The organism is Bacillus sp. FSL R5-0422, assembly GCF_038610765.1.
In the GTDB taxonomy this organism is placed as follows: Bacteria; Bacillota; Bacilli; order Bacillales; family Bacillaceae; genus Bacillus; species Bacillus pumilus_O.
The window spans coordinates 1-57,671 of record NZ_CP152014.1 but is presented as its reverse complement, the minus strand read 5'-3'; the positions used below and the strand labels follow the sequence as shown (position 1 = coordinate 57,671).

50 protein-coding genes, 5 tRNA genes, 6 rRNA genes, 1 other RNA gene and 1 other annotated feature (1 of these 63 running past the window's edge) are annotated in these 57,671 nt (G+C 42.4%); of the genes, 7 read left to right on the top strand and 55 right to left on the bottom strand.

Annotated elements, in window-relative coordinates:
* The 11 genes from ridA to metG form a co-directional block, all read right to left on the bottom strand.
* Positions 1–59 carry the beginning of a 2-iminobutanoate/2-iminopropanoate deaminase gene (gene ridA / locus MKX52_RS00310; protein WP_012008655.1) on the bottom strand. Its footprint begins 319 nt before the window's first position, so 59 of the gene's 378 nt are visible here — the first part of the coding sequence; the start codon lies at positions 57–59; the stop codon falls past the left edge of the window.
* A 36-nt stretch (positions 60–95) separates the two neighbouring features.
* Complete coding sequence (purR, locus tag MKX52_RS00305) at positions 96–929, bottom strand: pur operon repressor (protein ID WP_003217919.1); 834 nt, start codon at positions 927–929, stop codon at positions 96–98.
* 55 nt (positions 930–984) lie between these two features.
* Positions 985–1,854: a 4-(cytidine 5'-diphospho)-2-C-methyl-D-erythritol kinase gene (gene ispE / locus MKX52_RS00300; protein WP_012008654.1), complete on the bottom strand. Its 870-nt coding sequence runs from the start codon at positions 1,852–1,854 to the stop codon at positions 985–987.
* A gap of 146 nt (positions 1,855–2,000) precedes the next feature.
* The gene (locus tag MKX52_RS00295) at positions 2,001–2,186 is read right to left on the bottom strand and encodes a small, acid-soluble spore protein, alpha/beta type (RefSeq protein ID WP_012008653.1); all 186 of its coding nucleotides are present in this window, start codon (positions 2,184–2,186) and stop codon (positions 2,001–2,003) included.
* Positions 2,187–2,349: 163 nt separating this feature from the next.
* Positions 2,350–2,607, bottom strand: a complete 258-nt coding sequence (locus MKX52_RS00290) for a Veg family protein (protein ID WP_003217979.1) — start codon at positions 2,605–2,607, stop codon at positions 2,350–2,352.
* 213 nt (positions 2,608–2,820) lie between these two features.
* On the bottom strand, positions 2,821–3,705 hold the full coding sequence (gene yabG / locus MKX52_RS00285; RefSeq protein WP_342491251.1) for a sporulation peptidase YabG: 885 nt from the start codon (positions 3,703–3,705) through the stop codon (positions 2,821–2,823).
* Positions 3,706–3,835: 130 nt separating this feature from the next.
* Entirely contained in the window at positions 3,836–4,714 is an 879-nt protein-coding gene (gene rsmA, locus MKX52_RS00280) for a 16S rRNA (adenine(1518)-N(6)/adenine(1519)-N(6))-dimethyltransferase RsmA (protein ID WP_012008651.1), read from the bottom strand.
* Positions 4,707–5,267 carry a ribonuclease M5 gene (rnmV, locus tag MKX52_RS00275; RefSeq protein ID WP_012008650.1) on the bottom strand — a complete coding sequence of 187 codons (561 nt, stop codon included), beginning with the start codon at positions 5,265–5,267 and terminating at the stop codon, positions 4,707–4,709. Before rnmV ends, rsmA begins: the two co-directional genes overlap by 8 nt.
* A gap of 160 nt (positions 5,268–5,427) precedes the next feature.
* Positions 5,428–6,630, bottom strand: a complete 1,203-nt coding sequence (locus MKX52_RS00270; protein ID WP_012008649.1) for a G5 and 3D domain-containing protein — start codon at positions 6,628–6,630, stop codon at positions 5,428–5,430.
* A 244-nt stretch (positions 6,631–6,874) separates the two neighbouring features.
* Positions 6,875–7,642 carry a TatD family hydrolase gene (locus tag MKX52_RS00265; protein ID WP_144458085.1) on the bottom strand — a complete coding sequence of 256 codons (768 nt, stop codon included), beginning with the start codon at positions 7,640–7,642 and terminating at the stop codon, positions 6,875–6,877.
* Positions 7,643–7,723: 81 nt separating this feature from the next.
* Entirely contained in the window at positions 7,724–9,724 is a 2,001-nt protein-coding gene (gene metG / locus MKX52_RS00260) for a methionine--tRNA ligase (protein ID WP_342491250.1), read from the bottom strand.
* 520 nt (positions 9,725–10,244) lie between these two features.
* On the opposite strand from metG, the gene MKX52_RS00255 reads away from it, so the two are divergent.
* The gene (locus MKX52_RS00255; protein ID WP_087975202.1) at positions 10,245–10,535 is read left to right on the top strand and encodes an AbrB/MazE/SpoVT family DNA-binding domain-containing protein; all 291 of its coding nucleotides are present in this window, start codon (positions 10,245–10,247) and stop codon (positions 10,533–10,535) included.
* A 45-nt stretch (positions 10,536–10,580) separates the two neighbouring features.
* Here the strand turns inward: MKX52_RS00255 and rsmI are convergent, their stop codons facing one another.
* The 25 genes from rsmI to tadA all read right to left on the bottom strand — a co-directional run bounded on the left by rsmI (position 10,581) and on the right by tadA (position 29,614).
* On the bottom strand, positions 10,581–11,459 hold the full coding sequence (gene rsmI, locus MKX52_RS00250; protein WP_144458081.1) for a 16S rRNA (cytidine(1402)-2'-O)-methyltransferase: 879 nt from the start codon (positions 11,457–11,459) through the stop codon (positions 10,581–10,583).
* A complete protein-coding gene (locus tag MKX52_RS00245) occupies positions 11,437–11,733 on the bottom strand; it encodes a GIY-YIG nuclease family protein (RefSeq protein WP_144458079.1) in 297 nt (98 codons plus the stop codon). Before MKX52_RS00245 ends, rsmI begins: the two co-directional genes overlap by 23 nt.
* Entirely contained in the window at positions 11,720–12,463 is a 744-nt protein-coding gene (locus MKX52_RS00240; protein WP_342491249.1) for a tRNA1(Val) (adenine(37)-N6)-methyltransferase, read from the bottom strand. The genes MKX52_RS00245 and MKX52_RS00240 overlap by 14 nt, the downstream gene beginning before the upstream one ends.
* A 55-nt stretch (positions 12,464–12,518) precedes the next feature.
* Complete coding sequence (gene yabA, locus MKX52_RS00235) at positions 12,519–12,872, bottom strand: DNA replication initiation control protein YabA (protein ID WP_342491248.1); 354 nt, start codon at positions 12,870–12,872, stop codon at positions 12,519–12,521.
* A 14-nt stretch (positions 12,873–12,886) separates the two neighbouring features.
* Complete coding sequence (locus MKX52_RS00230; RefSeq protein ID WP_012008643.1) at positions 12,887–13,714, bottom strand: stage 0 sporulation family protein; 828 nt, start codon at positions 13,712–13,714, stop codon at positions 12,887–12,889.
* A gap of 2 nt (positions 13,715–13,716) precedes the next feature.
* Positions 13,717–14,706, bottom strand: a complete 990-nt coding sequence (holB, locus tag MKX52_RS00225; protein ID WP_342491247.1) for a DNA polymerase III subunit delta' — start codon at positions 14,704–14,706, stop codon at positions 13,717–13,719.
* Positions 14,707–14,717: 11 nt separating this feature from the next.
* Positions 14,718–15,158 carry a YaaR family protein gene (locus tag MKX52_RS00220; RefSeq protein ID WP_088000675.1) on the bottom strand — a complete coding sequence of 147 codons (441 nt, stop codon included), beginning with the start codon at positions 15,156–15,158 and terminating at the stop codon, positions 14,718–14,720.
* A 12-nt stretch (positions 15,159–15,170) separates the two neighbouring features.
* Complete coding sequence (locus MKX52_RS00215) at positions 15,171–15,500, bottom strand: cyclic-di-AMP receptor (protein WP_012008640.1); 330 nt, start codon at positions 15,498–15,500, stop codon at positions 15,171–15,173.
* Positions 15,501–15,579: 79 nt separating this feature from the next.
* Positions 15,580–16,218, bottom strand: coding sequence for a dTMP kinase (gene tmk / locus MKX52_RS00210; protein ID WP_088000673.1), 639 nt, complete (start codon positions 16,216–16,218; stop codon positions 15,580–15,582).
* A complete protein-coding gene (locus MKX52_RS00205) occupies positions 16,215–17,624 on the bottom strand; it encodes an aminotransferase class I/II-fold pyridoxal phosphate-dependent enzyme (protein ID WP_342491246.1) in 1,410 nt (469 codons plus the stop codon). Before MKX52_RS00205 ends, tmk begins: the two co-directional genes overlap by 4 nt.
* Before the next feature lie 77 nt (positions 17,625–17,701).
* Entirely contained in the window at positions 17,702–18,760 is a 1,059-nt protein-coding gene (locus tag MKX52_RS00200; RefSeq protein ID WP_088000669.1) for a toxic anion resistance protein, read from the bottom strand.
* Positions 18,761–18,779: 19 nt separating this feature from the next.
* Positions 18,780–19,394, bottom strand: a complete 615-nt coding sequence (locus MKX52_RS00195) for a 5-bromo-4-chloroindolyl phosphate hydrolysis family protein (RefSeq protein WP_144523265.1) — start codon at positions 19,392–19,394, stop codon at positions 18,780–18,782.
* 129 nt (positions 19,395–19,523) lie between these two features.
* Entirely contained in the window at positions 19,524–19,715 is a 192-nt protein-coding gene (locus MKX52_RS00190) for a sigma factor G inhibitor Gin (protein ID WP_012008635.1), read from the bottom strand.
* 171 nt (positions 19,716–19,886) lie between these two features.
* Positions 19,887–20,002 (bottom strand): 5S ribosomal RNA (rrf, locus tag MKX52_RS00185).
* Positions 20,003–20,063: 61 nt separating this feature from the next.
* Positions 20,064–22,994 (bottom strand): 23S ribosomal RNA (locus tag MKX52_RS00180).
* Between the two features lie 98 nt (positions 22,995–23,092).
* Positions 23,093–23,168: transfer RNA gene (locus MKX52_RS00175), tRNA-Ala, on the bottom strand.
* 14 nt (positions 23,169–23,182) lie between these two features.
* A tRNA-Ile gene (locus MKX52_RS00170) sits at positions 23,183–23,259 on the bottom strand.
* A 95-nt stretch (positions 23,260–23,354) separates the two neighbouring features.
* Positions 23,355–24,903, bottom strand: a 16S ribosomal RNA gene (locus MKX52_RS00165).
* Together the 16S, 23S and 5S rRNA genes with 2 tRNA genes alongside form the textbook arrangement of a ribosomal RNA operon.
* A 321-nt stretch (positions 24,904–25,224) precedes the next feature.
* A complete protein-coding gene (locus MKX52_RS00160) occupies positions 25,225–25,488 on the bottom strand; it encodes a pro-sigmaK processing inhibitor BofA family protein (RefSeq protein ID WP_012009068.1) in 264 nt (87 codons plus the stop codon).
* Positions 25,489–25,554: 66 nt separating this feature from the next.
* A complete protein-coding gene (locus MKX52_RS00155) occupies positions 25,555–25,779 on the bottom strand; it encodes a YaaL family protein (RefSeq protein ID WP_342491245.1) in 225 nt (74 codons plus the stop codon).
* An 18-nt stretch (positions 25,780–25,797) separates the two neighbouring features.
* On the bottom strand, positions 25,798–26,394 hold the full coding sequence (recR, locus tag MKX52_RS00150) for a recombination protein RecR (protein WP_003218094.1): 597 nt from the start codon (positions 26,392–26,394) through the stop codon (positions 25,798–25,800).
* A 15-nt stretch (positions 26,395–26,409) separates the two neighbouring features.
* Positions 26,410–26,733 carry a YbaB/EbfC family nucleoid-associated protein gene (locus MKX52_RS00145; protein ID WP_008342011.1) on the bottom strand — a complete coding sequence of 108 codons (324 nt, stop codon included), beginning with the start codon at positions 26,731–26,733 and terminating at the stop codon, positions 26,410–26,412.
* A 26-nt stretch (positions 26,734–26,759) separates the two neighbouring features.
* Positions 26,760–28,472 carry a DNA polymerase III subunit gamma/tau gene (gene dnaX, locus MKX52_RS00140; RefSeq protein ID WP_342491244.1) on the bottom strand — a complete coding sequence of 571 codons (1,713 nt, stop codon included), beginning with the start codon at positions 28,470–28,472 and terminating at the stop codon, positions 26,760–26,762.
* 324 nt (positions 28,473–28,796) lie between these two features.
* An RNA gene (gene ffs / locus MKX52_RS00135) (signal recognition particle sRNA large type) lies at positions 28,797–29,061 on the bottom strand.
* 76 nt (positions 29,062–29,137) lie between these two features.
* Complete coding sequence (gene tadA, locus MKX52_RS00130; protein WP_012009066.1) at positions 29,138–29,614, bottom strand: tRNA adenosine(34) deaminase TadA; 477 nt, start codon at positions 29,612–29,614, stop codon at positions 29,138–29,140.
* A 79-nt stretch (positions 29,615–29,693) separates the two neighbouring features.
* On the opposite strand from tadA, the gene MKX52_RS00125 reads away from it, so the two are divergent.
* From MKX52_RS00125 to MKX52_RS00110, 4 genes are all read left to right on the top strand, one after another.
* Positions 29,694–30,248 (top strand): isochorismatase family cysteine hydrolase, encoded by a 555-nt coding sequence (locus MKX52_RS00125; RefSeq protein WP_144499033.1) that lies wholly within the window; start codon positions 29,694–29,696, stop codon positions 30,246–30,248.
* 45 nt (positions 30,249–30,293) lie between these two features.
* On the top strand, positions 30,294–31,595 hold the full coding sequence (locus MKX52_RS00120) for a glycoside hydrolase family 18 protein (RefSeq protein ID WP_012009064.1): 1,302 nt from the start codon (positions 30,294–30,296) through the stop codon (positions 31,593–31,595).
* 79 nt (positions 31,596–31,674) lie between these two features.
* On the top strand, positions 31,675–32,298 hold the full coding sequence (locus MKX52_RS00115) for a deoxynucleoside kinase (RefSeq protein ID WP_012009063.1): 624 nt from the start codon (positions 31,675–31,677) through the stop codon (positions 32,296–32,298).
* Positions 32,295–32,954, top strand: coding sequence for a deoxynucleoside kinase (locus tag MKX52_RS00110; protein ID WP_342491243.1), 660 nt, complete (start codon positions 32,295–32,297; stop codon positions 32,952–32,954). The genes MKX52_RS00115 and MKX52_RS00110 overlap by 4 nt, the downstream gene beginning before the upstream one ends.
* Positions 32,955–33,042: 88 nt before the next feature.
* Here the strand turns inward: MKX52_RS00110 and MKX52_RS00105 are convergent.
* From MKX52_RS00105 to pdxS, 5 genes are all read right to left on the bottom strand, one after another.
* Positions 33,043–33,135 (bottom strand) — tRNA-Ser (locus MKX52_RS00105).
* A gap of 128 nt (positions 33,136–33,263) precedes the next feature.
* Positions 33,264–34,094 (bottom strand): methyl-accepting chemotaxis protein, encoded by an 831-nt coding sequence (locus MKX52_RS00100; protein WP_342491242.1) that lies wholly within the window; start codon positions 34,092–34,094, stop codon positions 33,264–33,266.
* Between the two features lie 102 nt (positions 34,095–34,196).
* Positions 34,197–35,471 carry a serine--tRNA ligase gene (serS, locus tag MKX52_RS00095; protein WP_342491241.1) on the bottom strand — a complete coding sequence of 425 codons (1,275 nt, stop codon included), beginning with the start codon at positions 35,469–35,471 and terminating at the stop codon, positions 34,197–34,199.
* 49 nt (positions 35,472–35,520) lie between these two features.
* Positions 35,521–35,737, bottom strand: a binding site (T-box leader).
* Between the two features lie 53 nt (positions 35,738–35,790).
* Positions 35,791–36,381, bottom strand: a complete 591-nt coding sequence (gene pdxT / locus MKX52_RS00090; protein ID WP_088004200.1) for a pyridoxal 5'-phosphate synthase glutaminase subunit PdxT — start codon at positions 36,379–36,381, stop codon at positions 35,791–35,793.
* A gap of 20 nt (positions 36,382–36,401) precedes the next feature.
* Positions 36,402–37,286 (bottom strand): pyridoxal 5'-phosphate synthase lyase subunit PdxS, encoded by an 885-nt coding sequence (gene pdxS / locus MKX52_RS00085; protein WP_088004198.1) that lies wholly within the window; start codon positions 37,284–37,286, stop codon positions 36,402–36,404.
* 245 nt (positions 37,287–37,531) lie between these two features.
* Between pdxS and MKX52_RS00080 the strand changes: the two genes are divergently transcribed.
* Positions 37,532–39,010, top strand: coding sequence for a PLP-dependent aminotransferase family protein (locus MKX52_RS00080; RefSeq protein WP_216889874.1), 1,479 nt, complete (start codon positions 37,532–37,534; stop codon positions 39,008–39,010).
* 40 nt (positions 39,011–39,050) lie between these two features.
* Here the strand turns inward: MKX52_RS00080 and MKX52_RS00075 are convergent, their stop codons facing one another.
* Complete coding sequence (locus MKX52_RS00075) at positions 39,051–40,376, bottom strand: D-alanyl-D-alanine carboxypeptidase family protein (RefSeq protein WP_144458530.1); 1,326 nt, start codon at positions 40,374–40,376, stop codon at positions 39,051–39,053.
* A 160-nt stretch (positions 40,377–40,536) separates the two neighbouring features.
* Positions 40,537–42,003: an IMP dehydrogenase gene (guaB, locus tag MKX52_RS00070; RefSeq protein WP_012009055.1), complete on the bottom strand. Its 1,467-nt coding sequence runs from the start codon at positions 42,001–42,003 to the stop codon at positions 40,537–40,539.
* A 121-nt stretch (positions 42,004–42,124) separates the two neighbouring features.
* Here guaB and MKX52_RS00065 point away from each other — a divergent pair, with 121 nt between their 5' ends.
* Entirely contained in the window at positions 42,125–43,093 is a 969-nt protein-coding gene (locus tag MKX52_RS00065) for a YaaC family protein (protein WP_217017019.1), read from the top strand.
* Positions 43,094–43,104: 11 nt separating this feature from the next.
* On the opposite strand, the gene rrf (MKX52_RS00060) is transcribed toward MKX52_RS00065, so the two are convergent.
* The 12 genes from rrf (MKX52_RS00060) to dnaA all read right to left on the bottom strand — a co-directional run bounded on the left by rrf (MKX52_RS00060) (position 43,105) and on the right by dnaA (position 57,671).
* A 5S ribosomal RNA gene (rrf, locus tag MKX52_RS00060) occupies positions 43,105–43,220 on the bottom strand.
* Positions 43,221–43,281: 61 nt separating this feature from the next.
* Positions 43,282–46,212 (bottom strand): 23S ribosomal RNA (locus MKX52_RS00055).
* Between the two features lie 98 nt (positions 46,213–46,310).
* Positions 46,311–46,386: transfer RNA gene (locus MKX52_RS00050), tRNA-Ala, on the bottom strand.
* A 14-nt stretch (positions 46,387–46,400) separates the two neighbouring features.
* A tRNA-Ile gene (locus tag MKX52_RS00045) sits at positions 46,401–46,477 on the bottom strand.
* A gap of 95 nt (positions 46,478–46,572) precedes the next feature.
* A 16S ribosomal RNA gene (locus tag MKX52_RS00040) occupies positions 46,573–48,121 on the bottom strand.
* 410 nt (positions 48,122–48,531) lie between these two features.
* Entirely contained in the window at positions 48,532–51,033 is a 2,502-nt protein-coding gene (gene gyrA, locus MKX52_RS00035; protein WP_088002897.1) for a DNA gyrase subunit A, read from the bottom strand.
* Between the two features lie 232 nt (positions 51,034–51,265).
* Positions 51,266–53,182 (bottom strand): DNA topoisomerase (ATP-hydrolyzing) subunit B, encoded by a 1,917-nt coding sequence (gyrB, locus tag MKX52_RS00030; RefSeq protein ID WP_041816108.1) that lies wholly within the window; start codon positions 53,180–53,182, stop codon positions 51,266–51,268.
* Between the two features lie 57 nt (positions 53,183–53,239).
* Positions 53,240–53,485 carry an extracellular matrix/biofilm biosynthesis regulator RemA family protein gene (locus MKX52_RS00025; protein WP_041815080.1) on the bottom strand — a complete coding sequence of 82 codons (246 nt, stop codon included), beginning with the start codon at positions 53,483–53,485 and terminating at the stop codon, positions 53,240–53,242.
* 17 nt (positions 53,486–53,502) lie between these two features.
* Entirely contained in the window at positions 53,503–54,615 is a 1,113-nt protein-coding gene (recF, locus tag MKX52_RS00020) for a DNA replication/repair protein RecF (protein WP_012008631.1), read from the bottom strand.
* 16 nt (positions 54,616–54,631) lie between these two features.
* On the bottom strand, positions 54,632–54,847 hold the full coding sequence (gene yaaA, locus MKX52_RS00015) for a S4 domain-containing protein YaaA (protein WP_041815077.1): 216 nt from the start codon (positions 54,845–54,847) through the stop codon (positions 54,632–54,634).
* A gap of 150 nt (positions 54,848–54,997) precedes the next feature.
* The gene (gene dnaN / locus MKX52_RS00010) at positions 54,998–56,134 is read right to left on the bottom strand and encodes a DNA polymerase III subunit beta (protein ID WP_041815072.1); all 1,137 of its coding nucleotides are present in this window, start codon (positions 56,132–56,134) and stop codon (positions 54,998–55,000) included.
* A gap of 196 nt (positions 56,135–56,330) precedes the next feature.
* Positions 56,331–57,671 (bottom strand): chromosomal replication initiator protein DnaA, encoded by a 1,341-nt coding sequence (dnaA, locus tag MKX52_RS00005; protein WP_012008628.1) that lies wholly within the window; start codon positions 57,669–57,671, stop codon positions 56,331–56,333.

The following is a 57,671-nucleotide window of genomic DNA, read 5'->3' as shown; positions in this document are numbered from 1 at the left end:
CCTTGAGAGTAAGGTCCAATGGCTGCTGGTGCATGTTTGGTTTGAACAACTTTTGTCATATCAATCTCTCCCATTCAACTACATGTTTTCAATTCTTAAGCTTTCGAATGAAAAAACTCGTGGAAATTGCCTTCATTAATCTCAATGATCTTCTGCTTCATATCAATGGTTGAAAGCTTTAAAAGCGATACATATTCATCAACGAGACGTTCATCTACGCCTTCGTCTTCTAAAAGAACACCGATCCCTGCAACATTTGCATTAAATTCCTCAAGCAAATTCACCATGCCGTTAATGGTTCCGCCAGCTTTCATAAAGTCATCAATGATCAGGACATTGGACCCTTTATCTAAGCTCCGCTTTGCCAGTGACATGGTTTGAATTCGATTTGACGAACCTGATGCGTAGTTAATACTTACAGTTGATCCTTCAGTTACTTTATTATCTTTTCTAACGATCACAACCGGCACATTTAAATAACCCGCAACAGAATAGGCAATTGGAATACCCTTTGTCGCAACGGTCATGACGACGTCAATCGCACGGTCTGCAAAGATGGTCGCAAATAGCTTACCGATTTTCGCAAGGATTGATGGATTACCTAAAACATCGGTTAAATATAAATAACCGCCAGGAAGTACACGTTCAGGAGTCGATAGAGCTTCTCCGATATCGTTTACTACGTCGTCTGCTTCTTTTAGGTGAATCTTCGGAATATATTTCACTCCGCCAGCAGCACCAGGTACAGTAAGCAATGTGCCTATTCCCTGCTGTTCGAAGGTCTGTTTGATAATCGTTAAGTCTTCACTAATGGAGGACTTCGCAGATTGATATCTTTCTGCAAAAAAGGTTAACGGTACTAGTACGTGCGGGTGGGCTAACAAGTAATTTGTTAAGTCCACCAATCTGCCGCTTCGACGAAACTTCATGAACTTACCCCCAGAACCCGAATAATTTATGATAAATATAACTTAATATACGGATTTAATCAAGGGCATTTTGTTCGCCGATCATGCGGACAGCGTATACTTGATCACAAAACCCTCTCAGTCCGTTATATATTCTTTGTACCTTCGATTCATATTGAATCAAACCAAATACTGTAGGGCCGCTTCCACTCATTAAAACAGCGTCAGCACCGAAACGCTTCATCTGTCTTTTGATCATATCTACTTCTGGATACATCTTTAATGTCACAGACTCAAGAACGTTTCCGAGCGAGCCGCACATTTCTTTATAATCTTTCGCTTCAATCGCTTCAATCATACGCTCTACATTCGGGTGTTCTACTTTGCTTGCGTCATATTGTCTATAGACTTCTGCTGTAGATACCCCAATCACCGGCTTCGCTAAAATCACCCAGCAATGCGGCGGTGTCGCAATATGCTTCAGCTTTTCTCCACGTCCTGTCGCTAGTGCTGTGCCTCCGTGTACACAAAAAGACACATCTGAGCCAATCTCCGCCCCAAGCTCAGCTAGTTCATCTAACGTGAGGTTCAACTTCCACAAACGATTTAAACCGCGAAGTGCTGCTGCTGCATCACTGCTGCCTCCAGCCAAACCTGCTGCTACTGGAATTGTTTTTGTGATGACAATGGATACACCTTTTTGAATACCGAACCTTGTTTTAAGTAATTTAGCCGCCTGATATGCCAAATTACGCTGATCATCTGGCACGAATCGATTATGAGATGATACACGGATTTCATCCTTGTCCAGCTCCGTCAACTCTAGTCGATCTGCAAGGTCTATTGTTGTCATCACCATCTCCACTTCGTGATATCCATCCGGTCTTTTTCCATGAACATCAAGTGAGAGATTAATTTTTGCCGGTGCTTTTTCTAAAATACGCAAACATTTCACCTACTTCTCCATCTAAACATAAGTATCAATATTGTATCACATTTGATGGATCTGATGAATATAGGCTTTTACGCCGAGCACACTGACTTTTTCATCAAAAAAAGCCAGAGACACCTGAGGTATCCCTGACCGTTTTTCTATCGTTGATTCTCATCCTGAGCCATGTGCTGTTGAGCTAATTCAATGGCACGTTTGACCATATTACCTGCGTCACGCGCACGAATTTCTCCCCAGCCTCCATTTTTGACGGTATCATAAAATCCAAGATCCTTCGCCAGCTCGTATTTGAACTCATCTGACATAATCCCTCGGCGTCTACCCAAACGAAACAGCCCCTTTAGTCGAGAATTCGAATCAGTGCCACCGCTTGGGTGGCTTTCTTATTTTGTATCGAATCCTTTCTTTTACCCCTTTCAAAAAATGGACAGGCTCCCATTCAGAAAAAAAGGCAAAACAAAAAGCAGTAAACAAAAAGTTCACTGCCCATTAATAGGCGACTGAGCTAGCGGTATCATCGAACGTTAATTCGACCGTCTCAGTCAGTATATCTGCATAACTATAAGAAACTCTTTCAAACGAATTCTCATCTTGATCTAATTGAATCACAAATACAGAAGGGTACGTTTCAGCTAAAATGCCCGAACGCTCAATTGTTTTACGGCGGCCCCCGTTAGCCTTTAACGTCAAACGTTTACCTAAGTTACCATCAAGCGATCTTTTGATGTCGGACAAAGTCTTCGCCATTGCATCCACCTCACTGAGATAATTATACAACAACGGCCCGTTTTTGTCAAATAAAAATTAAATTATATCAACCAACACGAGCCATTGTCAACAAAATAATTTTGACAAACTTCTACCTTTTCTTCTCCCTATTTTTCTCAAATTCCGGTGAATTATGTATCCTTTTGCAAATTCTTTTTGAACATAAAAAAAACCAGACTGAAATCAGTCGGGTTATGTCGATTCATGGTCTCTTTTATATGGCATACCTACCCTTAGAACACCCTTCGTCTCGATGCCTCCGAGCCCTTTTTCTCTTGTTAATGTATTACGGAGCACATCCCACACGTTGATTCGATCTACAAATGGAGTGAAGCTGATCTTCGCAACGATATAAACGGGGTCGAGCGCATGGATATTCACACGGGAAGGCGAACTCGCAAAATTGGCACCTGCTTGGATCAATGATTCGAAATGAGATTGACAGGCACCAGCAAAGATCACAAGCTGATCTAAATGAGGGATTTTTCGTCTGGCTTTTTGAACCGTTTCAACAAAATGACGAGAATGACGATATGCACCGATATCATGTACGCCGCCCTTTTGCTTTGAATATGCATCATGTCCTGTGATAACCAATATATCTGGTCGATACTGATCAATTAACGAGTCAATCATGCTTGGCATTTTCTTCTCATGGCAATGCACCCCATACACAGGTACACCAATTCGTTCATATACATCTAAGCATTTCTTTAAGTATGAAGCATCTCCATCTAAATGAAGGACCTTTCCAGGCATGTGAAAATACTGCTCCTGATGCTGATATTGCCCTGACGTATAATACTCTTGTTTTTCCCGCAGCAGCTGATAATCCTGTCTTAGTAAGTCGAGCGATTCATTGATTTTTCGTTCGTCATTTTTCTGTCTAGTCAGCTGTTCCTCTTTTTGAACCTTGACGAGATCTGACAACTTGGCATCAGCAATTAACCTCACTTCATTCCCATGCAATATGGCGGTGGCTTCGTGCTGATCGGTCTCATCAATTCGAATGATTCGAAACAAAATATCCATTTGATAGGATGCCCTTGTCACCATATCTCCTATTTGAAATTGCATGCTTTTCACTCCACAATCAGGCTCATATCCTGTTGGTATCGTCTTGCACTAAATATGTTCGTCTTTCATATGTGCTGTTCTTTCTAGCCTATGCCCGAACAAGCGAAGTGGTGAAAAACAAAAAAAGCCCTTAAAACAGGGCTTTTTGTAAAACATTCGACAAACGGGCAAATTCCTCAATGGATAATGACTCGCCGCGGCGCTTTCCATCAATGTCTGCTGTTTGAAGTGCTTCTTCAATGATCGCTTTATGTTGCTTTCCATCAGGTAAGTTGTTCATGAGGTTATTCATCAATGTTTTCCGGCGCTGACCAAAGCTCGCACGTATCAATTGAAAGAAAAATTCATCATTTTCTACTGATACGGCAGGCGTTTCACGAACGGTCAACTTGATCACAGCCGAATCGACATTTGGCTGTGGAACGAAAACCGTTTTAGGCACAACCATCACTGTTTTCGCTTCTGTATAGTATTGAACTGCGATAGAAAGCGAATTGTATTCCTTTGATGAAGGAATAGCGGCCATACGATCTGCTACTTCTTTTTGCAGCATGACCACAATCCCTTTCAATGGAAGGTTTTCTTCAAGCAGCTTCATAATAATCGGTGTCGTCACGTAATATGGAAGGTTGGCGACCACCATCACTTCTTTACAATCAGCAAAATTTTCCTCGATGACTTTTCCCACATCTGCCTTTAATACATCTTGATGAATGATCGTGACATTATCATATGGAGAAAGCGTATCGTTTAAAATAGGCAATAAGCGCTGATCGATTTCAAAAGCGGTGACCTTCTTTGCACGCTTAGCGAGCTGCTCGGTCAATGCACCGATACCAGGCCCAATCTCAATCACGCCAGTCTCATCTGTCACCTCTGCGTGATCGACAATACGATCGAGTATATTTGTATCAATTAAAAAGTTCTGCCCCAAGCTCTTTTTAAAAGAGAAACCGTATTTCTTCAGTATTTCCTTCGTTCTGATGGGTGTCGCTATATCTTTATTCATCGGCTTCCTCCTGCATGACGGTCTTTAAGGCCGCAATAAAATCATGTTTGGTTATTTGGAACATGTGAAGGCGCTTATGCAGCTGCTTCGCATTGGTATATCCTATATTTAAAAGCACACCTAGTCTTTCGCGGCGACGTTTCGATGATTCGCCTCCTATAAGGCCTGCGTCAAATAAGTCATCTAATGTAATGTCACTTTCCGTTACTTCCATTTCCTCATGGACATGGGCAAGGCATTCCCGAATACTGTCCAAAGAAGCGTGCTCGACACCAATTCCTTTGTCCCGCTTCGCCTTCGCAAGATGTTTTGGCAAAAATGCGTGCTTACAGCCAGGAACCGCTTCTGCGATGGTTTTCCGGATCTTCTCCCCAGGGAAATCAGGATCAGTTAAAATAATGACCCCTCTCGTCTCCTGAGCGAGACGCACTTGTTGAATAACTGTATCGCCAATGGCTGATCCGTTTGTTTCGATCGTATCTGCATCAACTGCCATCTTCACTCTCGCAGTGTCGTCACGACCTTCCACCACAATGATTTCTTTGATTTTCATGTATTCCTCCGCTTGCAAAAACAATAAACAATTTTTGGTTAAAAAACGAAACCTTTTATGCTGTTTTTGCGTCTAATTAATTAGAAAACAGTGCTTCTATTATAACCAAAAAAACAGAGGGTGCGCAAAGCCCTCTGTTCATATAAATGATTTGATGTGTTTATTTGAGCACTCTAATTTTCACTCGTTTATTTCCCCATTGATAAGCTGCCGACTTATTTGGGACGAACACATCAATTTTATTCCCTTTTATAGCAGATCCAGTGTCTGATGCAACGGCATATCCATAGCCTTCCACATACACTTTAGAGCCTAGCGGAATGACACTCGGATCAACTGCTATGACCTTTGCACCTGGATTTGATTTTAAATTATATCCTGTTGACGTTCTACCGGTACATCCAGCACAGCTCGCTGTATAAGCTGTCGACGTCACATAAAATTCTTTTCCTGACGATTCATTGCTTCTTGAAACGGCAGGTGTCGCTTTAGGCTCTTCTTGGGACTCTTGTGTACCAACGGCCACTAAACGATCCTTGCTATCTTTTTCAGTCACTTCTTTAATCAATTCTTTAGACACCACTTTGCCGTTTTCTTTCACAATGGCATAGTGCTTCTTCAATTTACCTTCTTCACCTTTTTTAAGCACCTTCTCTTTTCCCTTTTCAAGAGAACGATCCTTTTTATGTTTGGTATCAAAAGCAATTTTCTCTTCCACTACATCGGTGACTTTTTCCACCCGAGTGATCTGAATATCTGCGCTTTTTTTAGTTATATGACTATGTAACGCAGGTTTGATCTTATCGTGCTTCTTGAGCTTCAGCTCTTGTTGCTTTAAAAAGTCAGCGACCGTAGTCGAAGTGGTCCACACTTTTTTCTCTTTCCCTCCATCATTTACACTGACCTCGAAGGCCTGCTCAACCACAAGATCCATATCTTTTTTAATCTTGTCATTTTTTCCTGGAGTTACTTGATCGTGCTTCCCAATATCTATCTTCTCATTCTTCAATAATGCTCCAACCGTCTGATCTGTTGTCCATATCGTTTTCTCTTTCCCATCTAGGGTTAGATGAACCGGTATAGCCGCATCATACACAATGTTCATGTTGTCTTCAATCTTTGTATTTAGACTTGGAGAGATATGATCCTCCGCCTTGGTTTTTATTCCAAGGTCTGAAAGCAGCTGTGCTACTGTCTCTTCATGTGTACGAATTGTCTTCTCTTTACCATTGATTGAAATGGTAATAGACTGCTTAGTGAGCTCATGCGCACCGTAAGCCGTCCCAGTTCCAGCTAAAAGCAAGCAAACAACTAGTAATAAAACCTTGCCTTTTCCTAGCTTTACAGAAAACAGATTTTTCATTTTTTGTACGATGAAAAACGCCTCCTTCTCCTCGGAGAGATTATATAGAGTATCTCAAAACCTGTCAACCCTTCCACCCACTGTACAAAAATGCTCGATTGTACCCCTATTATGGGAGTTTAATGGAAGGAAGGGAAGAAAGACTTATCGACAACTTATCCTATGAAGAGGCGTAATCGTGTAGAACATTTTCGTTATGTTTCACAAATGGACAAGCTTAAACAAGGATTGACATCATATACTGTCAGTTTATACCGAAAACTTTTTTTGCATTTTTTGTGGTCAATTCAGCAAGCTCTTCAAAGCTTATTTCTCGTAACTCCGCGATCTGTTCTGCAATATATTTCACATAACTCGGCTCATTACGTTTTCCTCTAAATGGCGCTGGCGTTAAGTATGGGCAGTCTGTTTCAATCAAAAGCCGGTCACTTGGTATGTCCTTGACCACTTCTTTCGGTTTTTTGGCATTTTTAAATGTCACAGGTCCACCGAATGAAATATAAAAATTCATATCCATACACGCTTTTGCGATTTCTAGGCTACCAGTAAAGCAATGCATAATCCCTCCAACTTCAGCCGCTCCCTCTTCCCTTAAGATCGTCACGACATCTTCCGTTGCGTCACGATTATGAATAATAATTGGAAGATTCACTTCCTTCGCAAGAGCAATTTGGCGTCTAAAGACCTCTTTTTGCACATCTTTTGGCGACTTGTCCCAATAGTAATCGAGACCCATTTCTCCAATCGCAACGACTTTTTCATGTTGAGATAATTCTTTGATCCATAGCAAATCTTCATCTGTCATATCAACGGCATCGACTGGGTGCCAGCCAATGGCTGCATAGATGAAATCATACGCTTCAATTAATTCCATCGCTCTCGTAATTGTCGGGCGGTCAAACCCTACCACCACGATTTTTTCGACTTTTTCACTCTTCGCTCTTTCAATCACCTGCTCTAAGTCTTCATTATATTGTTCTGCATTTAAGTGGGCATGTGTATCAAATAACATCGTTGATTTCTCCTTTCGACAATTCTTCTAAAAAACAAAAGGTGTTCGACGAAATGTTACACGTGGAACACCTTTGTTGATTTATAAAATTTTTGTTCCATTTGCTAGAGATTGATCCACTTCAAGAACCTGCAATTTCCCACCAGTCTCTCCAGTTAAAATCATTCCCTGGGAAATTTCCCCTCTGAGTTTAACTGGTGTGAGATTCGCTACACAGACGAGCTTCTTCCCTACTAACTCCTCGGGTTGATAATGCTTGGCTATCCCTGAAACAATTTGTCTCTTTTCAAATCCAAAATCAAGCTGCAGCTTTAAGAGACGATCTGCTTTTTTCACTGGGGCTGCTTCCAGCACCTGTGCGACTCGAAGATCAACTTTTGAGAAATCATCAAAAGCAATTTCTTCTCCCAGCTCAGGTAATTCTGTTTCTTCTATTTCTATTTTCTCTTCTTCTACCTTTGGTGCACTTCCCTGCATTTTCTCTTTAATATATGCTACTTCTTCTTCAACCTCTAAACGCGGGAACAAAGGCTCTCCCTTTTGTACCGTCGCTTGTTGAATCGCACCGAAAGATAGAATGCTATCCCAGCTTTTAAGCTTTTCTTCTTCAATGCCAAGCTGGAAAAAGATTTTCTCAGGTGTTTTCGTTAGGAAAGGCGTTAAGAGCACTGCAGTGATACGCAATGATTCTGCTAAATGATACATGACAGAATGCAGCTCTTTTCGTTTTGTTTCGTCCTTTGCTAGCACCCACGGAGCTGTCTGGTCAATATATTTATTGGTTCTGCTGATTAATGTCCAAACATTTGAAAGAGCCACCGAGAATTCAAGGTTTTCCATCGCTTCTTCATAGGCTTTGACTGTTTGCTCTGCTACTGCTTTAAGTTCCTCATCAAACTCATTAACTGGACCCTTATAGCTGCTTAATGTACCGTCAAAATATTTTTGAACCATTGCCACTGTACGGTTAAGCAAGTTACCTAAATCATTGGCAAGGTCATAGTTTACACGTTCCACGAATCCTTCTGGTGTAAACACACCATCCGCACCAAAAGGTACTTCACGAAGGAGATAATAACGAAGGGCATCAAGACCGTAGCGATCTATTAATGTGACCGGATCGACTACGTTCCCTTTTGATTTAGACATCTTTCCATCTTTCATCAGTAGCCAACCGTGTGCGAAAATTTGTTTCGGCAGCGGCAGATCGAGTGCCATCAGCATAATTGGCCAATAAATCGTATGGAAACGAACAATTTCTTTCCCTACGAGATGCACGTTAGCAGGCCAATATTTTTTATATTTTTCATCGTGATCAGTTCCGTAACCAATCGCAGTTAAATAATTGAACAACGCATCAATCCATACGTAGATAACGTGCTTTGGATTATTTGGAACTTTAATCCCCCAATCAAAGGTTGTTCTTGATACAGCCAAATCCTCTAAACCTGGTTTGATGAAGTTATTGATCATTTCATTCTTTCTTGATTCAGGCTGAATGAACGTTGGATTCTTTTCATAATAGTCTAGTAAACGATCTGCATACTTACTCATACGGAAGAAATATGATTCCTCTTTAATTAATTCGACAGGATGTCCGCTGTCAGGGCTTTTCCCACCAGTGACTTCTCCTTTTTCATTGCGCTCAACATCCACAAGCTGTGTTTCCGTATAGAATGTCTCATCCGGAATACTGTACCAGCCTTCATATTGATCTAAATAGATATCACCTTGATCAAGTAGCTTTTGAAACACTTGCTCAATGATTTTCGTATGTCTTTTTTCTGTTGTACGGATGAAATCATCATTGGAAATGTCGAGTTTCTTCCATAGTGATTGAATGTCTGCTACGACCGGATCTAAATACTCGATCGGTGTGATGTTTTGTTCTTCAGCTTTTTGCTGAATTTTTTGTCCGTGCTCATCTGTACCCGTTAAATACATCACATCATAGCCTTGAAGACGTTTATAACGAGCCATAGCATCCCCTGCTACTGTCGTATAAGCATGTCCAATATGTAATTTTCCGCTCGGATAGTAAATAGGTGTTGTCAGATAGAACGTTTTTTTCTTTTCCGGCATGTTGGAACCTCCTGCGTGTGTGTAAATGTCAAAAACTCCCGCCCAATGGACGAGAGCGGTTATTATCATTACATGAAAATGTGTTAGATCCATTTATTAAATTTTGCACTTGTGCTTTCTCTATGATACCATCTTAGCCTTTAAGATCAAGCATATATACATAGAACAAGTTGAAATGATCGAAAAAGATGAGTTTTTCGAAAAAAACGACAAACCTGTCGACATTTTGTCGAATATTGTCGTATGAAATCTATTTCCAGATTTACAATTGTCTAATTTAGGGCAAAAGTCTTGTTAATCTGAGTTCGTCATTTCTTATATTTTCATAGAAAAAAGCCTCAAAATCCTTATAAATCAGTAGATTCAAGGTCTTTTGACTTTAAGAGTCATATTTTACAAACAATAGTAAACAAAATGATTGACGATTTATGGAAACCTTGTTATGCTATGAATGTAAGGAATTTGTCGAATAATGACGAAGATAATATTATATTAAGAATAAGAACTCTTTGGGAGGAGAATGAAGATGAAATCTACAGGTATTGTACGTAAAGTTGACGAATTAGGGCGCGTGGTGATTCCAATCGAACTTCGCCGTACTCTAGGAATCGCTGAAAAAGACGCTTTGGAAATTTATGTTGATGATGAAAAAATTATCCTAAAAAAATATAAACCAAACATGACTTGCCAAGTTACAGGTGAAGTATCAGACGATAACCTTAAACTTGCTAATGGTAAATTAGTTCTTAGCCGTGAAGGTGCAGAGCAAATCATTAACGAAATCCAAAACCAACTTCAATCACAAAAATAAGTTTGATATAAAAAAGGTTCTTGCACCGTTTGCAAGAACCTTTCTTTATTGTTCAATATGATAAGCATCGTATATGGTACGTTTTGGTACACCACGTTCGACGGCTGTACGCTTAATAGCTTCCTTCGACGTTAATCCTTCTTCTATGTAATGGATCACGTGTTCTTTTTCTGATAAGGACTTCCACCAAACTTCTTCATTTCGCTCTTCTTCATCTTGATCGTTCCCTTGTACGACAAGACAGAATTCACCTCGGATTTGATTTTCTGTCGCCCATGTCAGCACAGACTCCAAATCTCCACGAATAAACTCTTCAAATTTTTTCGTTAGTTCTCTCGTAATGGCGATATTCCGGTTGCCCCACACTTCCTTCATCAAAGTCAGCGTTTCTTTTAACCGATGAGGCGCTTCATAGAAAATGATGGTTTCTTGACGCTTCTTCAAAGCTTCGAGCTGTTTTTTCTTTTCCTTTTTTTGTCGGTCGAGAAATCCATAAAAGAAAAATGGCTGCGGCGTAATCCCTGATGCAATGAGTGCTGTAAGTGCAGCATTTGCTCCAGGTAATGGAACGACATAACCGCCGATATTAGTAAAGTCTCGGACCACTTCAGCACCTGGATCAGAAATCGTCGGTAAACCAGCATCGCTCACAAGTGCGATGTTTTTTCCTTCTTTTAACCATTCGATCAACTTGTGACCGCTACTGTCTTTGTTATGCTCATGATAACTCGTCAATGGCGTATCAATTTCATAGACATGGCAAAGCTTTTTCGTTTGTCTTGTATCCTCTGCGGCAATATAGTCTACATCTTTTAATGTTTGTATGGCTCGAAACGTCATATCTTCTAAATTGCCAATTGGGGTTGGGACGAGATATAGAATCCCCATATCTGATTGACCATCAAAGCTTTTTTGTGTGTTCATGTGTCGCCTCCTTTTCAATACGCATTTCTTCTATATAAAGATCTTTCTTTTTTCGTGTCCACGTTTTGAAACGATATTCTTGCTGCATCGCTTCTCTTTTGGTTGCAAAACATTCATAATAATACAGCTCAACTGGCCGTCTGGCTCTTGTATACTTTGCTCCCTTCCCACTATTGTGGGTCATCAGTCTTTTTTGTAAATCATTTGTATAACCTGCGTATAGGCTGCCGTCAGCACATTTCAATACATAGAAATAATGATTATGCTTCTCCATACAGTATCGTCCTGATTTCCTCTGTATACTCTTGATCATCTCCATAAACAAAAAGAGGCGGGAGAATTTTCAGATCAGGTTTTCCATCTTTTATCCCCTCTACTAAGATGGTATTGGCCTCTTTTCCCTGTTTGGGATAAATAAATTGAATTCGTTTTGGCTCAATTCGGTACTTCTTCATTAATTCCACAATCTCAAGCAGACGTCCTGGCCGATGAACCATCGCCAGTTTCCCTCCTTGCTTCAGAAGCGTAGAAGAAACGCGAATAACATCTTCCAATGTACAATGGATTTCATGCCGAGCAATGGCCAAGTATTCATTCTCATTAATCTCTTCCTTAGAAGGTGTCTTAAAATATGGCGGATTACATGTGATGACATCTACTTTGTGATTACCGTAGCGTGCTGGCATATCATTCAGATCACCATGAATCAGTTCTATCTGCTTTTCAAGTTGATTATACGCCACACTTCTTTTTGCCATATCAAAAAGCCGATCTTGAATTTCAACTCCCATAATGGATGCCTTAGATCGAGTCGAAAGCAGCAATGGCACAATGCCATTTCCTGTACAAAGATCAATGATTTCTCCTTTTTGGATGGGCACATACGCAAATTTTGCTAATAAGACTGCGTCCAATGAAAAGGCGAAAACCGTTTTACTTTGAATAATCTTCATATCTTCGGCGAGCAAATAATCTAATCGTTCATCTTCTCTTAACGAAACCATGATGTATCCTTTCTTTTCCTGTGAAAAAGGCTTCCGATTCAGCGGAAGCCTTTTCTCATTTTTTATTTAAAAATGACAGACAGAACAAACAGTCTCCCTCTTTACGTATGCTCCCATAATGTACATTGCAAATATGGAAGCCCTCCTGATATAACCGAGCCAGGTTATCATGACCTTCTCCTATATCAGAATGACCTGGCTTCTGAGCAGAATCATTCTCTGTCTCAGACGATTTGACCCGATCGGACTGATCCAGACGTTCACGCAAGTGCTGATTCTCCATCTGCAGCTGATGATTTTCTTCAATCACTTCACCGATATGATTTTTCAAATCACCTAACTGGCGATAAAGAGAACCGATTTGTTCTTCTAAATTGATTACCGTATCAAATAGTTCCTTTTTATCCAAGGTGGCACACCTCGTTACTCAGTTGTTTGTGCAGATACAACGCCTTCTTGTAATAATTCTTCCCAAGTATATTCTATCACTTTTTCTTGCCCGGTTAATTCAACTTGTAAAATTCGTTCTAAAATGTTGAGCCCTACTACCTTTGCAGAGCCACTAGATGTTTGAATCGTTTCACCGATATCCGGCAATTGTTCTTTCGCCGTTTCATACTCATCGTTCTCATATTTCAAGCAGCACATCAAACGACCGCAAAGCCCTGAAATTTTTGTGGGATTTAGCGACAGGTTTTGATCTTTTGCCATCTTAATGGATACTGGTTCAAAGTCTCCTAAGAATGTCGAACAGCAAAGCATTCGCCCGCAAGGTCCTATGCCACCCAGCATTTTTGCCTCGTCTCTTACACCAATCTGGCGAAGTTCAATTCTTGTTTTGAAGATCGATGCAAGATCCTTCACTAGTTCGCGGAAATCCACTCTGCCATCCGCTGTGAAGTAGAAGATGACCTTGTTTCGGTCAAATGTAAATTCAACATCAACTAGCTTCATTTCAAGACCATGTTCACTTACCTTCTGAAGACATGTATCAAAGGCTGTCATCGCTGCTTCTTTGTTTTCCTCAACGATGAGCCGATCTCTTTCATCTGCTACACGAATCACTTTACGCAGAGGAAGAACGACATCGTGTTCATCTACTTTTTTATTAGCGATGACCACTTGCCCGTATTCAACTCCTCTGACTGTCTCTACAATGACACAACTATCATTTTCTATATGAAATCCATTAGGATCGAAATAATAGATTTTGCCCGCTTTTTTAAAGCGAACACCAATTACGTTGTACAAGCTTATCCCTCCTGCAACATCAACACCAATTGCTCCATCAGCCCTTGGGCATTCACGTTGGATTGAAGTCTCTTTTTCGCTTCTAATACAGCAAGGATCTGGTTCGTCACCATCTGCTGTGTGGAATGCAGCGCATGCTGCTTCATTGTCTGGAATAAGTCTTGATAAATGACTTTATCTTCATTTCCTATTTGAATCGACAATACATCACGATATATAAATAAAAGCATATCCAGACCTGTTTCTTGAAGGTCTTTCTCTTTGAAAAAAGGCATCCATTGATCCTGTATATAAAAAAATGCATGTTCTTTTCGCTGGTGTAAGACTTCATACAATTTTATCACTTTCGCTCTAGACTCTGCAAACTGATCATTTCGACTTAATTCGAGTGCTTCTGCTAAATTGTTGGTTAAATTCGACAAAAGCCTTGCAAGATGCTGAGATACGCCTTCTTGTAATAGCTGCTGCTCCAAGGATTGAGGCTGCAGTGGCTGAAAGCTAAGCATCTGACATCTTGAAATAATCGTATCCAGCATTTTATGCGATTGCTCAGTAATTAAAATTGCCATCGTTTCCCGGTTAGGCTCCTCTAGGAACTTCAATAAACTGTTCGCAGCGTTGACCGTCATTTTGTCCGCATGAAGAATGATATACATTTTTCGGTGAGATTCCACACCTGCTTTTGTAAACTCCTCTTGCAATGCCTGTACTTGCGCTTTCTTAATTGACTGACCATCAGGCTGCATGAGATGTAAATCGGGATGGTTTCCTGACTCAATCCTCTTACAATTTTGGCAGGATTCACACGGTTTCACTCCTGATTCCAAGCAAAAAAAGCTCTTTGCTAGTAGCATCGCAGCATCCTGCTTACCGGTCCCTTTTTTTCCTTCAAATAAGTAGGCATGCGCAAGTCGGTCTTTACCAATACTATTAAAAATCAGCCGCATGACGCGCGGCTGCAAATCATTCATGTCATCCCAGCTAATTGCCATGTTATCACTCTCTATGTGTAAAGGTTAATTAATAAACCTTTTATTTCTCCAATACGTTCAAGCAAATCGATAGATGGTTTCTCTTGATCCATCATATCCTCTGTTAATTCGATCAGCTTTTCATCCAATGCTTTGACTAAAGCGAGTGTACGTGTGTTGCCATAAATATCAAAGCTTCTTGATGTTTCTATATTTAATCCATTATCGACTGTCTCTTTCACAAAGCGCTTCACAAGTCCTTTAAACCTAGCCAAGTCCTTTAAATTTCGTGACTTTGCCAGCTTTTTACCGAACACTTCGATATCACTCAGCATAACCGTCAGCTGCTCTAAGCGCATTTTACCACTTTGCGTCTCCATCGAAGCTTTAAAGGAGGCAGATGTTTGGCTTCCCTTAATGCCTTGGAGTTCACGCTTTTCTAAAAGCAGCCGCATATCTTGATTAATTTTCACAGCAACCCATCCTTAGAATTGATGAAATTGTTCAACTGGCAGAATAAAGACAGTAGCTCCACCAACTTCAACCTCAACAGGGTATGGTACATATGAATCTGCGTTACCACCCATTGGAGATACAGGTGCAATCATTTGATCACGTTTGCGGCAATTTTCTTTTATAAGCTGCAACGCTTTATCCACTCGGACATCATCACAACCAATGATAAAAGTCGTATTCCCAGACTTTAAAAACCCACCAGTTGAAGCTAATTTTGTCACGCCGAATTGATGTTCAGTCAATATTTTCAACAACTTGCTACTATCTTGGTCCTGTACAACGGCAACAATTAATTTCATTTGATTGGCCTCCTTTTTTTTAGGCACAGGTGACATGCCGATGTCTTCCTCTATATTATAACAACGATTGGGAATGAGGTCATATTTGATTTTTCTTTAATGTGTCCTGAATCACTCGAAGTACTTCTTCATAGACATCCTGCATCGGCTTAGAAGCATCCACAACGCGGAATCGTTCTGGTGATTGCGCAATAAGAAGTTCATAGCCTTCTCTAACCAACTGGTGAAAATTCAGTGTCTCCATATCTAATCGGTTCTTTTCTCTTCCTTGATTGGCGTGAATTCGCTTTAGCCCTTCCTCAGGTGTAATAGAAAAGTAAATCGTCATTTGCGGCATCGTGCCATCAATAGCAAAGTCGTTTATTGATCTGACTTGGTCAATTCCAAGCCCTCTCGCATAGCCTTGATAAGCAAGAGAGCTATCAACAAAACGATCACATAAGACAGTCTCTCCGCGCTGCAATGCCGGTTCTACTTTTTCAGCCAAATGCTGCCTTCTTGCTGCTGCATACAACAATGCCTCTGTTTTCGCATCCATTTTTGTATTTTTTTCATTTAAAATGACTTCACGGATCTGCTCAGCAATGTCAATACCGCCCGGCTCGCGTGTTGCCATCACTGCATATCCTTGACGTTCCATTTCTTCGTACACTTTTCGTATCACTGTCGTTTTTCCGGCACCCTCTGGCCCTTCAAACGTAATAAACATACCGCTCATAGTGTCTCCTCTTCTATATAAACATATAATTTTCTCTGATGAATGACCTGACTTGCTTGAATATGAACCTCGTGACCAAGCAAACGGCTTAACGCCTCAATTTGTTCTTTTTCAATACGCTCTCCCTTAATCATCAAAGGAATTCCAGGTGGATAGGGAATAATGGATTCTGCACTCACCCTGCCTGTTGCTTGTTCAAATGGAACAGCCTCTATGTCTTGATTTAATATATCAGTCTCAAGAGATACCGTTTCATTTTGGATATATTTTTTCCCTTTGAGCAATGAATCAATTTGCTTAAGAGCCTGATCGATCTGCTTGAAAGGGACGTCCTTCCTCTGTTCTAGGCTAAGTACAAGTAAAACCTGATGTTCGTCCGCAAGCTCTGGATGAACATCCACTGATTCAAGTACCTGCTTTAGTTCGTAACCTGTCAGTCCTTTTGTTGATCGAATGACGCATTTTAATGGATCAGAATGCAATGATTCTGGCTCAACCACCTCAAGGTGATTCAGACGGTTGAACTGATCTTTCAGCTCTGTCAGTTCTTTCATGATGACATCCAATGTCCCTTTTTCTTTGATCTCCTCGACATAAGCTCTTGCTACATCTAATGAGGCCATAATGGGATAAGAGGGCGAGCTACTTTGAAGCATGGTGAGCAAGGTTTTCAATCTCTTCGCATCGATTCGGTCCTCTTGAAGATGAAGATAGGAACCCATCGTCATTGCCGGAAGGGTTTTATGTGCTGATTGTACCACCACGTCCGCTCCATAGGAAAGAGCCGATGGAGGGAAGCCCCCGCCTAATACAAAATGCGCACCATGTGCCTCATCAACCAACACAATCATACCTGCTTCATGACACATGTGAATCAGCTTTGATAAATCAGCTGCATGTCCGTAGTAGTTCGGATAAGTCAAAATGATTGCCCTGCAATGAGGATGTTTTGCTATGGCCTTTCTCACTGTATTTTCCATCACATGTGTTGGAACGTGCAAGTGTGGGTCTATCTCAGCGTCTATCAAAATAGGCGTTGCCCCTGCAAGTTCGATCGCATGAAAGACAGACTTATGGCAATTTCGCTGGACGAAAATTTCGTCTCCCGTGCGGCATGCTGTCATCACCATCGCCAAGTTTCCGACTGTTGTACCATTCACAAGGAAGAAGCTTTGATCTGAACCATATAGCTTAGTTAATAAATGTTCTGCCTCTTGGATGACCCCAGTCGGGTGATGAAGATCATCAAGACCTTCAAGCTCTGTCACATCCAGCTGAAGAATTGAAGCATAGTGAGACCGTGCCTCATCAAAAAAGACATCTCCATTGTGATGTCCTGGAACGTGAAAAGAATAAGGCTTCTTTTCCGCATGCTGTGCTAATGCTGTATATAAAGGTGTTTTCAAACAAATCGACCCTTTTCACTTTAACGATATCTTAAGTCTATTATAACGTTCAAACAAGTGAACCGAAAGATGGTTTCTCATTCCTTTATTGGATTCGCCAACTGCTGCTCTGCCTCATACATACTGTTTTTCAATTGAGCCCGCTCTTGGCTTCCATGCTCTTTCACCTGTAACGTTTCCTGTAATGTTTCAGCTAATTGACGTTGAACCTGTTTCAACGTATCTATAGGGGCTAAAGATGCCTCTTCAAGAATCTGCCCCTGCTGCTTTGATACATTTTCATATGTTTTTTGAATTCGGTTCTCTAGAGCTGAATTGGCCCGCTGCTGTATATGCGTTAATGCAATCGACATTTGGTTGATCCATAGAGGAATAGAGGCTGAAACTGTTGATTGAATGTGATTAGCCAATGTATGATTCGTATGCTGGATCATCCGAATTTGAGCATTACATTGCAATGCAATCTGCCGGCTTAACAGCAAATCATACTTTCGTTCCTTTAGTCTCTCCATATACTCTTCTACATTGACTTCTTGACTCATCAATTGCTCCTCTAACGTCCGTTCAACAGAAAGTTGCGTTTCTGAAAGAGGCTGCTGCTCTAACATGGTTATTTTCTCTTCAACTGCTGCAACCTGCAGCGTCATCTCTTGGAAATACGTTTGATTTTCTTCAAATAAACGCTCTAATAACATATGGTCCGAGATTAATACGCCTCTTGCATATTGAAGCCTTGCTGACAATCTCTCGATCTGTGATTTTGCATGTCGAAAACGTGATATGGTCTCCTGAGTAGATCGCTTATCGCGTTGAAACCATTTCAAAAAAAAGCCCTGTTTCTTCGGCACCAAATCCTCTGGCTCCACTACATGTAACTGCTGCAAAAAGGCCTCAAGCACGTCTCCTATTTGATCGATATCTTTTTTCTCAACATATTTCATCATCTGTTGTGATTGTTCCAATAATCGTTCCTGCACACGTGTACCATAGAAAAGGAGCTTTTGCGGATTGTCAGGGATCTGCTTAGCACGCTGAACGGCTTCCCTTTTCTCTTCATCAGATAAGGTATCAAACAACCGAAACTGGAGATCAGTAGTGGAGGCAGGTGATGTTGTGGCGCGATCTTCCGATTTCATCGTGTTTGACTCCTTTCATCTATTTCTTCATCATTTTATCTGCTACTTCAAGCTCAATATGAAGAGCTTCTATATCTCTTCCTAACACTTGTTGCAAATCATTCGTCAATTGCTTTTGCAGCTCTGTCAATGTCACTCGGGTTTGGCTTAATGTCATTTCCAGCTCATGGCTACGATTAGGCTGATTATACAATAGTGCATATTTCTCAGTTAGTTCAACGACGGAATCTAAACTTTCGAAATAAAAGCGCTGTGCATCATAAAATCGATTTGGCTCTTTTTTTGTTATTGTATAGATTCGTCGTGCAAGCCGAAAAACTTCATAATTATGTTTGATCGTTTGTACGTTTTTCACAGCAAATAAGGCTTTTTTTAAACGCACAAGCTTTTGCCCTGCTTCTTTTAAATGCTGTTTGATATATACATAATCACTACGAGACAGTCCGTGTTTCTTTAAAAACAATTGGAAAGCAGTCCATCTGCTCCCCGCAAACATCACACCCCACCCAATCATCGCATACAGTATCGATAATCCAGCATGATGATGGAAAACCCCTATACTGACGGTTAAAATCATAAGCGAAAAAAAAGTAGAGAGGATGGCCCATATAAAAGTATAAAAGATTGATTTCATGTTTATCGACTCCTATGAATAATCAGGCTCTCTGTTTATCTTATTATGAATTACGGATGATGTCCAAACTAAGTTCCCAAAAAACAGGCCCAATCCTTCATAGCTCATAAAAAAAGACCAGCTAGTGGTCTATGAATACAAAGGCGGCGTATGAAGATTTTTAAGCTTTCTCACATAATCGGAATAGCTAGGATCTGAGGTCGATGTAGAAATTAATTTTCGCTCACAGTCTCGGCACAAAAACTGATGATATAAATAAATTCCCTTTGTCTTTTTCTCTTCACAAATCAAACAAATTGCTTCTCGCTCTTTTTTGTCCATTGTGACACCTCCACTTATAGCTTCAGTATGCCCTAGCGCTTTCAATTGTATACAAAATTAAGAATGTTTTAGATGGTAGTTTAGTATATGTATCCATGTCAGATCGGGTGTTTGTTCCTTTTCTTAAAAAACAAAAAAGACCAGTTCCGAATGGAACTGATCCTTATACAAGCTTGGCGGCGTCCTACTCTCACAGGGGGAGACCCCCAACTACCATCGGCGCTGAAGAGCTTAACTTCCGTGTTCGGTATGGGAACGGGTGTGACCTCTTCGCTATCGCCACCAAACCTGATGGAGAGAATGTTCTCTCAAAACTAGATAACAATGTTCAAACTTCACAATAGAATATAGGTTAAGTCCTCGATCTATTAGTATCTGTCAGCTCCACGTGTCACCACGCTTCCACCTCAGACCTATCAACCTGATCATCTTTCAGGGATCTTACTTCCTTGCGGAATGGGAAATCTCATCTTGAGGGGGGCTTCATGCTTAGATGCTTTCAGCACTTATCCCGTCCGCACATAGCTACCCAGCGATGCCCTTGGCAGAACAACTGGTACACCAGCGGTGCGTCCATCCCGGTCCTCTCGTACTAAGGACAGCTCCTCTCAAATTTCCTGCGCCCGCGACGGATAGGGACCGAACTGTCTCACGACGTTCTGAACCCAGCTCGCGTACCGCTTTAATGGGCGAACAGCCCAACCCTTGGGACCGACTACAGCCCCAGGATGCGATGAGCCGACATCGAGGTGCCAAACCTCCCCGTCGATGTGGACTCTTGGGGGAGATAAGCCTGTTATCCCCGGGGTAGCTTTTATCCGTTGAGCGATGGCCCTTCCATGCGGAACCACCGGATCACTAAGCCCGACTTTCGTCCCTGCTCGACTTGTAGGTCTCGCAGTCAAGCTCCCTTGTGCCTTTACACTCTGCGAATGATTTCCAACCATTCTGAGGGAACCTTTGGGCGCCTCCGTTACATTTTAGGAGGCGACCGCCCCAGTCAAACTGCCCACCTGACACTGTCTCCCTGCCCGATAAGGGCAGCGGGTTAGAAGGTCAATACAGCCAGGGTAGTATCCCACCGATGCCTCCACCGAAGCTAGCGCTCCGGTTTCCAAGGCTCCTACCTATCCTGTACAAGCTGTACCAACATTCAATATCAGGCTGCAGTAAAGCTCCACGGGGTCTTTCCGTCCTGTCGCGGGTAACCTGCATCTTCACAGGTACTATAATTTCACCGAGTCTCTCGTTGAGACAGTGCCCAGATCGTTGCGCCTTTCGTGCGGGTCGGAACTTACCCGACAAGGAATTTCGCTACCTTAGGACCGTTATAGTTACGGCCGCCGTTTACTGGGGCTTCAATTCGCACCTTCGCTTACGCTAAGCGCTCCTCTTAACCTTCCAGCACCGGGCAGGCGTCAGCCCCTATACTTCGCCTTACGGCTTCGCAGAGACCTGTGTTTTTGCTAAACAGTCGCCTGGGCCTATTCACTGCGGCTTCTCGGGGCTTTAACACCCTAAGAAGCACCCCTTCTCCCGAAGTTACGGGGTCATTTTGCCGAGTTCCTTAACGAGAGTTCTCTCGATCACCTTAGGATTCTCTCCTCGCCTACCTGTGTCGGTTTGCGGTACGGGCACCTCTCACCTCGCTAGAGGCTTTTCTTGGCAGTGTGGAATCAGGAACTTCGCTACTAAATTTCGCTCGCCATCACAGCTCAGCCTTCACGGGAAACGGATTTGCCTATTTCCCAGCCTAACTGCTTGGACGCGGATATCCAATACCGCGCTTACCCTATCCTCCTGCGTCCCCCCATTGCTCAAATGGTGAGGAGGTGGTACAGGAATATCAACCTGTTGTCCATCGCCTACGCCTTTCGGCCTCGGCTTAGGTCCCGACTAACCCTGAGCGGACGAGCCTTCCTCAGGAAACCTTAGGCATTCGGTGGACGGGATTCTCACCCGTCTTTCGCTACTCATACCGGCATTCTCACTTCTAAGCGCTCCACCAGTCCTTCCGGTCTGACTTCACAGCACTTAGAACGCTCTCCTACCACTGTTCGTTAGAACAGTCCGCAGCTTCGGTGATACGTTTAGCCCCGGTACATTTTCGGCGCAGAGTCACTCGACCAGTGAGCTATTACGCACTCTTTAAATGGTGGCTGCTTCTAAGCCAACATCCTGGTTGTCTAAGCAACTCCACATCCTTTTCCACTTAACGTATACTTTGGGACCTTAGCTGGCGGTCTGGGCTGTTTCCCTTTCGACTACGGATCTTATCACTCGCAGTCTGACTCCCAAGGATAAGTCATCGGCATTCGGAGTTTGACTGAATTCGGTAACCCGGTAGGGGCCCCTAGTCCAATCAGTGCTCTACCTCCGAGACTCTTACCTTGAGGCTAGCCCTAAAGCTATTTCGGAGAGAACCAGCTATCTCCAGGTTCGATTGGCATTTCACCCCTACCCACACCTCATCCCCGCACTTTTCAACGTGCGTGGGTTCGGGCCTCCATTCAGTGTTACCTGAACTTCACCCTGGACATGGGTAGATCACCTGGTTTCGGGTCTACGACCACGTACTCATGCGCCCTATTCAGACTCGCTTTCGCTGCGGCTCCGCATCTTCTGCTTAACCTTGCACGGGATCGTAACTCGCCGGTTCATTCTACAAAAGGCACGCCATCACCCTTTAACGGGCTCTGACTACTTGTAGGCACACGGTTTCAGGATCTATTTCACTCCCCTTCCGGGGTGCTTTTCACCTTTCCCTCACGGTACTGGTTCACTATCGGTCACTAGGGAGTATTTAGCCTTGGGAGATGGTCCTCCCGGATTCCGACGGAATTTCACGTGTTCCGCCGTACTCAGGATCCACTCTGGAGAGAACAACATTTCAGTTACAGGGCTGTTACCTTCTTTGGCGGGCCTTTCCAGACCTCTTCGCTTATATCGTTCCTTTGTAACTCCGTATAGAGTGTCCTACAACCCCAAGAGGCAAGCCTCTTGGTTTGGGCTGTTCCCGTTTCGCTCGCCGCTACTCAGGGAATCGCATTTGCTTTCTCTTCCTCCGGGTACTTAGATGTTTCAGTTCCCCGGGTATGCCTTCTCATACTCTATGTATTCAAGTATGGATACTACTCCATTACGAGCAGTGGGTTTCCCCATTCGGAAATCTCCGGATCAAAGCTTGCTTACAGCTCCCCGAAGCATATCGGTGTTCGTCCCGTCCTTCATCGGCTCCTAGTGCCAAGGCATCCACCGTGCGCCCTTTCTAACTTAACCATTTCTTACTTTAGAAAGAATCACTATGTGTGATGAACTTTGCATTGCATTCAATGTGAATGTATTACTTATTGTTATCTAGTTTTCAAAGAACACGTTGGTGGAGCCTAGCGGGATCGAACCGCTGACCTCCTGCGTGCAAGGCAGGCGCTCTCCCAGCTGAGCTAAGGCCCCGATTTAATAGAAGATGGTGGGCCTGAGTGGACTCGAACCACCGACCTCACGCTTATCAGGCGTGCGCTCTAACCAGCTGAGCTACAGGCCCATCTTTCATATCGAAGATATGATGTTGTAGGATCTTTTGCAAGTTCCTTCAAAACTAAACAAGACGAAAACGCACACTGCTCCATATATCCTTAGAAAGGAGGTGATCCAGCCGCACCTTCCGATACGGCTACCTTGTTACGACTTCACCCCAATCATCTGTCCCACCTTCGGCGGCTGGCTCCATAAAGGTTACCTCACCGACTTCGGGTGTTACAAACTCTCGTGGTGTGACGGGCGGTGTGTACAAGGCCCGGGAACGTATTCACCGCGGCATGCTGATCCGCGATTACTAGCGATTCCAGCTTCACGCAGTCGAGTTGCAGACTGCGATCCGAACTGAGAACAGATTTATGGGATTGGCTAAACCTTGCGGTCTCGCAGCCCTTTGTTCTGTCCATTGTAGCACGTGTGTAGCCCAGGTCATAAGGGGCATGATGATTTGACGTCATCCCCACCTTCCTCCGGTTTGTCACCGGCAGTCACCTTAGAGTGCCCAACTAAATGCTGGCAACTAAGATCAAGGGTTGCGCTCGTTGCGGGACTTAACCCAACATCTCACGACACGAGCTGACGACAACCATGCACCACCTGTCACTCTGTCCCCGAAGGGAAAGCCCTATCTCTAGGGTTGTCAGAGGATGTCAAGACCTGGTAAGGTTCTTCGCGTTGCTTCGAATTAAACCACATGCTCCACCGCTTGTGCGGGCCCCCGTCAATTCCTTTGAGTTTCAGTCTTGCGACCGTACTCCCCAGGCGGAGTGCTTAATGCGTTAGCTGCAGCACTAAGGGGCGGAAACCCCCTAACACTTAGCACTCATCGTTTACGGCGTGGACTACCAGGGTATCTAATCCTGTTCGCTCCCCACGCTTTCGCTCCTCAGCGTCAGTTACAGACCAGAGAGTCGCCTTCGCCACTGGTGTTCCTCCACATCTCTACGCATTTCACCGCTACACGTGGAATTCCACTCTCCTCTTCTGCACTCAAGTTTCCCAGTTTCCAATGACCCTCCCCGGTTGAGCCGGGGGCTTTCACATCAGACTTAAGAAACCGCCTGCGAGCCCTTTACGCCCAATAATTCCGGACAACGCTTGCCACCTACGTATTACCGCGGCTGCTGGCACGTAGTTAGCCGTGGCTTTCTGGTTAGGTACCGTCAAGGTGCGAGCAGTTACTCTCGCACTTGTTCTTCCCTAACAACAGAGCTTTACGATCCGAAAACCTTCATCACTCACGCGGCGTTGCTCCGTCAGACTTTCGTCCATTGCGGAAGATTCCCTACTGCTGCCTCCCGTAGGAGTCTGGGCCGTGTCTCAGTCCCAGTGTGGCCGATCACCCTCTCAGGTCGGCTACGCATCGTCGCCTTGGTGAGCCATTACCCCACCAACTAGCTAATGCGCCGCGGGTCCATCTGTAAGTGACAGCCGAAACCGTCTTTCATCATTGAACCATGCGGTTCAAGGAACTATCCGGTATTAGCTCCGGTTTCCCGGAGTTATCCCAGTCTTACAGGCAGGTTACCCACGTGTTACTCACCCGTCCGCCGCTAACATCCGGGAGCAAGCTCCCTTCTGTTCGCTCGACTTGCATGTATTAGGCACGCCGCCAGCGTTCGTCCTGAGCCAGGATCAAACTCTCCGAGGTATGCAGGATGCATATCACACATGCGTTGCTACACGATGTAGCGAACTTAGCATGTGATCATTTCCTGCCTCGTCAGCGTTTGACTGACTACCTATGAAACATCATAGGATTTTTTATAAAAACTCGAATTAACAGGTACGTTTTGTCTTGTTTAGTTTTCAAAGAACTTGTTTACCGCTTCAGAAGCGACTAGAACATCATACCATATTTAAATTGTTAATGTCAACAACTTTTTTTGTTATCATGTTTTTTCGTTTCTTCGTCATCAGCGACGTATATTAATTTACCACCATACAGAATCAAAGTCAACAATATTCCTCATTAAATAATAAATTTTTCAATTACAACTAAAGCTGCTACGCCTGGAATGCCCAATAAACCACTGATGCCACTTGTTACAGGGTTAATAGATACATGTAATCCCAGACTCTCTCCAAATAGATTAAGGCAAAATAAAAAAAGAGCACCTGCCACAAACTTTATTCCAATTAGCCCTAACCATTTGAAGGGGTTCGCTTGAACACCTGACATAAACAACAATAGTACAGCTAGCAAAATTGACCCGATCACAATAACAGGTTCCATAATCCTCTCATCTCCTCTTCATATGAATAGTACAAGCATATGAGAGGACTATGTAAAATAGACCTGCTATCTCCAGTTGTTTAAACGTAAATTCCTCTTTTTCGCTTCTCTTAGATAGAAAAAGTACTTCGCTTGAGCAAGCTTTAATTCGAATAGAATGTCCGGTGAAGGCTCAACGCTATTTGCGACAAGCTTTTTTTGTCTGTTCCATTCTTCCTTTTGCTTTAAAAGCTGTTGAATTAATTTCTCATCGAATTCTTTTCGAATTGATTTTCTGCGAAGAAAACCCATGTACCGTACTTCTCCTTCCTACATCTCACGTCTGCCCTCTAGAGCTTTAGACAGTGTGACTTCATCCGCATACTCTAAGTCTCCACCTACTGGTAGTCCGTGAGCAATACGAGAGAGTTTAATTCCTGATGGTTTCAACAATCTAGAGATATACATGGCTGTAGCCTCTCCTTCAATGTTTGGATTGGTTGCAAGGATTACCTCTGTCACTTGATCGTCTTGCAATCTTTTTAACAGATCAGGAATTTTAATATCCTCTGGACCAATACCATCCATTGGCGAAATAGCACCATGAAGGACATGATATAAGCCGTTGTATTCTTTCATCTTTTCCATTGCGATCACATCTTTTGGATCTTGTACTACACAGATAACAGATTGATCTCTTCTTGTATCTTCACAAATATAGCAAGGATCTTGATCTGTGATATGGCCGCATACTGAGCAATAAGTTAAATTACGCTTTGCATTAACAAGCGCCTTTGCGAAATCTAGCACGACATCTTCCTGCATACTAAGAACAAAAAAAGCCAGACGGACCGCAGTTTTCGGTCCGATTCCTGGCAATTTCATAAAGCTATCAATCAGCTTTGATATTGGTTCAGGATATTGCATCTTCAGTTATTCCTCCTAGAATAAACCTGGCATGTTCATTCCTTTTGTGAATTGTCCCATTGTTTCATTTGTTAACTCATCAACTTTTTTCAATGCATCGTTTGTCGCTGCAAGTACAAGATCTTGAAGCATATCGATATCTTCTGGATCAACAACTTCTTCATTAATTGCTACATCGACAACTTCTTTTTGTCCATTTACTTTTACAGTGACCATACCGCCACCAGCTGTACCTTCAAGGACTTTTTCTGCAAGCTCTTCTTGAGCCTTAGCCATATCCTTTTGCATTTTTTGCATTTGTTTCATCATTTTTTGCATATTTCCCATTCCACCGCGCATATGAACACCACTCTCTTTCATTTTTATTAGTCTTTAATTTCAATTAAATCGGTTCCTACTAACTTCTTTGCTTCAGCAATCAATGGATCCTCTTCAGCAGGAGTCCCCTGACCATCTGCCTGTTCATCTGGCTGATGATCTCTTAAAAATTCTTCTCTTATTTTACCCCATTGAGCGTCAGGAACGCCAACTAATTCCGCTCTTTTCCCTAACATAGACTCTAGTAGCTGCTCAAGGTTAGTTCGAACACCGCTTTTATCTTCAGCAACCATTTTACAATGTATTTCAAACTTGAATTTTAAAACAAAGGCATGAGTAGCCGCAGCAACTGGTTCACTATCCGTTAATAGCGCAGCGTGAGACACCTTATTCTGCTGTTTCAAGTGGGCAAGAAGTTCTCCCCATTTGCCTTTAATTTTTTCTAACTCTGGACGTTTTGCTTCTTTTAGAATCTCGTGAATTCGGCCGACAGGTGCACGATATCCATTTTTGTTACTCGTTTGTGGTCGAGGTGCTTCCTTTTTTTCTTGAGGATGTTGAGAATGAGACATTGGCACACCCTCAGCTTTTATCCTAGATAGCTCCTGTTCCAACCTGTCTATTTTATCCGTTAGCGTCGTTAAATCAGCGTTAGCATGAGATTGTGGTATTCCAGCCGTTGACTGACATAGCTTGACAACAGCTACCTCAAAGAAAATCCTTGGATGATTCGTCCACTTCATTTCTTGGTGACTTTTATTCAGCACTTCAATTGTTTCATATAGAAATTGAGGTGTCACACGATCCGAAAGCGCCACGAAATTTTCATCGACCTTTACCTTTTCAAGGACCCCTTCCAGATCTGGTGCTGTTTTATAAAGCAGCATATCTCTAAAGTAAAAAATCATGTCCTCTATTAATTTAGCAGCATCTTTCCCCTGCTGAAGTAATTCATTTAAGGTATCTAACGCCACGGCAATATTTTGATCAAAAATTGCTTCGGCTAACTGACTAATGAATTGCTGAGAAACAGCTCCTGTAATAAGCAGCGCATCATCAATTGTCAGTTGCTCACCACTAAACGAAATGGCTTGATCTAAGAGGCTTAATGCATCACGCATACCGCCATCAGCTGCACTAGCGATAATCTCGAGCGAGCCCTCTTGTACATTTAGGCTTTCTGCATCTACAATTTTCTGCATTCTTCCAACAATATCTTTTGTCGTGATTCGTTTAAAATCAAATCTCTGACAACGAGATATGATCGTAAGAGGAATCTTATGAGGCTCTGTGGTAGCTAAAATAAAGATACAATGAGCAGGCGGCTCCTCTAACGTTTTAAGAAGGGCATTAAACGCCCCGATAGAGAGCATATGTACTTCATCTATAATATAAACCTTATATGTAACAGCCGAAGGAGCAAATTTCACTTTATCACGTATATCACGGATTTCATCTACCCCGTTGTTTGAGGCAGCATCTATTTCGATCACATCTGAAATTGAGCCGTTTGTAATCCCTTTACAAGCATCACATTCATTACAAGGTTCACTCACAGGTGACTTTTCACAGTTCACTGCCTTCGCAAAGATTTTAGCAGCACTTGTTTTACCTGTTCCTCTAGGACCTGAAAATAAGTAAGCATGAGAAAACTTCTTCTGCAAAAGGGCATTTTGCAACGTTTTTGTGATGTGTTCTTGTCCAACAACATCCTCAAAAACTTGAGGTCTGAACACTCGATACAAAGCTTGATAACTCACAAATACGCCCTCCTCCATTTATCATCTTTTTTATTATACATGATGCACCGATCAATTCAAAAGCACACCTTTATTTTCTAATAAACGAAAATGATGATTTCAACTATAGGTTTTCTACTTTCTATGAATCAAAAACCTGTTTTTTAGATGTTCGAATTGATCTACAAAACCAACAAGAACACTCGTTCTCATTCCGAAAAAACAAAAAGGACTCTAAAATGTTTTTTTGGCTATTTGTATAAAAAAAGCAGCTGAATTATTCTTTAAACAGCAACAAAAAACTCACCTAGATTAACTAGATGAGTTACATTTAATATTGATTTACCGTGCACCTTCTGTCGATTCGCTACCCCAAGCGTTACTTAAACAGTTAGCTCGGCCCAGGCAACCCTGCGGCACATGAGAGGTTTCACTTAATGCTGCTTCCTTCCGGACCTGACATGGTTCATGAATTCCCATTGCGCAGGACCCAGACGTCAACACCACTTATTTAAGGCAGACCTTGAAGTAAACGAACCTTGAGAAGGGATTCGGCCTCGCTAGAGCGGATTGCGAGTACAGGGCACCGCTACCTCCCCGCTTAGCACGGCAAAATGAATATTAAATTGTTAGTGACGCAGACATAAGTATACCTTCTTATAGTCGAAATTGCAAACGTCATCCATTCATTTACTTTTGGCTTGTTTCTTTCGTTGACGGAGATTTCGGAAGAACTGACTTAGCAACTCACCACACTCATTTTCAAGTACACCACCAATGACTTCAGACTGATGATTGAATCGTTCATCATCCAGTAAATTCATTAAAGTACCTGCACATCCACCTTTTGGATCGTATGCACCAAAAACGACCTTTTTCACTCTAGAAAGAACAATCGCTCCCGCACACATAGGACATGGTTCAAGCGTCACATAAAGTACAGCATCTTCTAAACGCCAGCTTTCAGTTGTTTTACACGCTTCATCAATAGCAAGTAATTCTGCATGCGCAATTGAACGTTGCTCTGTTTCCCTTAAATTATGAGCGCGGCTCACAATTTGGTCATCAACAACGATGATGGCACCGATTGGTACTTCTCCTATTTGTTCTGCTTTTAAGGCTTCAGAAATAGCTTCTTGCATAAACTGTTCATCTCTCGTCATAGCACGGCTCTCTTTTCATGTTTTTTAAAAGGATATTGAGGTTAACATATTAGCACAATCTTTTAAAGGGGGTCTTACTTTGCAAAAGCACCAAAAGGCACTGCTGATTATTGACATGATTAATAATTTTGACTTTGAAATGGGACATGTACTCGCTGATAAAACAGAGCAAATGACCAATAAGATTTTAGCTCTTAAAGATCATGCTTTCAAGGAAAATTGGCCGATCATCTATATCAACGACCACTATGGTCTCTGGAAGGCTGATATTCAAGCTGTGATGGAAACATGCAAAAACGAGAGAAGCGCCGCTATTTTAGAGAAAATGGCACCATCAAAAGATGATTATTTCTTAATTAAACCGAAGCATTCTGCCTTCTATGGTACTGCATTAGAGACACTCTTAAATGAATTAGGTGTACAAGACATCATTTTGACCGGAATTGCAGGAAACATTTGCGTTCTATTCACTGCAAATGACGCATACATGCGAGAATACAACTTAATTGTACCTAAAGATTGTATCGCATCAAATGACGACAGAGACAACGAATATGCTTTAACGATGATGGAAAACGTTCTACTTGCAAAAATCACCACTGCTAAAGAGATCACGAATGAAAATCAAACATGATTTATCCATAACCCTCATAAATTGTTAGCAATAACAAAGGGGGCGTTGACTATTCAAATTTATGTTGTCAAAAGAGGAGATACTTTAAACGAAATTGCCATGCGTTTTAAAACAACAGTCAATGAAATCATCCGGACCAACGATATTGAAACACCAAATCAACTCGTCATTGGACAAACAATTGTCATTCCAATTAGAGGACAATTTTATGAGGTCAAACAAAATGACACACTTTATCAAATTGGAAGACGATTTCGAATTTCAGTAGAAGAACTGGCACGTGTGAATAGAATACGGCCTGAAGCAATACTTCCTATTCGCTTCTTGCTCTATATTCCTCAAAGACCTAAAAGGAACATTAATTCGAATGCTTACATTGAACCACGGGGAAATCAAGTGAGTGAAAACTTAAAACAAGCAGCTAGAGAGGCCTCTCCATATTTAACGCATTTAGGCGCTTTTAGTTTTCAAGCGCAAAGAGATGGAACACTGAAAGAACCACCGTTAGATCAGCTACCTCAAATAGCCGCTCAAAGCAGAACTGTTTTATCCATGGTGGTGACTAACCTAGAGAATGATAAATTCAGTGATGAACTTGGGCGAATTCTTTTGAATAACCAATCTGTCAAAGCCACATTTTTAAATGAAATCGTTCGTATTGCAAAAAAATATCAATTTAAAGAAATCCATTTTGATTTTGAATATTTACGTCCCGCTGATAAAGAGGCTTACATTCAATTTTTAAGAGAGGCAACGACCCGCTTCCATCAAGAAGGATGGACAATATCTGTTGCACTTGCCCCTAAAACAAGTAGTCAGCAAAAGGGAAAATGGTATGAGGCTCATGACTATGGAGCTATTGGGAATATCGTCGATCATGTTGTCTTAATGACCTACGAATGGGGATACAGCGGCGGCCCTGCGCAAGCAGTCTCTCCCATTGGACCTGTCCGCGAAGTCATTGAATATGCACTGACCGTTATGCCAGCCAATAAAATTGTTATGGGCCAGAACTTATACGGCTATGATTGGACGCTTCCTTACGTTCAAGGCGGGCCTATCGCTAAAGCTGTCAGTCCCCAACAAGCGATTGCCATTGCTAGAAATAATAATGCCTCCATTCTATATGACGAAACAGCTCAAGCACCTTATTTTCGTTATACAGATGCCAATAATAAAGAGCACGAAGTATGGTTCGAAGATGCTAGATCGATTCAAGCAAAATTCAACCTCATCAAAGAGTTAAGCTTGAACGGGATTGCTTATTGGAAATTAGGTCTATCCTTCCCTCAAAATTGGCTCTTATTATCAGATCAATTTAATATTGAAAAAAGAACGACATCGTAATCCGTTCGCTCTATCTCTCGGAAGGGGTATGGTACAATATACATTGGTTTGACAACTTTATAGATAGAGGAGAACGCCTATGTATCCTGCCCCTTTTATTGCAGTGGAAGGCCCAATTGGAGCCGGAAAAACAACTTTGGCTACAATGCTTGCGAAGGAATTTCAATTTCCTTTAGTAAAAGAGATTGTAGAAGAAAATCCATTCTTAGATAAATTTTATGAAGATATGGAACAATGGAGCTTTCAGCTTGAGATGTTCTTTTTATGCAATCGGTTCAAACAGTTAGAATCGATTCAAGAAAACTATGTGAATCATCAGCAGCCGATTGTCACTGATTATCATGTCTATAAAAATATGATATTTGCAGAAAGAACATTATCGAAAAAGCATATGGACAAATACAGAAAGATCTATCACTTGCTAACAGATGATCTTCCTAAACCAAATGCCATCATCTATATAAAAGCCAGCCTTCCTACCTTACTTGAAAGAATACAGATGAGAGGACGCTCTTTTGAAGAAGACATTGACCCAGCTTATTTAAAAACACTCATTGAAGATTATGAGCTGGCCATTGAACATTTAAAACAGACAGACCCAGGGCTTCCTATCATTACAATTGAAGGAGATCATACAGACTTCGTTTCCTCACAGCAAGATTACCAGCAAATTGTACAGAACATAAAGGAGCAAGTGCTATGAACAATATCGAAATACCAAAAGATGCAGTGATCACAATTGCCGGGACTGTTGGTGTCGGAAAATCAACTATGACTAAAACGATAGCGGACAAGCTAGGCTTTCAAACCTCTCTTGAAAAAGTAGATGATAACCCATACTTAGAGCCCTTTTATTCTGATTTTCAAAGATGGAGCTTCCATTTACAAGTCTATTTCCTTGCGGAGCGTTTTAAGGAACAAAAGCGGATTTTTGAATCTGGTGGAGGATATGTGCAAGATCGTTCAATTTATGAGGACACGGGCATATTCGCAAAAATGCATGCGGACAAAGGTACGATGTCTGAAGTAGATTATGAAACGTATACAAGTCTATTCGAGGCAATGGTGATGACACCTTACTTCCCTCACCCTGATGTTCTCATCTATTTACACGGGGATTTAAATCATATTTTATATCGTATCGAGGAACGCGGCAGAGAGATGGAAACTCAAACGGACCGAGCCTATTGGGAAGAAATGTACACTCGATACACAGAATGGATCGAACAATTCGATTTATGTCCAGTGATTAAAATTAACATTGAAGATTACGACTTACTTCATGATGAAAGCTCACTTGATCCCATTCTTCATGAAATAGCTTCTGTCATTCAAAAAAATCGCTCTAAAACAAAATAAAAAAAACCGCTGCATTCGCGAATGCAGCGGTTTGACAATTCCAATTTTTATGCTTGCGTTTCAATTCAACTAAGGTAAAAAATCAATATGGCGGAGGAAGAGGGATTCGAACCCCCGCGGGCTTTGACACCCCTGTCGGTTTTCAAGACCGATCCCTTCAGCCGGACTTGGGTATTCCTCCGTATCGACAAGAATTAATATACCATATCGTTTTATTTCAAGTCAACATCTTTTCGAAAAAAATTTCAATAAGTTATTTTGCCATGAAATCTGCCCATAAAAAAGCAGCCATCGACGGCTGCTCTTGATCTATTTTGTATCCTGTCTAATCTCTTCAATAAAATGATTCATCTCTTCTTTAAACTCATTTAATGATTCGATAATTTTCGTAAAGTCTGTCACTTGTTTGGCTTGTTCATTTGTTGAGCTGCTGATTTGTGAGATATTTTCAGACAATGTACCAATACTGTCTTGGATCTCTTTTAAAAAGGTATTAATGGTTTCAGCCGCTTCCTTTGAGCCATCTGATAATTTACGAACTTCATCAGCCACGACAGCAAACCCTTTTCCATTCTCTCCTGCCCTTGCTGCTTCAATTGCAGCATTTAGGCCTAGCAAGTTGGTTTGTCTAGCAATCCCGCCAATGGTTTTGACGACTTCTTCAATGTTTGCTGATTTCTCTTCCGCTCTTCCTGCCTGTTCACTTATTTCTAAACTTGTGGCAGCTAGCTCTTGTGAATGCGCAGCAATTTGCTCAATTCCACTTTGGAGTTCTTTTGCTACACCATTGATATGCTCCATATAACCGCTTAATTTCTTTTCACGATGATGTGAAAATGCCACTAAAAAAGAGCCAATTACTTTTCTATTTTCATCGAAAATCGGGTAACCTTTTACTGCAATTTCATAACCATATAAAGATTCTGGTAAATGACCGTCATATTCTTGTCCTCTTAATGTCGTCGCCACGTTTTGGTCTTCTGGGTTCAATGGGTCCCCAACCTTCATGCCAAAATCTATTGTGTTAGACGGATAGTAGCAAAGCACCTTTTCTTTATCAGTGATGCCGAAAAGAATACTTTCATCTAGAACTTTTCTAACTAATTGAGCCATTTCAACATAATAGTCAAGCCTATTCAAGGTTATTCCTTCTTTCCTAGAAGCTTTTAGTATTTCTATCGGCTAAATTTAGGAAAACTGTAGGACTTTTGGTAAAAAGAAATAAGATGCCATAGCGGCATCTTATTTCATTACTTCTTTATTTCCCATATAAGGACGCAGTACTTCAGGAATGATCACAGTGCCGTCCTCTTGTTGATAGTTTTCTAAAATAGCCGCCACGGTTCTTCCTACTGCTAAACCAGATCCATTTAATGTATGCACATGCTCTGGCTTGGCTTTAGGCTCTGGACGGAATCGAATGTTTGCGCGTCTTGCTTGGAACGCTTCGAAGTTACTGCAAGAAGAAATTTCACGATACGTATCTTGGCTCGGAATCCATACTTCGATGTCGTATTTTTTCGCAGCTGTGAAACCTAAATCTCCGGTACACATGCTCATGACACGGTATGGTAGGTTTAGTAGTTGTAGGACTTTTTCTGCTTGATTTGTTAGTTTCTCTAATTCTTCATAAGAATTTTCAGGTCTAACAAATTTCACAAGCTCTACCTTATTAAATTGATGCTGACGGATGAGTCCACGTGTATCTCTGCCGGCAGATCCAGCTTCTGATCTAAAGCAAGCACTGAATGCTGCATAATTGATTGGCAGTTGTTCTCCTTCAATTATTTCATCACGGTGCATGTTGGTAATAGGTACTTCGGCTGTTGGAATGAGGAAATAATCTTCTTCACGGATTTTAAAGGCATCCTCTTCGAATTTTGGAAGCTGCCCAGTCCCTGTCATGCTTGCTCTATTGACCATGTAAGGTGGGAGCACTTCAGTAAAACCAAACTCATCTACGTGTAAATCGAGCATAAAGTTATATAGTGCGCGCTCTAAGCGTGCGCCAAGCCCTTTATAAAAAACAAAACGGCTTCCTGTAACTTTGCCTGCCCGTTCAAAATCGAGAATGTTTAGCTCATCCGCTACGTCCCAATGTGGCTTTGGCTCAAATGAGAATGCCGGCTGTTCGCCCCACTTTCTCACTTCCACGTTGTCATCTTCTGTTTCCCCAACTGGTACCGTATCATGAGGAATATTCGGAATAGAGAATAAGATGTGCTGCAAGCTTTCTTCTACTGTTCTTAGCTCATCATCCAGCTTCTTAATCTCATCTCCTACCTCACGCATTTCTTGAATAATGTGATCGGCGTCTTTCTTTTCTCTTTTTAGAACAGCCACTTGCTGTGATACTTCATTTCTTCGGCTCTTTAATACTTCTGTTTTTCCGATTAGTTCTCTTCTTTTTTGATCCAGCTCACCAAACTTATCAAAATCCGCTAAATCTTCGCCACGGTGTGCTAGTTTTTCTTTGATTTGATCAAAGTCCGTGCGCAGTTGTTTAATATCCAGCATGTGTAACACTCCTTTTTTTATCGAAAAATAAAAAGAGCCCTCATCCCATGAAAGGGACGAGAGCTCTCGCGTTGCCACCCTGATTGAAAACATGCAGAAGCACGCTTTCCTCTTTCCTCTGTAACGGTATCACCGTAAATGCTTACTTCTCGTGTTTCAGCATTTCGCTCAAGGATGGATTCAGACTGCATCTTTCACCGATTCGCACCAACCATCGGCTCTCTGAGAAAGAGGGGCTTCTTACTATTTCCCGTCAACGCTTTTTCGATCTTTGATTGTGATTTTAATGTACTATAAGTTTTATCTCTTTTCAACCGTTTTATACAGCGAGCTTCGTTTTATAGGTCTTCACCATTTCAACAAACAGTTGTGTTAACCGGTGGTCGTCTGTCAGCTCTGGATGAAAAGAACAGCCTAAGATATTGTTTTCTTTCGCCATCACAATCCTACCATCATATTCAGCCATGACCTCTACGCTCTCATCTGCACTGATGATATGAGGCGCACGGATGAACACTCCTGTAAACGGGGCATCCAGTCCTTTTACTTCTAAATCTGCTTCAAAGCTGTCTACCTGTCTGCCAAATGAATTCCGTGCAACAGATACATTTAACAGTCCAAGGTGAGCATCATCTCGATCTTCTATATGCTTTGCCAGCATAATCAAACCTGCACAAGTCCCGAAAATCGGTTTCCCTTTTGCAGCGAACGCTTTGATCGGTTCAATGAATTGATACGTATCCATGAGTCTTCTCATCGTCGTGCTTTCTCCACCAGGGATAATAAGACCGTCAACAGATACTAGCTCTTCTGCTCGTTTGATGATCTTCCCTTCTGCGCCACAGGCTTCAATCGATTGAATATGCTCTCTCACAGCTCCTTGAAGCCCTAGTACACCAATTGTTAGCATGTTCGTTTGCGCTCCCTTAATTACCAGCCACGCTCTTGCATACGCTCTTCTGGCAGTAGATTTGAGATTTCAATTCCTTTCATGGCTGTTCCAAGCTCTTTTGATAGATCTGCAATGAGACGGTAATCTGTGAAGTGAGTCGTTGCTTCAACAATTGCTTTTGCAAATTTCGCTGGATTGTCTGATTTAAAGATACCAGATCCAACAAATACACCGTCTGCTCCAAGCTGCATCATTAACGCAGCATCTGCTGGTGTCGCAACGCCTCCCGCTGCAAAGTTAACAACTGGGAGTTTGCCGTCTTTTTTGATTTGAAGCAATAATTCATACGGTGCTCCTAGGTTCTTCGCTTCTGTCATCAGTTCATCTTCACTCATTGCTGCCACTTTACGAATCTGAGCATTGACCTTTCTCATATGACGGACAGCTTCTACAATGTTGCCTGTTCCAGGCTCTCCTTTTGTACGAAGCATAGAAGCTCCTTCTGCAATACGACGGGTTGCTTCACCTAAATCACGGCAACCACAGACAAAAGGTACTGTGTATTCATTTTTATTTAAATGGAATTCCTCATCTGCGGGCGTCAGCACTTCACTCTCATCGATATAATCAACACCAAGTGCTTCAAGGACACGAGCCTCGACGATATGGCCGATACGTGCTTTTGCCATGACTGGAATCGTTACTGCATTTTGTACTTCTTCTACGATTCTTGGGTCTGCCATACGGGCAACACCGCCGGCTGCACGAATATCAGCTGGAACTCGTTCTAGTGCCATAACTGCCACCGCACCTGCTTCTTCTGCGATCTTTGCCTGTTCAGCGTTGACGACATCCATAATGACGCCACCCTTTTGCATTTCTGCCATTCCACGTTTCACTCGTTCAGTTCCCTTATTGCTCACAATAGTTTCCTCCCATTTGTCAATTCGATTGATTTACCCCTTTATCATACAAGCGAGACAGTATAACAATAAAGAGAATAGTATAACAATTCAATCAGCCAACAAAAAGGCTTAACCCCTTGTATATAAACGATTACTTGCTAAAAATATGTCATTCTTTCTTTGAAGTATCATTTACATGCTATAATGCAACTATAACAATTCAAATTCATGTATAACAATTTTGCACGCAATGGAGGTTTCTCATGCATATTGATATCCATCGACATTCTGATACATCACTTTCGAATCAGATTTACTTTTCAATCATTGATCATATCCAATCGGGTTTGCTTCAACAGGGAGATAAGCTGCCAACTGTACGTGATTTAGCAAAGCAGTTGAATGTGAGTCTTGTCACGGCAGCAAAGGCATACACTCGGCTGAAGGACGACGGATATTTAACGACTGTGCAAGGAAAAGGGACGTTTGTGGATGAGCTGCAAAAGCAGTCAGAAATTCCAGTTCCGTCATCTACCTCTTTTGATTGGCAGTTATCTATCCCAGATTATTTACCACGGTCTCAATTTGCTCAGTATCACTATGTCGAAGAAGCGATCAATCTTTCTTCCTCTATGATTGATCCTGGGCTTTTGCCAAACCGGTATTTAGAAAAAGAAATGCAGCATGTCCTAGCCAGACATCCTCAAATCATGTCAAAGTATGGGGAAATTCAAGGGGATCTTCAACTTCGGCAAGTCATTCAGTCTTTTTTAGAAAAATTGGATGTTCCTTCTACTCCTGAAAATATTCTTGTAACTAGTGGTTCTCAGCAAGGGCTTGATTTGGTTGCACGTGCGTTTATCGGTCCTGATGATGTAGTGGTCATGGAAGCACCAACCTATCCAGGCGCCATTGATGTCTTTATGGGCAGAGGGGCAAGAATTATTACAGTCCCTGTTGATCATGAAGGAATGAACATGAAACAGCTTCAAAGCATTTGTGATAAGTATAAACCAAAGCTCATCTACACGATTCCTACTTTCCACAGTCCGACAGGCGCCAGTATGTCAATGAAACGCAGAAAACAACTTCTCTCACTGGCACAAAGTATTGATTGTCTCATTGTAGAGGATGATCCTTATCGTGAGCTATATTTCGAAAAGAAGCCGCCAGCACCTATTAAAAGTCTGGATCATGATGGACACGTCATTTATTTACGAGGTTTAAGTAAAACACTTGCTCCAGGATGCAGAATTGGGATTATCACTGCTTCAGGCTCGATATTTAATCGTTTATTAGCTGCAAAGGCCAATAATGATTTAGGCAGCCCTCTTCTCACACAAAAAGCCATTTTGCCATTTCTGACTTCAAAGAAAATGATTGATCATACGAAAAAGCTGAGAACCGCCTTAATGGTGAGGCGTGATTTAATGATAGATGTATTAACGAAGCATGCGCCAAAAGATGTGACGTGGCAAATCCCTCAGGGTGGACTCAATTTATGGCTTAGCTTTCCTTCCTGGGTCGATACACGTGCACTTCTGCATGAGGCACGCAAACAGCAAATCACCTTTCTGCCTGGCTCTGTGTGCTATCCTGGAGAGCCGAAGCAAAACTATATCCGCCTTAGCTTTTCTTATATGAATGAAAAGGCGCTGATAGAGGGCGTGGAAAAATTATGTGGTATTTTTCAGCAAGCCTTGTCCACTCCTCAAAATCACAAACAATCTCTTTTCTTTTAACGATAAAAAACTGCTCTCATGTATAGAGAGCAGTTTTTTATTAGAACCAACCTTTTACTGTGTCAACGATTCCGCCCCAAATGCCAGCGAAGAACCCACCTACGCTACGCATTGTAAGGATGAACCAGTTTGCTTTTTCATCGCCTGTTTTCGTTATAAGCTCAACACCTGATTGATCTTTATTCAAATAGCCGTAGTCCTTCTCATCACCTGAGTAAGAAGTGGTCAGCATGCCAACCTTCGTTCCTTTTTTAATAGGAGCTTCGAGTTTCGTTTTCTCGATATTTACTTTTGCTTTAAAGCTCTTTTCGTCGCCATTTTTGACTGGCACAGAGAATGCTTCTTTCGTAACGACGGGTACTTCTTTGTCTTTGCCTTTGTCGACTTCGATGTTTTCATGTCCTTTGATCTGTTGACCTTTTTTGTACATTTCTTTCATCGTGAAGTTTTTAAACGCATAGTCGAACAGTTTTTTCGCCACATCGAAACGTGCTGTATGAAGATTACCTTTCGCATTCAAAATCACTGCGATAACACGCATGTCACCTTGTTTAGCCGTACCTGTGAAGCTAGAACCAGCTGAATCTGTAGAACCTGTTTTTAGACCGTCTACACCTTCATATTCCTTCACAAGTCCTTTAAGCATGAAGTTCCAGTTAGGCATGTCCATTTCATCGTCTGTGCCTTCTCTGAACTTTGTTTTCGCAATACTTGATGTTTCAAGGATTTCTGGATGGTCTTTGATGAGATGCTGTGCAAGCAATGCCATATCTTTCGCAGATACTTCACTTTCTTCATCAGTACCTGTACCTTTTGGCTGTTTGCCATGTAAGTCTTTATTTTCTAAACCAGTTGCATTCACGAATTTGTAGTTTGTTAAACCTAGTTCTTTTGCTTTGGCGTTCATTTTTTCAACGAACTTCGATTCTGATCCAGCAATCACTTCTGCTAAGCCAATTGCTGCTGCATTTGCCGAATAAATAGCCGTTGCTTGATAAAGTTCTTTCACTGTATACGAGCCATCTTTTCTCAAAGGAACGTTTGATAAACTGCGGTCCTGAGAAATTTCGTATACATAATCATCTGGCGTATACGTTTGATCCCATTTCACTTTGCCTTCAGCAATCGCCTCTAGTAATAGATACTCTGTCATCATCTTTGCCATACTTGCAATAGGCAGTCTTTGTTCTGCGTTTTTACTATAAAGAATCTTACCTGTAGAAGCTTCAATTAGGATCGCTGCTTTCGCATTCACATTGAATGGATCTTCAGCTGCTTTTGCTTTGGACATTGGTGTAAATGCTGTCACAATCAATGCCAGTGCAAGGATAGAGACCATAAGCTGTTTCAATATCTTGCTGTTCAATCGTCATACCTCCGTTATCATCTTTTTTCGACATATTTCATATATATTTAATCCACAAGGGCTTATTTCAACACAACAGTATAAATTTTATCACAATAAAGACAAAAAAAATAGACAGAGTCATAGACCCTGTCAAATGTAATTTGATTGTCACAATTTATCAAGAAATTGTGTAGTTTGGTGATTCTTTTGTAATTTGTACATCATGTGGATGACTCTCACGAAGTCCTGCACCAGTCATTCGAATGAACTGTGCTTCTTCTCTAAGAGAGCGTAAATCTTGTGTTCCACAATAGCCCATACCTGAACGGATACCGCCAACTAGTTGATACACTGTATCAACGACTGGTCCTTTGTATGGTGTACGGCCTTCAATACCTTCTGGAACGAATTTTTTATTATCTTCTTGGAAGTAACGATCTTTACTTCCTTTTTCCATTGCAGCCACTGAACCCATACCGCGATAAACTTTGAATCGTCTACCTTGGAAAATTTCTGTGTCTCCTGGGCTTTCAGATGTACCAGCTAGAAGGCTTCCAAGCATAACAGCATGTCCACCAGATGCTAGAGCTTTTACGATATCACCTGAATATTTAATTCCACCATCTGCAATAATAGCTTTACCATGTTTTCTTGCTTCTGTTGCACAGTCATAGATCGCTGTGATTTGTGGTACACCAACACCTGCTACAACACGTGTTGTACAGATAGATCCTGGTCCGATACCAACTTTCACAATATCTGCTCCTGCTTCAAACAATGCTTTAGTTGCTTCAGCTGTTGCAACATTTCCAGCAATGATATTAAGAGAAGGATACGTTTCACGGATTTTCGATACAGTGTTTAGAACACCTTGTGAATGACCATGTGCCGTATCAATGACAACGACATCTACATTGGCTTCGACTAATTTTCTCACACGAGTCATTGTATCGCCAGTGACACCAACAGCAGCACCAACAATTAAACGGCCATGTGCATCTTTAGAGGAGTTAGGGAATTCGATCACTTTTTCAATATCTTTGATGGTGATGAGACCTTTTAACGTTCCTTCGTCATCTAAAAGAGGTAATTTTTCAATTTTATATTGCTGTAGAATTTTTTCAGCTTCTTCTAACGTTGTACCCACCGAAGCTGTCACGAGTTCCTCTTTTGTCATCACATCGCTGATCTTCATTGAATAATCCGAAATAAAACGAAGGTCACGGTTCGTAATAATACCAACAAGCTTTTGATCTTCTATGTTATTTACAATCGGTACACCTGAAATACGGTATTTACCCATTAGGTGCTCTGCATCAAATACTTGATGCTCAGGTGTTAAGAAGAATGGATTTGTAATAACGCCGCGCTCTGAACGTTTTACTTTATCCACTTGCTCTGCTTGTTGCTCAATAGACATGTTCTTATGAATGATACCAAGACCACCTTGACGTGCCATTGCAATCGCCATTTGTGACTCTGTCACCGTGTCCATTCCTGCACTGATCACGGGAATGTTTAGTTTTAATGTGCTTGTTAACTCAACTGATAAATCGACATCACGCGGAAGTACTTCAGACTTAGCTGGAACAAGCAAAACATCGTCAAACGTCAAACCTTCTTTTGAAAATTTACTTTCCCACATTAGTAAATCCCCCTCTTTTCGGCAAAATATTATATGTAGATTATCAACTAGCAAACAGCATGTCAAGGAAGCAACAAACAGTTGCAATTTTTAGAAAATATAAAGAGAGTTGAGGAAGAAGATGAAAAGTTCAGGATGGAAGGATTTAAAACGTTTTTACTCACTCGAAACTTCCCAAAAGTTTCTATATCAACAATATGAGAAACGGAGCATTCAAGATGCAAACCAGCAAGCCTATAAAAACTGTGAACGGTTTATTTATTTTTTAAAGCATGGTCATACATTCTATGAACAGGCAGCTATCGCTCCACTCGAACTGAAGCCCATTTTATTATTTTATGGAATGGCTCAGTTGCTAAAGGCATGTTTACTGACAGTTGATCCTTACTATCCTTCTCAAACTTCTGTTTTGGCACACGGTGTAACATCGAGAAAGAGAAAGAAGCAGCACTACCGTTTTAGTGAAGATGAAGTGAAAATTCAGCGAAATGGACTATGCATGCATGTGTTAAAGCATCTATTTCATTTAAATGGACTTGAAGATGAGCGATTTACGATGATTCACCTCCTGTCAAAGATACCTGAAATGGGTCATATTCTGGAGTTTCAAAAGCAGCCTTCGACATTAGTTAAAGTAGAAAAAGACAATGGAATGATGATTCAAGATCATATTCCATTGCTTTATAACATGTCTGCTGAACGTTTTATTGAATATTTTGAGTTCCACACAAGTTGGAAACTTAAACAGAGAGAAGCGAAAAAACTGGCGTTTGATGTGTCTCTAGAAGAAAACCCAGCGTTCGCTACTCATCTTCATTATGATTTAGAAGCGAATCAATGGTATATTCCGTCAACGCGTGATTCATTTTTGGGGATTCCTGAGATCATCAGCCATTACTTATTGATGTATAACCTCAGTATGATTGCCCGCTATGAAACAGAATGGTGGTACGAACTGCTATCTCAATACATTAGTGATGATTACGTCATGATCGAACGCTACATGGAGATTGCTGAAGAGAAGTTCCCAGCATATATCATGATGCTATTAGAAGAAAAAACAAAAAAGACCAGTTCCAAATGGAACTGATCCTTATACAAGCTTGGCGGCGTCCTACTCTCACAGGGGGAGATCCCCAACTACCATCGGCGCTGAAGAGCTTAACTTCCGTGTTCGGTATGGGAACGGGTGTGACCTCTTCGCTATCGCCACCAAACCTGATGGAGAGAATGTTCTCTCAAAACTAGATAACAATGTTCAAACTTCACAATAGAATATAGGTTAAGTCCTCGATCTATTAGTATCTGTCAGCTCCACGTGTCACCACGCTTCCACCTCAGACCTATCAACCTGATCATCTTTCAGGGATCTTACTTCCTTGCGGAATGGGAAATCTCATCTTGAGGGGGGCTTCATGCTTAGATGCTTTCAGCACTTATCCCGTCCGCACATAGCTACCCAGCGATGCCCTTGGCAGAACAACTGGTACACCAGCGGTGCGTCCATCCCGGTCCTCTCGTACTAAGGACAGCTCCTCTCAAATTTCCTGCGCCCGCGACGGATAGGGACCGAACTGTCTCACGACGTTCTGAACCCAGCTCGCGTACCGCTTTAATGGGCGAACAGCCCAACCCTTGGGACCGACTACAGCCCCAGGATGCGATGAGCCGACATCGAGGTGCCAAACCTCCCCGTCGATGTGGACTCTTGGGGGAGATAAGCCTGTTATCCCCGGGGTAGCTTTTATCCGTTGAGCGATGGCCCTTCCATGCGGAACCACCGGATCACTAAGCCCGACTTTCGTCCCTGCTCGACTTGTAGGTCTCGCAGTCAAGCTCCCTTGTGCCTTTACACTCTGCGAATGATTTCCAACCATTCTGAGGGAACCTTTGGGCGCCTCCGTTACATTTTAGGAGGCGACCGCCCCAGTCAAACTGCCCACCTGACACTGTCTCCCTGCCCGATAAGGGCAGCGGGTTAGAAGGTCAATACAGCCAGGGTAGTATCCCACCGATGCCTCCACCGAAGCTAGCGCTCCGGTTTCCAAGGCTCCTACCTATCCTGTACAAGCTGTACCAACATTCAATATCAGGCTGCAGTAAAGCTCCACGGGGTCTTTCCGTCCTGTCGCGGGTAACCTGCATCTTCACAGGTACTATAATTTCACCGAGTCTCTCGTTGAGACAGTGCCCAGATCGTTGCGCCTTTCGTGCGGGTCGGAACTTACCCGACAAGGAATTTCGCTACCTTAGGACCGTTATAGTTACGGCCGCCGTTTACTGGGGCTTCAATTCGCACCTTCGCTTACGCTAAGCGCTCCTCTTAACCTTCCAGCACCGGGCAGGCGTCAGCCCCTATACTTCGCCTTACGGCTTCGCAGAGACCTGTGTTTTTGCTAAACAGTCGCCTGGGCCTATTCACTGCGGCTTCTCGGGGCTTTAACACCCTAAGAAGCACCCCTTCTCCCGAAGTTACGGGGTCATTTTGCCGAGTTCCTTAACGAGAGTTCTCTCGATCACCTTAGGATTCTCTCCTCGCCTACCTGTGTCGGTTTGCGGTACGGGCACCTCTCACCTCGCTAGAGGCTTTTCTTGGCAGTGTGGAATCAGGAACTTCGCTACTAAATTTCGCTCGCCATCACAGCTCAGCCTTCACGGGAAACGGATTTGCCTATTTCCCAGCCTAACTGCTTGGACGCGGATATCCAATACCGCGCTTACCCTATCCTCCTGCGTCCCCCCATTGCTCAAATGGTGAGGAGGTGGTACAGGAATATCAACCTGTTGTCCATCGCCTACGCCTTTCGGCCTCGGCTTAGGTCCCGACTAACCCTGAGCGGACGAGCCTTCCTCAGGAAACCTTAGGCATTCGGTGGACGGGATTCTCACCCGTCTTTCGCTACTCATACCGGCATTCTCACTTCTAAGCGCTCCACCAGTCCTTCCGGTCTGACTTCACAGCACTTAGAACGCTCTCCTACCACTGTTCGTTAGAACAGTCCGCAGCTTCGGTGATACGTTTAGCCCCGGTACATTTTCGGCGCAGAGTCACTCGACCAGTGAGCTATTACGCACTCTTTAAATGGTGGCTGCTTCTAAGCCAACATCCTGGTTGTCTAAGCAACTCCACATCCTTTTCCACTTAACGTATACTTTGGGACCTTAGCTGGCGGTCTGGGCTGTTTCCCTTTCGACTACGGATCTTATCACTCGCAGTCTGACTCCCAAGGATAAGTCATCGGCATTCGGAGTTTGACTGAATTCGGTAACCCGGTAGGGGCCCCTAGTCCAATCAGTGCTCTACCTCCGAGACTCTTACCTTGAGGCTAGCCCTAAAGCTATTTCGGAGAGAACCAGCTATCTCCAGGTTCGATTGGCATTTCACCCCTACCCACACCTCATCCCCGCACTTTTCAACGTGCGTGGGTTCGGGCCTCCATTCAGTGTTACCTGAACTTCACCCTGGACATGGGTAGATCACCTGGTTTCGGGTCTACGACCACGTACTCATGCGCCCTATTCAGACTCGCTTTCGCTGCGGCTCCGCATCTTCTGCTTAACCTTGCACGGGATCGTAACTCGCCGGTTCATTCTACAAAAGGCACGCCATCACCCTTTAACGGGCTCTGACTACTTGTAGGCACACGGTTTCAGGATCTATTTCACTCCCCTTCCGGGGTGCTTTTCACCTTTCCCTCACGGTACTGGTTCACTATCGGTCACTAGGGAGTATTTAGCCTTGGGAGATGGTCCTCCCGGATTCCGACGGAATTTCACGTGTTCCGCCGTACTCAGGATCCACTCTGGAGAGAACAACATTTCAGTTACAGGGCTGTTACCTTCTTTGGCGGGCCTTTCCAGACCTCTTCGCTTATATCGTTCCTTTGTAACTCCGTATAGAGTGTCCTACAACCCCAAGAGGCAAGCCTCTTGGTTTGGGCTGTTCCCGTTTCGCTCGCCGCTACTCAGGGAATCGCATTTGCTTTCTCTTCCTCCGGGTACTTAGATGTTTCAGTTCCCCGGGTATGCCTTCTCATACTCTATGTATTCAAGTATGGATACTACTCCATTACGAGCAGTGGGTTTCCCCATTCGGAAATCTCCGGATCAAAGCTTGCTTACAGCTCCCCGAAGCATATCGGTGTTCGTCCCGTCCTTCATCGGCTCCTAGTGCCAAGGCATCCACCGTGCGCCCTTTCTAACTTAACCATTTCTTACTTTAGAAAGAATCACTATGTGTGATGAACTTTGCATTGCATTCAATGTGAATGTATTACTTATTGTTATCTAGTTTTCAAAGAACACGTTGGTGGAGCCTAGCGGGATCGAACCGCTGACCTCCTGCGTGCAAGGCAGGCGCTCTCCCAGCTGAGCTAAGGCCCCGATTTAATAGAAGATGGTGGGCCTGAGTGGACTCGAACCACCGACCTCACGCTTATCAGGCGTGCGCTCTAACCAGCTGAGCTACAGGCCCATCTTTCATATCGAAGATATGATGTTGTAGGATCTTTTGCAAGTTCCTTCAAAACTAAACAAGACGAAAACGCACGCTGCTCCATATATCCTTAGAAAGGAGGTGATCCAGCCGCACCTTCCGATACGGCTACCTTGTTACGACTTCACCCCAATCATCTGTCCCACCTTCGGCGGCTGGCTCCATAAAGGTTACCTCACCGACTTCGGGTGTTACAAACTCTCGTGGTGTGACGGGCGGTGTGTACAAGGCCCGGGAACGTATTCACCGCGGCATGCTGATCCGCGATTACTAGCGATTCCAGCTTCACGCAGTCGAGTTGCAGACTGCGATCCGAACTGAGAACAGATTTATGGGATTGGCTAAACCTTGCGGTCTCGCAGCCCTTTGTTCTGTCCATTGTAGCACGTGTGTAGCCCAGGTCATAAGGGGCATGATGATTTGACGTCATCCCCACCTTCCTCCGGTTTGTCACCGGCAGTCACCTTAGAGTGCCCAACTAAATGCTGGCAACTAAGATCAAGGGTTGCGCTCGTTGCGGGACTTAACCCAACATCTCACGACACGAGCTGACGACAACCATGCACCACCTGTCACTCTGTCCCCGAAGGGAAAGCCCTATCTCTAGGGTTGTCAGAGGATGTCAAGACCTGGTAAGGTTCTTCGCGTTGCTTCGAATTAAACCACATGCTCCACCGCTTGTGCGGGCCCCCGTCAATTCCTTTGAGTTTCAGTCTTGCGACCGTACTCCCCAGGCGGAGTGCTTAATGCGTTAGCTGCAGCACTAAGGGGCGGAAACCCCCTAACACTTAGCACTCATCGTTTACGGCGTGGACTACCAGGGTATCTAATCCTGTTCGCTCCCCACGCTTTCGCTCCTCAGCGTCAGTTACAGACCAGAGAGTCGCCTTCGCCACTGGTGTTCCTCCACATCTCTACGCATTTCACCGCTACACGTGGAATTCCACTCTCCTCTTCTGCACTCAAGTTTCCCAGTTTCCAATGACCCTCCCCGGTTGAGCCGGGGGCTTTCACATCAGACTTAAGAAACCGCCTGCGAGCCCTTTACGCCCAATAATTCCGGACAACGCTTGCCACCTACGTATTACCGCGGCTGCTGGCACGTAGTTAGCCGTGGCTTTCTGGTTAGGTACCGTCAAGGTGCGAGCAGTTACTCTCGCACTTGTTCTTCCCTAACAACAGAGCTTTACGATCCGAAAACCTTCATCACTCACGCGGCGTTGCTCCGTCAGACTTTCGTCCATTGCGGAAGATTCCCTACTGCTGCCTCCCGTAGGAGTCTGGGCCGTGTCTCAGTCCCAGTGTGGCCGATCACCCTCTCAGGTCGGCTACGCATCGTCGCCTTGGTGAGCCATTACCCCACCAACTAGCTAATGCGCCGCGGGTCCATCTGTAAGTGACAGCCGAAACCGTCTTTCATCCTTGAACCATGCGGTTCAAGGAACTATCCGGTATTAGCTCCGGTTTCCCGGAGTTATCCCAGTCTTACAGGCAGGTTACCCACGTGTTACTCACCCGTCCGCCGCTAACATCCGGGAGCAAGCTCCCTTCTGTCCGCTCGACTTGCATGTATTAGGCACGCCGCCAGCGTTCGTCCTGAGCCAGGATCAAACTCTCCGAGGTATGCAGGATGCATATCACACATGCGTTGCTACACGATGTAGCGAACTTAGCATGTGATCATTTCCTGCCTCGTCAGCGTTTGACTGACTACCTATGAAACATCATAGGATTTTTTATAAAAACTCGAATTAACAGGTACGTTTTGTCTTGTTTAGTTTTCAAAGAACTTGTGTGTCACTCTCTTAAAGCGACCACTTAAATATATCATATATCTCTATCAACAGTCAACATTTTTCTTAAAAAACATTTTGTTTTTCTAAGAAGTTTTCACTGAGGAATGAGATAAAAAATAGAGCATCTTTTTGCTCCTTTGAAAGATTAACACATATCTATGAAAAAAGCATTATTAATTTCAAAAAAAGTGAAGTTTTTTCAAAAAAAATAAAGCCGGTGAAAAAACCGGCTTTATTTTACTCAGATTGCTCTTGATCTGACTCTATGTTTTCTACGTTCTCTTCATTATCTTCATCGTCTTCTGGTGATTGTTCAACTAATGCCACTGTTGCGACATGTTCCTCATCACCGAGACGGATTAGACGAACACCTTGAGTAACTCGACCTGTTGTTGAAATGTCAGAAACGGCCATACGAATGATTACACCGCTTCCTGTAATAATCATCAAGTCTTCTTCGGCTTCAGCATTCGTTGCTTTCACTGCGACAAGTGGACCATTATTGTCAGTGATTTTGCACGTTTTAAGACCTTTACCGCCACGACTTTGAACACGGTATTCTTTTTCAGGAGTTAGTTTACCGTATCCTTTTTCAGTTACAATCAATACGTTTGCATCTGGCTCAAGGATTTCCATACCTACGACAATGTCATCTTCGGAAAGTGTGATCCCTTTCACTCCAGCTGCCGTACGTCCCATTTCACGAACATCTGTCTCGTCAAAACGGATCAGCATTCCCTTTTTCGTTCCAATGATGATTTGTTTTTCTCCATTGGTTAAACGAACAGCCATCAGTTCATCCTCGTCACGAAGACTAAGTGCAATAAGACCGTTGTTTCGAATGTTAGCGAACTGAGACAATGTCGTCCGTTTTGATACACCGTGTCTTGTTGTAAAGAAGAGATAAGAATTTTCATCAAATTCGCTTACTGGAATAATGGCGTTAATCCATTCTCCCTTTTCTACTTCAAGAAGATTAATGATCGGAATTCCTTTCGCCGTCCGTCCGAATTCAGGAATCTCGTAGCCTTTCGCACGATAAACCTTCCCTTTATTAGAGAAGAAAAGAATCGTATCGTGGGTCGATGTTGAAATCAACTGTTCAACGAAATCATCTTCGTTGGTTCCCATTCCTTGGACACCTTTACCGCCTCTTTTTTGGCTGCGGTATGTAGAAGCTGGGAGACGCTTGATATAACCATTATGCGTGAGCGTAATCACGATGTTTTCAACAGGAATCAAATCTTCGTCTTCAATTGTTTCGATACCCGCTGTCACAATTTCAGTACGGCGCGTATCATTGAAGCGTTCTTTAATTTCTGTTAATTCTTCTCTAATGATTTCAAGTACTTTCTCATTGTCTGCTAAAATGGCTTTTAATTCAGCAATCAAATCAACAAGTCCTTTATATTCATCTTCTATCTTTTCTCGTTCTAGACCAGTCAAACGCTGAAGTCGCATATCAAGAATAGCCTGTGCCTGTTTTTCAGACAAGCTATAGTTTTCCATCAAACCATTTCTCGCAATTTCCGCAGTTTGAGAGCCTCTAATTAAAGCAATGACTTCATCTAAGTGATCAAGTGCAATTCTCAGACCTTCTAAAATGTGTGCTCTTGCTTCTGCTTTACGCAGCTCATACGCTGTTCTTCTACGAATGATCACTTTTTGATGCTCTAGATAATACTCAAGACATTGTTTGAGGGACAAGACTTTTGGCTGTCCATCAACAAGTGCTAATAAGTTGATACCAAATGACGTTTGAAGTGTCGTTTGTTTATAAAGATTGTTTAATAGAACATGGACGTTTGCGTCTCTACGCAGTTCAATGACAATACGCATACCATTACGGTCTGATTCATCACGCAAATCTGTAATGCCATCAATCTTTTTATCACGTACAAGATCAGCAATTTTTTCAATTAAACGGGCTTTGTTGACTTGGTAAGGAATCTCATTGATAACAATGCGCTGTTTACCGCTAGATGTTTCCTCAATATTCGATTTTGCTCTTAATGTAATAGAGCCGCGCCCTGTTTCATACGCCTTCCGAATACCACTTCGGCCAATGATTTGACCTGCTGTTGGGAAATCTGGCCCTGGAATGATGTCCATAAGCTCCTGTGTAGTCATTTCTGGATTTTGACTGATAGCCAATACCCCATCAATCACTTCACCTAGTTGGTGCGGCGGAATATTGGTCGCCATTCCTACAGCAATTCCTGTCGCTCCGTTGACCAACAAGTTAGGGAATCTTGCAGGCATCACCATTGGCTCTCTTTCACTGCCGTCATAGTTATCCTGATAATCAATGGTATCCTTAGTGATATCACGGAGGATTTCCATAGAAATCTTCGATAGACGTGCCTCGGTATAACGCATCGCCGCTGCTCCGTCTCCATCGACTGAACCAAAGTTTCCATGACCGTCTACTAACATATAACGATAGTTGAAGTCTTGCGCCATACGAACCATCGCTTCGTATACAGCACTGTCACCATGAGGGTGATACTTACCGATAACTTCCCCGACGATACGTGCAGATTTCTTAAATGGTTTATCACTTGTCATACCTAGGTCATTCATCGCATACAAAATTCTTCGATGCACGGGCTTTAATCCGTCACGCACATCTGGTAATGCACGCGACACAATCACACTCATTGCATAATCTAAAAAAGACGTACGCATTTCCTGACTAATATTCACTTCGCGTACATTTGGTGTATGTTGTTCACTCACTATAAGAACCTCCCTTTACGTATCACATGAAATAAATTATGTGGGAGTAAAATATGTATTTATCTTCACAAGACTATTCTCCATTATATCAATAATCTCGTCTTTATACACATTTATTTACTAGAAAATCAACGAAAACACGGAAAAACAGGACATTGGTTACACGCTCCTATTTCTTGAAAAACAACCTTATTCCAAACAAGAAATAAGGTTGTTCTCAGTAGGGAGCTATCTAAATATCGAGGTTTTTCACGTATTGCGCATTTTCTTCGATAAAGTTTCTTCTCGGCTCTACTTTATCTCCCATGAGCATTTCAAATGTCTCATCAGCATCGATTGCATCCTCAAGTGTCACTTGAAGAAGTGTTCTCGCATCAGGATCCATTGTTGTTTCCCAAAGCTGAGCAGCATTCATTTCTCCAAGACCTTTATAACGCTGAAGTCCAGGTTTTGGTGTTTGAGAAAGTGATTTCAACAGCTCGTCTAGCTGTTTATCGTTATACACGTACTCAACACGTTTTCCTTGTTGCACTTTATATAAAGGTGGCTGTGCAATATACACATAACCGTTTTCAATGATTTCACGCATGTAGCGATAGAAGAATGTTAGAAGCAGTGTTCGAATGTGCGCTCCATCCACATCGGCATCGGTCATAATCACAACTTTGTGATAGCGAGCCTTCTCTAAATTGAAGTCTTCTCCGATTCCAGTTCCTAATGCTGTAATCATTGAACGAACCTCGTTGTTCGATAGAATTTTATCTAGTCGCGCTTTTTCAACGTTTAGGATCTTCCCTCTTAACGGCAAAATGGCTTGGAAGTGACGATCACGACCTTGCTTAGCAGATCCGCCCGCTGAATCTCCCTCTACGATATAGAGTTCAGAGATGGATGGGTCTTTAGAAGAACAGTCCGCTAGTTTCCCCGGTAAGCTGGAGACTTCCAGTGCGCTTTTACGTCTTGTCAGCTCACGTGCCTTTTTGGCAGCCATTCTTGCACGAGCTGCCATCACGCCTTTCTCCACAATTTTCTTTGCCGCATCAGGGTTCTCTAAGAGGAATTTCTCAAGTGCTTCAGAGAAAAGGGAGTCGGTAATGGTTCTTGCTTCTGAGTTCCCAAGCTTTGTCTTCGTTTGCCCTTCGAATTGAGGATCTGGATGTTTGATAGAGATAATGGCTGTTAAGCCTTCTCGCACATCTTCACCGCTCAAATTCGAGTCTCCATCTTTGAATACGCCATTTTTACGAGCATAATCATTGATCACACGCGTCAGACCTGTTTTAAAGCCTGCTTCGTGTGTTCCGCCTTCATACGTGTTGATATTATTGGCGAAGGAATAGATGTTGCTTGTATAGGAATCGTTATATTGTAATGCCACTTCAACCGTAATTCCGTCTCTTTCACCTTCGATGTAAACAGGTTCTTCATGAACGACTTCTTTTGAGCGATTTAAATGTTCTACATAGCTCTTAATACCGCCTTCGTAGCAGTATTCATTTCGTCGTTCTTTACCTTCGCGTAAATCTTCAATAATGATGTTTACACCTTTTGTTAAGAAAGCTAATTCACGTACACGGTTAGCAAGTGTGTCGTAATCAAATTCAATGGTTTCAGTAAAAATTTCTGGATCTGGCACAAAATGAGTGGTTGTCCCTGTAACATCTGTTTCACCAATGATCTCTAAATCTCCAACTGGAACACCGCGTTTGAATTGTTGATAATGAATTTTCCCATCACGATATACGGTCACGTCTAAGGTCGTAGATAACGCATTAACAACAGATGCCCCTACGCCATGCAGACCGCCAGATACTTTATAACCACTGCCGTCAAATTTACCACCAGCGTGAAGAACAGTCATAATAACCTCTACAGCAGGACGTCCCATTTTCTCATGAATCCCAACAGGAATTCCGCGGCCATTATCTTTCACTGTAATGCTATTATCCTTTTCAATTTGCACGGTAATATCTGTGCAATATCCAGCTAAAGCCTCATCAATACTGTTGTCGACAATTTCCCATACAAGATGGTGAAGTCCTTTTGCACTGGTTGACCCAATGTACATTCCTGGACGTTTTCTAACAGCTTCTAGTCCTTCAAGCACCTGTATCTGATTTTCATCATAACTATTATGTTGCTGTTCCATTGCCACGTACATTCACCTACACTTTTCTTAAACGATATATTTATATGAATTGAGCTTTTAGACTTCAATTTCAATCACAAATGAAGCACGTTTTTTGAGCGTGCTTGAGGAAAGAGGAGAGTAATAAACAGATTTAGTTGTGACGACGATGGATTTTGGTGTCCCTTGTGATAACGAAATGATTTGTCCTTCTTGTTTTTGAAGAAACTCTTCTACAACAGAAGACGACCTCATTTTGTAATCAACAATTGCGACAATCTCTCGTGTAGAAACAACACAATCATCACCTAAATGAATATACAAGACCCACACCTCATTTATCAGTCAATTACTTTTCCACTGGCTACTCTGAAAATTTCCGCTTCTTTCAAGGTAGCGTGATCGATACCTTCAACACTTGTTGTGGTGACGAAGGTCTGTACACGTCCCTGAATGGTATGGAGCAAATGAGACTGTCTGTAATCATCAAGTTCAGATAAAACATCATCGAGTAGAAGAATGGGATATTCTCCGATTTCTTCATGTATCAAGTCGATTTCTGCCAGCTTAAGTGAAAGAGCTGTTGTTCTTTGTTGCCCTTGAGAGCCATATGTCTGAACATCCCGACCATTCACAAAGAAAAGAAGGTCATCTCTGTGAGGTCCCCACAGCGTCACTCCTCGGTCTATTTCTCTGTCTCTTAGTTTCTGAAACGATTCTTCATAGCTATTCTTTATTTTCGACAAGTCTGACGCTTCTGATACCTCTATCGCCGTGTGGTATTGGAGCGTGAGTGTTTCTAGCTCTCTAGAAATGCCAAAATGCAACGGCTGCGCCCATTTTTCGAGCTGTTTCGTAAAAGTCAGTCGTCTTTTGACAACCTTCGCTGCCGCATCAATCAATTGCTCTGTTAAAACCTCCAACATCGCTTGATCCGTTTGCTTTCTAGTCTGCAATTGTTTCAAGTAATGATTCCGCTGAGAGAGAATTTTTTGATAGAGCGATAAATCATGCAAGTAGACAGCAGAAACTTGTCCAATCTCCATATCGAGGAATCTTCTACGGATTTGCGGGCTGCCCTTTACAAGACTTAAGTCCTCTGGTGCAAACATGATGGTGTTTAGCGCACCAACATAGTGACTGAGCTTCTGTTGTTCAATGTGATTGACCTTGCCCTTTTTCCCTTTTTTTGAAATCACGAGTTGCATTGGGAGTGGACCATTTTTTTTGATGACTCTACCTTCTATTTTAGCATAGTCTTGGTCCCATCGGATAAGTTCTTTATCATTTGACGTACGATGCGACTTTGCCATCGACAATACATAGATCGCTTCCATCAAGTTCGTTTTACCTTGGGCATTCTCACCGATCATGACATTCACCTTGTTGTCGAATTGAAGCTCGGTGTGTTCATAGTTTCGGTATGAAGTTAACGCCAGACTTTGAATGTACATGTATTGTCACCCGTTTCTAATTCACAACTTGAAATGTGCCATAACCTTCTATCTCGACAACATCTCCTGGGTATAGTTTGCGTCCCCGTCTATTATCTGGCTCTTGATTAATGAACACCTCATGTTCACTTAAAAACCATTTCGCCATTCCGCCAGATTGGATGACTTCGGCTAATTTCAAAAATTGCCCTAATGTAATCATTTCTTTCTCAATGGTTATAGGATTAGGCATTATATCGACCTCTTTCAATATCACTAATATCTAATTGTACTAAAAAACAAGACAAGAAGGAAAGGGGGAAAGCGAACTGGGATGAAAGAAAGCATGGTAAACGAGAAGAAAAGCTGCTATGCACTCACACAGCAGCTATTTTAGATTGAATTAATATGTTCTGACTGGAAGAATCAACTGCAAGATTGAATCATCATTTGGCGTGCGCAACAGGAACGGTCTCATAGCACCAGTAAAACTTACATGAATCTCTGTTCCCTCTAATACTTTTAATGCATCTAGCATATATTTTGGACTAAAGGAGATTTTAAGGTCCTCCCCTTTAATGTCATCTGCTTGAACTGTTTCGACTACTTTACCGATTTCAGGTGAATTAGAAGAAATCTCAAGGCTTTGTTCAGGATCAGCTGACAGCTTTACGACATTATTGCGTCCTTCTCTTGCCAAAAGTGATGCACGATCAATGGCTTGAAGGAATTCCTTTGTGTTGACCACAACATCCGTTTTACTTTCCTGCGGGATCAGGCGAGCTGTATCTGGATAATTCCCATCCAGCAATCTTGAGAAGAACAACACGTTTTGTGCTTTAAAGAGAACTTGCGTTTCTGTAATCACGATGCTCACAAGATCTTGTCCATCATCAAGGATTCTACTTAGCTCTGTTAAACTCTTCCCAGGAATGACGACATTGTATGAGCTTTCCTCATCAATATCCAACTTCGCTTTTCTTAAAGCAAGACGGTGGCTATCCGTCGCTGTGCATATTAATTCACCTTTTTCCACCTTCCAGTTTACACCTGTCAAGATAGGACGTGTTTCTGAGGTGGACACTGCAAAAACAGTTTGACGAATTAAGTTTTTAAGTAGATCTGTCGGAATTTGAAATGCATGATGCTCTTCAATTTGCGGAAGATGCGGATACTCTTCAGCATCTAAGCCGTTTAAGTTAAATTCTGCTGAACCAGAACGAATGATGGTGAGGTGATTTTGTTCTACTTCAATTTCGACAGTAGCCATTGGCAGTTTCTTCACAATTTCACTAAAGAAGCGAGCCTGAAGCACAATACTTCCTGGACGATCAATCGTAATTACTTCTAAATCTCCATCTCTTTGAGGAATAAAGGATTCAATTGAGATATCAGAGTCACTTCCTGTGAGAGAAACCCCCTCATCAGATGCAACAATTTTTATCCCTGTCAAAATAGGTATCGTTGTTCTAGAGGATACGGCTTTTAATACATCTTGGACACTTTCGACAAGACGATCTTTTTGAATCGTGAATTTCATAGTGGTCCTCCTAAATTTTCTTAATGACATGTATATATATTTTATTAATAAAAATCGTAGAAGTAATAGTAGGGCTTGTGAATATGTGGATAAGTCGGTAAAAAGAAAGGAAAGACAGCCTATCCACATGTGGACAGACTGTGTATGACTATGCTCTAGTTATTCACATTTTCCCGTACTTATTATATCAGCTAGGTTATTTTAATTGTTCTTTTATTTCTTTGACATGCTGCTGAAGCTGTTCATCCTCAACCATTAATTTCGAAATCTTCTCATGAGCATGAATGACAGTCGTATGATCACGACCTCCAAATTCTTCTCCTATTTTAGGCAGAGAGGAATCGGTCATTTCTCTAGAGAGATACATGGCAATTTGTCTTGGATAAGCAACTGACTTCGTACGTTTCTTCGCTTTGAAATCCTCTAAACGAATATTAAATTGCTGCCCTACAATTCTTTGAATATCTTTAATTGTAATGACCCTTGGCTTCGACGATGGAATGATGTCCTTTAGCGCCTCAGCTGCTAGATCTGCATTGATGTCTTTATTAATTAAAGAAGAGTAAGCAACGACACGAATCAAAGCACCCTCCAGTTCACGAATGTTGCTGTCGATTTGATTGGCAATATAGAGCATCACTTCATTCGGAATGTCTAATCCCTCTGCTTTTGCCTTTTTTCGTAAAATCGCAATACGCGTTTCTAAATCTGGCGGGGTAATGTCTGTGATTAGGCCCCATTCGAATCGAGAGCGTAATCTGTCTTCAAGTGTCGGAATTTCTTTCGGCGGCCGGTCACTAGAAATGACGATTTGCTTACTTTCTTCGTGAAGTGTGTTGAATGTATGGAAAAACTCTTCTTGTGTTTGTTCTTTTCCTGCTAAAAATTGAATATCATCTATCAAAAGCACATCGACATTCCGATAGCGATTACGGAAATCGACAGCTTTGTTGTCTCGGATTGAGTTGATAAATTCATTTGTAAATTTTTCAGATGATAGATAGACCACTTTGGCTGATGGATTATGGTCGATGACATAATGACCAATCGCATGCATCAAGTGAGTCTTTCCTAAACCAACGCCCCCATAAATAAAGAGCGGATTATATGCTTTTGCTGGTGCTTCCGCAACTGCAAGTGAAGCGGCATGCGCAAATCGGTTGCCTGAACCAATAACAAAAGTATCAAATGTATATTTTGGATTCAGCATATTTTGTGGAATATCGACGGGATCTTCTTTAGACATCTTTTTAATTGGAGACTTTGGCATAGCTTCCACTTCATCCTGATTTTGAGGAATAATAAATTTAATGCTGAGCTCTTCACCTGTCAGTTCGTAGATGGTATCAGCAATTAAGTGGAGATATCTTGATTCCAACCAGTCTCTAGCAAATTCATTAGGTGCCGTAATTGTGAGCGTATCACCTTGAAGAGAATGGGCTTTTGTCGATTTCATCCATGTCTCAAAACTAGGTTTGCTCAACTTTGTCTCTATTTTTTGAAGTGCTTTATTCCACAGATCCAAAATATTTTCCAT

What these genes read in the sequence shown, in the direction of transcription:
- purR (WP_003217919.1), bottom strand. Translation starts at nt 929, where the DNA reads ATGAAGTTTCGTCGAAGCGGCAGATTGGTGGACTTAACAAATTACTTG.
- MKX52_RS00290 (WP_003217979.1), bottom strand. Translation starts at nt 2,607, where the DNA reads ATGGCGAAGACTTTGTCCGACATCAAAAGATCGCTTGATGGTAACTTA.
- yabG (WP_342491251.1), bottom strand. Translation starts at nt 3,705, where the DNA reads ATGCAATTTCAAATAGGAGATATGGTGACAAGGGCATCCTATCAAATG.
- rsmA (WP_012008651.1), bottom strand. Translation starts at nt 4,714, where the DNA reads ATGAATAAAGATATAGCGACACCCATCAGAACGAAGGAAATACTGAAG.
- rnmV (WP_012008650.1), bottom strand. Translation starts at nt 5,267, where the DNA reads ATGAAAATCAAAGAAATCATTGTGGTGGAAGGTCGTGACGACACTGCG.
- MKX52_RS00270 (WP_012008649.1), bottom strand. Translation starts at nt 6,630, where the DNA reads ATGAAAAATCTGTTTTCTGTAAAGCTAGGAAAAGGCAAGGTTTTATTA.
- MKX52_RS00265 (WP_144458085.1), bottom strand. Translation starts at nt 7,642, where the DNA reads ATGTTATTTGATACACATGCCCACTTAAATGCAGAACAATATAATGAA.
- metG (WP_342491250.1), bottom strand. Translation starts at nt 9,724, where the DNA reads ATGCCGGAAAAGAAAAAAACGTTCTATCTGACAACACCTATTTACTAT.
- MKX52_RS00255 (WP_087975202.1), top strand. Translation starts at nt 10,245, where the DNA reads ATGAAGATGAAATCTACAGGTATTGTACGTAAAGTTGACGAATTAGGG.
- rsmI (WP_144458081.1), bottom strand. Translation starts at nt 11,459, where the DNA reads ATGAACACACAAAAAAGCTTTGATGGTCAATCAGATATGGGGATTCTA.
- MKX52_RS00245 (WP_144458079.1), bottom strand. Translation starts at nt 11,733, where the DNA reads ATGGAGAAGCATAATCATTATTTCTATGTATTGAAATGTGCTGACGGC.
- MKX52_RS00240 (WP_342491249.1), bottom strand. Translation starts at nt 12,463, where the DNA reads ATGGTTTCGTTAAGAGAAGATGAACGATTAGATTATTTGCTCGCCGAA.
- holB (WP_342491247.1), bottom strand. Translation starts at nt 14,706, where the DNA reads ATGGCAATTAGCTGGGATGACATGAATGATTTGCAGCCGCGCGTCATG.
- MKX52_RS00215 (WP_012008640.1), bottom strand. Translation starts at nt 15,500, where the DNA reads ATGAAATTAATTGTTGCCGTTGTACAGGACCAAGATAGTAGCAAGTTG.
- tmk (WP_088000673.1), bottom strand. Translation starts at nt 16,218, where the DNA reads ATGAGCGGTATGTTTATTACGTTTGAAGGGCCAGAGGGTGCCGGAAAA.
- MKX52_RS00200 (WP_088000669.1), bottom strand. Translation starts at nt 18,760, where the DNA reads ATGAAATCGGAAGATCGCGCCACAACATCACCTGCCTCCACTACTGAT.
- MKX52_RS00195 (WP_144523265.1), bottom strand. Translation starts at nt 19,394, where the DNA reads ATGAAATCAATCTTTTATACTTTTATATGGGCCATCCTCTCTACTTTT.
- MKX52_RS00190 (WP_012008635.1), bottom strand. Translation starts at nt 19,715, where the DNA reads ATGGACAAAAAAGAGCGAGAAGCAATTTGTTTGATTTGTGAAGAGAAA.
- MKX52_RS00160 (WP_012009068.1), bottom strand. Translation starts at nt 25,488, where the DNA reads ATGGAACCTGTTATTGTGATCGGGTCAATTTTGCTAGCTGTACTATTG.
- MKX52_RS00155 (WP_342491245.1), bottom strand. Translation starts at nt 25,779, where the DNA reads ATGGGTTTTCTTCGCAGAAAATCAATTCGAAAAGAATTCGATGAGAAA.
- recR (WP_003218094.1), bottom strand. Translation starts at nt 26,394, where the DNA reads ATGCAATATCCTGAACCAATATCAAAGCTGATTGATAGCTTTATGAAA.
- MKX52_RS00145 (WP_008342011.1), bottom strand. Translation starts at nt 26,733, where the DNA reads ATGCGCGGTGGAATGGGAAATATGCAAAAAATGATGAAACAAATGCAA.
- tadA (WP_012009066.1), bottom strand. Translation starts at nt 29,614, where the DNA reads ATGACGAGAGATGAACAGTTTATGCAAGAAGCTATTTCTGAAGCCTTA.
- MKX52_RS00115 (WP_012009063.1), top strand. Translation starts at nt 31,675, where the DNA reads ATGTATCCTGCCCCTTTTATTGCAGTGGAAGGCCCAATTGGAGCCGGA.
- MKX52_RS00110 (WP_342491243.1), top strand. Translation starts at nt 32,295, where the DNA reads ATGAACAATATCGAAATACCAAAAGATGCAGTGATCACAATTGCCGGG.
- serS (WP_342491241.1), bottom strand. Translation starts at nt 35,471, where the DNA reads ATGCTGGATATTAAACAACTGCGCACGGACTTTGATCAAATCAAAGAA.
- pdxT (WP_088004200.1), bottom strand. Translation starts at nt 36,381, where the DNA reads ATGCTAACAATTGGTGTACTAGGGCTTCAAGGAGCTGTGAGAGAGCAT.
- MKX52_RS00080 (WP_216889874.1), top strand. Translation starts at nt 37,532, where the DNA reads ATGCATATTGATATCCATCGACATTCTGATACATCACTTTCGAATCAG.
- guaB (WP_012009055.1), bottom strand. Translation starts at nt 42,003, where the DNA reads ATGTGGGAAAGTAAATTTTCAAAAGAAGGTTTGACGTTTGACGATGTT.
- MKX52_RS00065 (WP_217017019.1), top strand. Translation starts at nt 42,125, where the DNA reads ATGAAAAGTTCAGGATGGAAGGATTTAAAACGTTTTTACTCACTCGAA.
- gyrB (WP_041816108.1), bottom strand. Translation starts at nt 53,182, where the DNA reads ATGGAACAGCAACATAATAGTTATGATGAAAATCAGATACAGGTGCTT.
- recF (WP_012008631.1), bottom strand. Translation starts at nt 54,615, where the DNA reads ATGTACATTCAAAGTCTGGCGTTAACTTCATACCGAAACTATGAACAC.
- yaaA (WP_041815077.1), bottom strand. Translation starts at nt 54,847, where the DNA reads ATGCCTAATCCTATAACCATTGAGAAAGAAATGATTACATTAGGGCAA.
- dnaN (WP_041815072.1), bottom strand. Translation starts at nt 56,134, where the DNA reads ATGAAATTCACGATTCAAAAAGATCGTCTTGTCGAAAGTGTCCAAGAT.
- dnaA (WP_012008628.1), bottom strand. Translation starts at nt 57,671, where the DNA reads ATGGAAAATATTTTGGATCTGTGGAATAAAGCACTTCAAAAAATAGAG.